This window comes from Bartonella sp. B10, from assembly GCF_053794435.1.
In genome coordinates, this window is sequence record NZ_CP200030.1 from 173,014 (window position 1) to 230,684 (window position 57,671).

Below are 57,671 nucleotides of genomic sequence, written 5' to 3' on the forward strand. Positions count from 1 at the left end.
ACTACAATTATCAGTGATAAAATAGCCTTTATATGAAATCTCTTTATCTTTACAAAAAATGATCTTCAATAATTTAATAAATCAGAAATATATTTTAAGATTTATCTTCTTTTGATGCAGATTTTTTTTCTTTAGATGTACCTACATTTGTTTTCGTTGTAGCTTTAACTTTAGATTTTTTTGGTACTTTTAGCTTAACATTGAGCTTTGATGTTTCTTCAAAAACTGGTTCACCTTTAACACGAACATCAGCTAATGTTGAACGGATCACACGAATTCGCATATCATCACCAATTTCAACTTCTAATTCACCACTCTCATCATAAACCTTTGTGACCCTTCCAATAATACCTCCGCCTGTTATAATTGTATCACCACGACGCACAGCATTAAGCATTTCCTGTCGTTTTCTCATTTGTGCACGCTGTGGACGAATGATAAAAAAATACATAATCCCAAAGATTAAAATAAATGGAACAAAGGTAACTATTGAGGTTCCATCGGAAACACCGCTTGCAGCTTGAGCATAAGCGTCGGTAACAAACATTTTTATCTCCTATAATTTAAACTTCATGTATTTTTTATTGTCACTAAAATAAGATCTTAACTTCCAAAACAGCTATCTTAGAAATACTGTGGCAGAAGTGACTGCGCAACGTAGTCATAACTGTATAAAAAGGCAACAATTTCTTAAAAAGTAGAAAACAACAGGAAAAATACTTCAAAAAAACATATTTACTTTTCTTCCTGTATATCATGAACACAAGCATGATTCATAATTAGAAAAATAAATAACACAGGATAATTTTTATCCCTAAAATTAAGTTTAAATGATTTCCCCCTTTGAACGTACAAATTTTTCTAACCAAATATTACAAGACTTATATCTTAGTTAACATTAATATAAGATTCAGATTTTTAATAAAGTTACCATCAATCAATTTTCTAAATACTCTACAGGATCAACAGGTACAGAACCTTTACGTACCTCAAAATAAACACGTGGAGTTTTAACATCTCCTGAAATACCAGACTTAGCAATCTCTTCACCACGACGAACCCTTTGTCCTTTATCAACGACAAGCCTACTATTATATCCGTAAATAGTAATAATATTTCCTTCATGTCGAATCATGACAACATTGCCTAGCGTTTTGAGCCCATCACTGGCATAGATAACAACACCATTTTCTGCTGCCTTCACTGATGACCCTTCAGGTACAGCTATGTCTATTCCCCGATTAACCGCTGTTCCTTTTTTTTGACCAAACTTACTTAATAAACGTCCTCGTACTGGCCAACGCATATTAGAAATTCCTGTAGCTTGTGGAGTAGCAACATTATCAACATTAGTTGATAAATCATTTGTATGACTTAATGGAATAATCTTTTTAGAAAAATTTTGCTCAGCATCTGATTTATCAATTTTTGAAGAAAATATAGTGGTTACAGGAGTTTTAGACATGGAAGAATCATTCCTGTATTTCACGGAAGACGTAGCTTGAGACTGTAATGAAGATTCTTTTGTTGATAAAAACTGATTATCATACCGATTGTTACTTTTTTTACTCGAACTCGCTACCGTACGCTTGTTTGGAATTATTAATACTTGGCCAATATAAATGGAGTCATGATTTATGCCATTTACGAACTTTAACGCATCAACACTAACCCCTATCTGTTGCGAAATACTTAATAACGTATCCCCACTCTGCACAATGTAAGAATTTTTTTGAAAAATAGGAGTATCGTCCATTTGTGAACGAGAGAGCGTTCCAAGACTACGTGGAGGCACTCCTGTAATCTTACTATCAGAAAAAAAATCTTTACCTTTACTTGAAGAATTATACGAAGCAGTATCATTTGGTTCCACAGGCGGTAATTCAGTGCTGTGTATCATGCCACTATGCGATAACATTCGTGGATTAGAAGGCATAATTGTAGGTGAATTTGACCGAGTGGAAACTCTATTATTAGGAAAAATATTAGAAAAACGCTGTGTATCGGAACTACATCCAGCAATAACTATTGTCATTACTAAAAACGCTATTACATGACAATTATACCAAAAAACACTACTCAAAACTTTTAGATACATAGTTTTGCTCACTTACCAATATTTAACTCTCGCTATTAAAGCTTTTTAATATTACCTAAGAGTTAAAATAAGGAATTTTATTCATAAATATATTGATAATAAAATCATAATGAATTTATCATTAAAGAAAAAGATAAAATATCCTATGCAGACTTTAATCTAAAAATTAAAGAGCTTTCGCAATACCTTTAATAAAAGGCTGATAGCGTACTTGAAATATTTCTGAGCTCTCAAACTGGCTGCCAATTTTTACATAACGTGTAACCACTTGTACACCTTCATCTGGTCCTATAGCTTGAATAAGAATCCCATTTTCAGCTAAAAGTTCTAGGAATTCCTTTGGATCATCAGAACGTGACGGCCAAATAATAATACGATCGAATGATCCTAAATCTGCAAAAGCACGGCTTCCATCAGCTTGACGTACAACAATATTTTCAATTCCCAAAGTTTGAAATTTTTGCTGCGCTAAATTAACAAGAGTTTTATAACGATCAACTGTTGTAACACGATCACTCAAGCATGCCATAAGAGCAGTACAAAAACCAGATCCTGTACCAATTTCTAAAACACGATGCTTTTTTTGCAACGATAACGCAGAAAGTATTAAAAGTTGCTCTTCTAAACGTTCAATATATTCGCCGCACTCAATTGGAATAACTTTATTATCATAAGCACTTTTAACCCATGGAGATGAAACAAATTGCTGCCGCGGAATTTTTTCAAATGCAGCAAAAAATAAAACATCATCAATTCCTTTCTTGCGCATTTTTAATACAAGACCTGCTAACTCTTCACGAAATCGTAAAATACCCTTCTGCCCCATAATGCCATCCGATCTCAAATTAAGTAGCTATTTCATCATACGTATAAATTATTCCCTTTAAAAAGTTAAAATCCCGCGTTTACGTACATCATGTGCAACAATAAACATATATCAATTTTACTTTTACGAAGTTAAACAGTAATATAATGTATGCCCCCCATGTAAGATTGCAAGACATCTGGAATAACGATTGACCCATCAGCTTGCTGGTAATTCTCAAGGATAGCAATAAGACAACGACCAACAGCTGTACCAGAACCGTTAAGACTATGAACAAAGTGTAATGTTTTATCCTCTTTTTTACGGTATCGAGCATTCATACGGCGCCCTTGAAAATCTCCACAAACTGAACAGCTAGAAATTTCACGATAGCATCTTTGTCCAGGAAGCCAAACCTCGATATCATAAGTTTTACGTGCAGCAAATCCCATATCACCAGTAGAAAGAATTACCGTACGAAAAGGTAAGCCAAGGCGTTTCAATATATCTTCTGCACACTCTGTCATACGTTCTAATTCAATTAAAGACTGCTCTTCAGTAGTAATCGATACCATTTCTACTTTCCAAAATTGATGCTGACGAAGCATACCACGCGTATCACGACCTGCAGATCCTGCTTCTGAACGAAAACAAGGAGTTAAAGAAGAAAATCGCAGTGGCAAATCCGATATCTCAAGAATTTCGTTGTTGACTAAATTTGTTAACGGTACTTCTGCCGTAGAAATAAGCCAGCGACCATCCGTAGTCTGAAAGAGATCTTCAGCAAATTTTGGTAACTGTGCTGCTCCATAAACAATCTCATCACGAACAAGGAGAGGCACTGAAACCTCTGTATAACCATGCTCCTCAACGTGAACATCAAGCATAAACTGACCTAGTGCACGCTCAAGACGTGCTAACGCACCTGAAAGCACTGTAAATCGTGTACCTGATAAACGACTTGCTCGTTCAAAGTCCATCTGCTTGAGATTTTGACCAAGATCAAAATGTTCTTTTGGTGTAAAATCGAATGTCGGAGTTGTACCAAAATATCGAATAACGACGTTATCGTTTTCATCTTTACCTTTTGGAACATCATCTAACGGAATATTGGGAAGTGCTGAAAGAGCTTTCTCTAAATTTCCAGCCATTCTCCTTTCTTCTACTGTAGCTAAAGAAAGGAAAGCTTTAATTTCTTCAACCTCAGCTCTAAGATGTTTAACCTTTACTTGATCACACTTAGCTAAAGCTTGCCCTATTTCTTTAGAAACCACATTGCGACGCTCCTGCGCACATTGTATTTTAGCAACATGTGATCGACGCTCAAGATCAAGTTCTATCAATCTCTTAGCCTGCGGTTCTATACCTCTGGTTCTTAGTGCTTCATCTAGTTTCTCAGGGTGCTCACGAATCCACTTAATATCAAGCATTCAAATTCCTCATTTACATCGCTTCTATTTGTTTCATATCACACATTAGTTATAAAACTTCTGTTAAGAGGACTTCTTTCTTTTCTGTGTAATAAAAAATTAAAATATCATAAAAAATTATCTCTAATAACTGTAAAGCAGTGAATTTAATTTTTGTTAAAAAAGCCTATCATCCATGCATTTATTGCAGATAAACACTCTCAGAACAACATACGATATCCCCTTCACACCCACTAATAGAGGCCATATAAAAAAATTACAATGAAAGAAAAGAGAATATTGTAAAAACAGCATAGAAAATAACTGCAAATCTATGATATTTGCAGTTTTATGAAAGTGTATACTTTACCCATATATAATGTTCTCAATTTTTATCAATCTGCTATTGATCAAAGAATAATCGTGTATATTAGTATAAAATTTTAGTAATAAATCATATAGTGATAGAGTTTACCCATGAATTATCGGCATATTTACCACGCTGGCGGTTTTGCTGATGTCTTTAAACATATTATCGTCACTCGTATCGTGGAATACCTTAAACGCAAAGAGAAGGCATTTCGCGTTGTAGATACGCATGCTGGAATCGGTATTTATGATCTTTCCTCTATAGAAGCACGCAAAACAGGAGAGTGGCAAGAAGGTATCCAACGACTCTTATCCACTACTATTCCAGAAAACTTAAATACATTCCTTGGCGCGTGGTATGATATTATTTATACACTGAACAAAGGAAAAAGAATCGTATTATACCCTGGATCTCCCGTTCTTATTAGGCAATTATTGCGTAAGCAAGACCGATTAACTGCCATTGAATTACATTATGAAGATTACGAGATTTTAGCACAAAATTTTTCCGGTGATTATCAAACAAAAGTCTTACATTTAGATGGCTGGCTTTCCTTAAATTCTCATCTTCCACCAAAAGAAAAGCGTGGTCTTATCCTCGTTGATCCTCCGTTTGAAAAACCTGATGAATTCTCTCGTCTTATTGAGGGGTTGGTCAAAGCGTATCGCCGATTTCCTAGAGGTATCTACGCTTTTTGGTACCCTGTTAAATATGACAAAGAAATTAAAAATTTTCTTCATGCACTTTATCAAACAGGAATTCCTAAAATTTTACAACTTGAAATGCGTGTAAAAAAAAGCTCAATACCGCCTACAATGAATGGAAGTGGTATGATCCTTATCAATCCTCCCTACATTCTTGAAGAAGAAATGAAAAAGATAAGCCCATTTCTTATTTCTCGTCTTGGACAAGATAAAGACGCACAAATAATTAACAAATGGATCAGAAAAGAGCATCTATTATGTTAAAATTCTCCACTTTACTTCTTTTATAGATTTAAATACCCTGCTCTAAAATATCAAAATATGTATTATCCTATGGTTGCTTTAGCCTTTTAGACCATAATTAACTTAAAATTTATATAATAGACAACAGAGTAATTTAATTCCTAGAAAAGCATACCTTTAATAATTATAAATTTATTGTTTCAATCAGTTAATAGATAAAGTTAAAGAACTATTTAATTTATTTTCTTAAATTTCCTCTGTATTTTTTATAGAAAATAATAACAACAAAATTATATAATTTAATATTATAGTTAATTGTATGAATAAGTGATATAAATGTGAATAACAGTACTAAGTAAAAAACAATATTTATAATATAAAACAAAAAATATTTCTGAATAAAATTAATGATCTTAAAAAATAATACATCATTTTTAAACAAAGAACGAGAAAATATATCTTTTTTTTCTAATATTACATGGAATAATGCTAATAAAGAGAAAAATAATAACCAATTAAAAGGTTCTAAACTCATACAAGAGTTTGTAAAATATTTACCGCATAAGCCGGGAGTTTACCGGATGTTTGATGAAAATAACAATGTCCTTTATGTCGGCAAAGCTTGTAATCTAAAAAAACGTGTTGCAAACTATACGCGTGAACAAGGGCATAACAGCCGTATTATCCGTATGATTCGTGCGACATGTCATATGGAATTTGTCATCACTAAGACAGAAACAGAAGCTCTACTTTTAGAAGCGAATCTAATAAAAAAATTACACCCACGCTTCAATGTGTTGCTACGTGATAATAAAAGTTTTCCTTATATCATCATTACTGATGATCATCGCATACCTGCAATTTATAAACATCGAGGTGTCCAAACACGAAAAGCACATTATTTTGGTCCTTTCGCCTCTGCTGAGGCAGTTACAAAAACAATAAATATTTTACAGCGTGCCTTTTTATTACGTACCTGTAAAGATTCATTTTTTGAAAACCGTACACGCCCCTGTTTACTTTATCAAATCAAACGATGTTCTGCACCTTGTACAAATAAAATTAGTCATGATAACTATGCAGAGATGGTTAGAGAAGCAAAATCTTTTCTTTCAGGAAAAAGCCAATCAGTTAAAAATAATATCATTCAAGCTATGCATCAAGCTGCAAAAAATCTTGATTTTGAACAAGCTGCAACTTATCGTGATCGCTTGTCGGCTCTTTCTCACATACAAAGCCATCAAAGTATTCATCCTAAAACTGTAAAAGAAGCGGATGTATTTGCAATTGCACAACAAGGGGGAATAACCTGTATTCAAGTGTTCTTTTTCCGAATGGGACAAAATTTGGGAAATCGATCTTATTTTCCTAAAGCAGATCCATCTTTTTCTAGTAACGAAATTTTAGCAAATTTTCTTACTCAGTTCTATGATGATAAGCCTATTCCAAAGCTCATTCTTTTATCTGAATTGATCGAAGAAAAAGAACTTTTTACAAATGCATTCAGTCTGAAAGCAAATCGCAAAATATTCATCTCTTTACCAAAACAAGGTGAACGCAAAACTCTTGTTAATCATGCCTGTATAAATGCTTATGAAGCACTGAAACGCAAGCTAGCTGAAACAACAACATATACAAAATTATTCCAAGGTATTGCCGAAACGTTTCAACTTCCTCATATACCACATCGCATAGAAGTATACGACAATTCCCATATTATGGGAACAAATGCGGTAGGCGCAATGATTGTTGCAGGTCAAATGGGATTTATGAAAAGTCAATATCGCAAATTCAATATTCGCTCAACAAATATCGCACCTGGTGATGATTTTGGTATGATGAAAGAAGTTATCGAACGAAGATTTTCACGCCTTATTAAAGCGCATGGTCTACCGAATAAAAGCAATAATATACAAAATAAAGACGATATCCTCTTTCCTGTTTGGCCTGATCTTATATTAATCGACGGTGGTAAAGGGCAGATAAACAGTGTACATACAATATTATCTAAATTGAGATTACAAAATCTTATCACAGTAGTAGGGATTGCTAAAAGTGCGAACCGTCAAGCAGGACTCGAGCGTTTTTTTATAAAAGGCAAAGCACCCTTTACCCTTCCAGCACATGATCCTATCTTTTATTTTTTGCAACGTTTACGTGATGAAGTACATCGCTTTGTAATTGAATCTCACAGAACAAAACGGAAAAAAGAAACATTCAAAAATCCACTTGATGAAATTAAAAATATCGGTTCAACAAGAAAGCGTGCGTTACTTCATCATTTCGGAAGCGCTAAAGCTGTTGCCAACGCTTCTATCGAATGTTTAACAAAAGTTGAAGGAATTTCTATTAAAATTGCACAAAAAATTCATAATCATTTTAAGGAAAAATAGACTTGTCTCATAATCTTTACCTTGTTACGTTTATAAAGCACATCACATTTTACAAAGAATTGAAAATAGCTCTATGAAAAATCATACTTTTTCTTTTCCAAATCTTCTAACTTATGCACGGATCGCTGCTGTACCAATGGTTGTTTCGTGCTTTTTTTTAGAAGGGCGGCTACAATCAAGCGATATAGCACGCTGGGTTGCTGTTTCCATTTTTGTGGTTGCATCCATTACTGACTTTCTTGACGGTTACCTTGCTCGTATTTGGGAACAAACATCCAATATTGGTCGTATGTTAGATCCGATTGCAGATAAACTTCTCGTATCTGCTTGTCTTTTATTGCTTGCTGCAGATAATACTATTGCTGGGTGGACATTGTGGGCAGCTATCATTATTTTATGTCGTGAAATCCTTGTATCAGGATTACGTGAATATTTGGCTGAATTAAAGGTCAGCGTTCCCGTTTCTCGTTTTGCTAAATGGAAAACTTTTGTGCAAATGATAGCTATTGTCTTTCTCCTAGCTGGACCAGCTGGCAATAAAATTATCCCTCACATAGCAGAGTTTGGTATAGTTATGCTTTGGATAGCGGCTATTCTTACATTATGGACAGGATGGGATTATTTTAGAGCAGGATTAAAACACGTCATACCATAAAAGCTGTGTGTGTGTATCTTTTCAAAAAAATCTACAATGCTCATAAAAAGAATCCCAAAAACAGCATGCCTCGGGATTCTATTTTTTATTCATTCTTGTATTAGCCAACCTTGTATTAGCCAACAATCTCCATCTCAGAAAACCAAAAAGCGATTTCTGTTTTTGCTGTTTCTATACTATCTGAACCATGGACAGAATTCTCACCAATCGACAAAGCATGCACTTTACGAATTGTCCCTTCCTGTGCATCCGCAGGATTTGTAGCACCCATCACTTCACGGTTTTTAGCTATTGCATTTTCACCTTCTAAAACCTGTACAACAGTCGGACCAGAAGACATAAATTCAACTAACTCCATAAAAAATGGGCGTTCTTTATGAACAGCATAAAATCTTTCAGCTTCACGCTTACTCATCCACACACGTTTAGATGCAATAACGCGCAACCCTGCATCCTCAAGCATTTTTGTAATCTCTCCTGTCAAATTACGACGCGTTGCATCCGGTTTAATCATCGAAAAAGTACGTTCTACAATCATTTGACTACCTTTATTCAATTACCAATAGTACCCAACTGTTCTATAACGAGCAAGAAGCTTATTGCCAAGTGATTGCAAAAAAATCCGCCTCAATTTTTAAAATACCCGTGATACTTGATTTCCTTATCGTAGTACCGCTATATTGTCTTACAAAAGTCTAAACCACTTGAACAGTTAACTACTTGCTTCAAAAACTTCCTATTAAATATAACAAGCATGATATGATAAACTACACATTCTGTAATAAAACATACTGCCTGTTATAATTAAATAACTCTGTACTCTATTTAAAATTGTTTTCTAACCACCAAATATCTATCTTACAAAAACAGTTAGACAATTAAAGCTGACTATAAAACATAAGACACATTATTAGAAGCTATAGCGTAGTCCCAGAATTCCTTGAAGAGACTGCTTAGTCTTATGTCCTTTGAGATAATGAGCTTCTGCATAAAGCTGTAGTTTATCACTAACAGAACTGCTTAAACCGACTCCTAACTTACCAGAATTTCCAGATAAATCTGTAGTAAATTTATGCTGTTGATTAATTGTTGTATGGTTGTGCTCTATATTTTCACGTAGCCAAGCAGCTGTAACGTAAGCTAAAGATGGAGTATCCATACCAGATCCAAATTCATACCCCAAAGATAATCCAACCTCGCTACGTAATGAAGTCGATGGACTTATATCACCCATCATTCCATTAGAAAGCTTGACTTCTTTGCCTTTAACTTGCAACCACGATAATTGTGCATAAGGCTGCATCCAACTACTCTGCGATACCTTACAACGATAACCGACCTCAAACGATGTGCCAATTGCCCATCGATCATAATCTCCTTGAATAGAAAGACCATTCGTTGAAACAGCCTGCAGATTATTTTGATAATGATTATATTTTAAAACACCATCCAAATACCATCCACTATGATTAAAATAAGTTGCATAAGTTCCAATGCTATAACTGGTTATATCACTTGTACCGCCTCGAGAATGAGCAATATGTGCTCTATTATAACTGCCAAAACCACCAATATAAAGCTCTCCATTGACGAGTGAATTGAGAGCATTCATACCCAATACTAAACCTGTCTGATTAAGCTTAAAATCTGTATGTCCTGTAGAAAGCTGTTCTTTGTTCTTAATTGCATATGTCCATAGGGTAGAATTTCTCTTATTTCTATCTAAAATGCCTTTACCAATACGGATACTTTGCAACTCACTATTGAAAATAAGCTCCGGAGTTACTGCCATAGATAAAACTGCATCAGTTGATGGAGTAGTCAAAAGGTCAGAAGTTAATAACTCCTGCATCAATTGAGGAGAAAGATCATCCTGATGATTGGAATCATCAACAATCTGATTGTCCAAAGATGGAGAAGATGAAGAAGTAGCAGACTGATGATTCCCATTCAAAGACCGGTGACTATCTCTTGGAGATGACACCTCAACAACATTATTTGCTGAAGATGCAACAGATGAAGAAATAGGAGGCTGCCTTCTTCGACCAGAACGCTGATTGCTACTCATTAAATCTGATGAATCAACAGATTCTCCTTTAGGAGAAACAACAGTGGAAGACATCAAAACAGGAGAATTAGCACTTAAATGCCGAGGTGGCCTACTTTTAGCTGGCGGTTTAACCATACCTTCATCAGTAGATAAAATGGTAGACAAATCAACTCCCGCTGATCCACGATTAAGACGCCTTAAAGAAGATTTTGGACGTTGTAATTTGCCATGACCTCTATTACTTAATGAAACATGAGGCTTCTTAATCACGCGTCTACGGTTGGATTCCAAAGGTTTCCGCTTACCGGTCTCCGCACCCAAATACCAGATTGTTTGATTATCACTCTTGGCTCTCTTCTGTAAACTATACATATAAGTCCCACCATCAACAGTAGTAACTGCCCTACCTGAGTAATCTGTTAAAGTAAAGTTAGCCCCTCCGTTTTCGCTTCTATCTGTTATTAAATTAAGCTCAGTAACAAAATCATGCTCTCGTGCAAGGAGATTTGTAATCTCAATACCGGAATCAACAACGCTTATTGTATGATTACCTCCACCAGTACCAATTACCATGTAATCGCCGCGCTTTTCTTGAGTACTGATATTAAAGTGAAAATGCAAATTACCTGAAAGATTTTCAACATGAAGTAAAGAATGGTGCGGATCATAACTAATAGAAGAAAAACTAACGGTTCCTCCACTACCGCTTAAATTTTTGACATTAATCTGAGGATTATCTTTTCCATTCCGCATACCTACTAAAAATAATTCCTCGTCGCTCCGCCCTTCTACCGTAAGATTTTCTCGCGTAATATGATTGGTGGCATCACCAAAATAAAAATGAAGATGTCCCTTTTCATTAACCTTTGTCTCTCCTTCCAATTGTGCACCAACATGCACCCACGCATGAGCACGATTATTAATTGTCAAATTTTCTACATACCCACCAGGATACACCACTTGAACAGCATCATCTTGTAAAGTCACATCTTTAGCTTTACCGCCATCTAAAACATGCTGTCGACCATCTTTCAATACAGTAGTATATGTAGCACTCCCTCCTTCTGTCCGATGACCTCTATAAAGATTTTGCTCTCCTCCATCCATGACTGTCGTATGCCAAGCATGCCCACCATCATACACATTTTGTTGTCCTGCTGTCCCATTTTTACCATAAACTACAGCATGATAAGCGCTGCTTGACTTAGAGTTTACAAGACTTCCGAAACTCTCTTCTTCGAAAATGATCTGCTTACCTCCATACATTTTGGTATTTATTGCAGTTCCCCCACGTGTAACAATTTGTTTTCCATGTAAATTAACAACCGCATCATTGGAAGTTCCTCTATTTTCAACAATTTCTACGCCTCCCTCCTCAATTGTGGTCTTATTGCTAAGAAGATTCACAATAAGTGCATGATCCTTTAAAACTATCCTATCATTAACTATCATTCTGTTGAGCAATACACTCGCAGATTCCTCTGCACTCACAATGTTTACAAGACAACTACTGATCATCAATACTGAGAAACTCAATTTGCATTTATACTGCATAATTCACACTCCACTATCAATAATTAGAACAATATCCCACGGCTACGTAGGTCTCTTATTTTAGATTGTATCATAATGTGTTTTATTTATGTCTCTCTCTATATATTCTATTGTATTATTATAATTATTGTAGTATTATGCTCTGTTCAGCAGATATGAATTAATAACTTAAAATCTGAAAAAGAAGAATTTAGGAAATATAATTTTTGACACTTACAATGGCAAAAAATAATCTATATCGCTCGTAATGAACAAGGATATGATAGTGCTTTTTTATCTGTTGTTTTCAAAAAAGACGTCATCTAGTAATTGAATGTTTAATTTGTCAACAATCGTATTTATAAAGACAACTAAAATACAAGACACATTATTAGAAGCTATAGCGTAGTCCCAGAATTCCTTGAAGAGACTGCTTAGTCTTATGTCCTTTGAGATAATGAGCTTCTGCATAAAGCTGTAGTTTATCACTAACAGAACTGCTTAAACCGACTCCTAACTTACCAGAATTTCCAGATAAATCTGTAGTAAATTTATGCTGTTGATTAATTGTTGTATGGTTGTGCTCTATATTTTCACGTAGCCAAGCAGCTGTAACGTAAGCTAAAGATGGAGTATCCATACCAGATCCAAATTCATACCCCAAAGATAATCCAACCTCGCTACGTAATGAAGTCGATGGACTTATATCACCCATCATTCCATTAGAAAGCTTGACTTCTTTGCCTTTAACTTGCAACCACGATAATTGTGCATAAGGCTGCATCCAACTACTCTGCGATACCTTACAACGATAACCGACCTCAAACGATGTGCCAATTGCCCATCGATCATAATCTCCTTGAATAGAAAGACCATTCGTTGAAACAGCCTGCAGATTATTTTGATAATGATTATATTTTAAAACACCATCCAAATACCATCCACTATGATTAAAATAAGTTGCATAAGTTCCAATGCTATAACTGGTTATATCACTTGTACCGCCTCGAGAATGAGCAATATGTGCTCTATTATAACTGCCAAAACCACCAATATAAAGCTCTCCATTGACGAGTGAATTGAGAGCATTCATACCCAATACTAAACCTGTCTGATTAAGCTTAAAATCTGTATGTCCTGTAGAAAGCTGTTCTTTGTTCTTAATTGCATATGTCCATAGGGTAGAATTTCTCTTATTTCTATCTAAAATGCCTTTACCAATACGGATACTTTGCAACTCACTATTGAAAATAAGCTCCGGAGTTACTGCCATAGATAAAACTGCATCAGTTGATGGAGTAGTCAAAAGGTCAGAAGTTAATAACTCCTGCATCAATTGAGGAGAAAGATCATCCTGATGATTGGAATCATCAACAATCTGATTGTCCAAAGATGGAGAAGATGAAGAAGTAGCAGACTGATGATTCCCATTCAAAGACCGGTGACTATCTCTTGGAGATGACACCTCAACAACATTATTTGCTGAAGATGCAACAGATGAAGAAATAGGAGGCTGCCTTCTTCGACCAGAACGCTGATTGCTACTCATTAAATCTGATGAATCAACAGATTCTCCTTTAGGAGAAACAACAGTGGAAGACATCAAAACAGGAGAATTAGCACTTAAATGCCGAGGAAATCTACCCTTATGTGGAAAATTATTAATAAATACTGGAGACAAATACCAAATTTTTTCCTCTTTATTTTTATCCTGCTTCTGTTTTAAGCCATACGTATAGGTTCCACCATCAACAATTCCAATTTTTGCACCAGAAAAATTTTGCAAAGTAAAATGAGCTTTCCCACTTTGATCAACAATTAAATCAAGATTTATTGAAGTAGGATCAACAATTTCAATGCCTGAATCTATAACGCTTACTGTATGATAACCGCTACCATTCTTAATAAAGAGGTAATCACCTTTTCCTTCTGCCATGCTAACATTAAAGTCAAAATGAATGCTACCTGAAAGATTATCAACATAAAGACGAGAATAGTACAAATTAGACTCAGCAGAACTAAAAATAACTCTCCCTACACCATTTAACATTTGAATCTTCGCACTTTTATCATCAAATTCACTAGAAACAGAATATAATAAAGACTCATCTCCATCTAAATTTATATTTTCTGCGGTAGTTTGATGAATATCTTCTCCAGTGTACAGATGGAGTTGTCCAGAATTATGAACGGTTACCTCTCCTCCTAACGTTGCACCAGCAAAAACCAATGAATTGCCCCCACCTTCTATTGTTAAATTTTTTACATATCCACCAGTATGAACTTCTTGCACAGCACGAGCATGCAAAACAACAGTGTCTGCCACACCCCCTGCTAAAATACGCTGCACACCACCAGCAAAAATTTCAGTATCGACAGCTAAACCACCATTTTTTAAAGAAAAATCATCATCGTCTGCGAACCATTTAGCAAGATTTTGTACTCCTCCACTCATAATTTTTGTTTTTACAACCATCCCATCATCATACACACTCTGCTGTCCCAATGTTTCACCCTGACCGTAAATCGTGGTATTATAAGCACTGCTACCCATAATACCGCCATTCACATAGCTATCCCCAAAAACAATCTGATTACCACCATATACTTCAACCTCCACAGCGACCCCTCCTCCCTCTACTCTTTGTTGACCACCTTCATAAACAATAGTACGATTTGAGACCCCTTGTTCGCTGATAACCTCAAAACCACCACTCTCAATCGTAGTATTCTGACTGAAACCACCTGCTTCAACGTAAATCGTGCCAGCTCCATGAACTGCGTTGTTGACAGAGCGATTAGGAACACCTGCTTCTCCATAATCGGAAATACGAACTGTTTGACCATCGCTAAGCATAAAATTTTGCAAAATTAATTTATCCTCGTTAACATTAAAATCATTTAAATAATTTATATGAGAGCCAACTACAAAATTTCTTGAAGTTACAACATTCTCTTGTGGCTCAAGAGATTCATCTGTAGGTAAAACCATATTAGATGGAATAATTGAAGGGATAGAAACATTATTTACAGGAGATAAATACCAAATTTTTCCCCCATCATCGTTTTTATGCTTTAAATCATAAGTATAGACTCCCACATCAACAGCACTAATCTGTTCGCCAGAAAAATCCACTAAAGTAAAATGAGCCCCTCCACTTTGATCTGTGATTAAATCAAAATCAGCAATAAAATTATGCTCTGATGAAAAAGAATTATTAATTTCAATACCAGAATCTATAATGCTTACCATGTGATAACCTGCACCTTTTTTAATAAAAAGGGAGTCACCACGGTTTTCCGCAAAATTGAAATTAAGCCTAAACTTTAAATTACCTGAAAGATCGTCTATATAAAGCTTAGAGTAATGCGGATTAAATATTGTAGAAGTGAAAATAACACTACCATCACCGCTTAAATTCTCAATCAAAGAACTTTCACCATCAACATTAGAAGCAATAGAGTATAGTTTAGCATCTTTTCCATTTAAAATAATTTTTTCTACTTCAGTACGAGACCGAGAAGCACCAGAATAAAGATAAATCTGTCCAGAATCATTGACCGTTGTGCTTCCTTCTAATGTTGCACCATGATGTAACCATGATTTTGCTTGACCACTAATCGTTAAATCTTTTACGTATCCGCCCAAATCTATTTTTTGAATAGCAGTTCCAGATAAAGCAACACCAAAAGCCTCGCCCCCCAATAAGACATTCTGCTCGCCCCCAGAAAAAACTTGGGTATTAAATGCAGAAGCCCCATAATCTTCCTTGTTAAAATCAAAATCTTCTATATACAGGTTCTGTATCCCTCCCTCCATGATTTGCGTGTTAAAAACCAACCCACCATCATACACATTTTGGTATCCTAGCGCTTGATCTTGACCAGCAATTACAGTGCCATCAGCACTGCTTCTCACAATTTCTCCTTGCACAATCATCCTCCCAAAAACAAACTGCTCACCTCCATAAATTTTAGTTCCTTCAGCTTTTCCTCCATCTTCAATCCTTTGTTGCCCATCACTATAAACAGAAGTATCATGTGAAAGCCCCTGTTTCTTAACAATCTCAACACCGCCACTCTCAATTTTGGTATATAGATTAAAACCACCATTATAAATATAGAGCTTTCCACCCTCTCGAACCGTATTATTAATCGAAGATTCTTTATTACTATGACTACTGTCATAGCCTACTTCACCATAAAAACCAAAGTCAGGATCAGCAATATAAACGACTTTACCCTTATCAATGGTAAGCTCTGTTAAAATACCAGTAGAAAGAGCAGTTGATACATTATCTGTTGACGAATTAATGGAATTATAAACCAGAGAATTTTCTTCATTATCAATGGCATAATTTGCACTTAAATACCAAATTTTACCATGATTCTTATTTTTTCTGTATTTCAAGCTGTACATGTAAGTTCCAGCATCAACGGTGCTTATTTTTTCACCAAAAGCATTCGTCAAAGTAAAATGAGCTCCCCCGCTACGATCAGAAATCAATTTAAGATTTTTGGGAGCAAAATTTGTAATTTCAATACCAGAATCGACAACACTTATTGTATGATAACCTTCACCACTTTTTTTAATGGAAAGATAATCGCCACGCTGCTCAGCAAAACTGACATTAAAATCAAAATGTAAGTTACCGGATAGATTATCAATATTAAGCTGTGAATAATATCTGTCAGATCTAGGAACAGTAAAAACAACTCGACCACTTCCACTTAATTTTTTGATATTAATGTGAGTTTTTTTGCTATCAGTTCCTGTAGCAATAGAGTACAATTTGGTATTTTCTCCATTTAAGATGAGACTTTCCACTTCAGCAGTATATTTATCATCACCAGCATAAATATAGATGCTCCCAAAATCGTTAATGTTTGTGTCTTCAGCCAATATTGCACCAGCATGTAACCATGATTTTGCTTGATCATTAATTGTTAAACTATCCACATATCCATTATCATATATCTCCTGAGTAGCGTTATTATATAAAACAACTTCACTTGCCTTACCTCCTGCAAAGATATATTGTGTACCGTTCTTAAAAACCTCAGTACCAAGCGCAGCAGCACCATCACTTAATGTAAATTCATCATCCTCTTCACCACCAAGACTCTGTACACCTCCTTTCATAATCTTTGTATTAAAAGCCATTCCACCACTGTACACAATCTGTGTACCTAGATCATAGTCCTGACCATAAATTACAGTATCATAAGCACTGCTACTGACTGTCTTGCCATTAATACTATTTTCTCCAAAAATAGTCTGTTCACCACCATAGATTTGAACCTTATCTGTACTTGCACCACTTTCAACAATTTGTTTTCCACCTTTTTTAATAATAGCATATTCTGAGGTACTGAAATTTTGAACGAATTCAACACCACCACTTTCAATTGTGGTATCCCTACTAATGCTTGCCTCATCAACGTAAAGCTTTCCACCAGCTTTAACCGTATTATTGATGGAATAACCTCCATGTTTATAATTGAAGCCATTCACCTTTTTACCGGAAGTCTCAGAATTATAATCAGCAATATAAACAACAGTATTATTATCGATTATTGAATTCGTCAGTACCTCAAAGGACAGGCTTTCTATTCCCCCTTCTTCTAACAACCCATTTTCTTCTATTATCTGTTGATTAAGTATCCTTTTTGAACCATCTGCTTTTTCTTTTAGTCCTTTCACTTCCGGTAATAACTTTCTAATTTTTCCTAGCGGTTCACTTACTTCAATGGGTATTAGTGGGCTCCCTCCTAGAAACGTTGCCCTATCTGCATTCGCAACCTTTATCAAAAAACTACTAGTCATTAACGCCCAACAACTGAGTCTCAATTTGCGTTGCATTATCTATACTCCACGGTTGCAAATAGAAAATACCACCCAGTCTTACATTTGCTAGAATGGCTAGTCACATTGCACAAAGACATTAAGTGCACTAAAATCCAACTAATTGGATATTTCGTACATATTTTAAAATTTATTTTGAATTAAAAATAGAAAATTGTTTTTAATACAACCAAAAAGTGTTTTAATTACATGTATCGAATATTTTTTAACGTCTTAGGAGTAACAAATATCAATATATAAAACTAAGACTTGTTCAAAAACCAACAAAAATAATCCTAACATTAAAAGGATAGGTAATACCAAATTAGAAAGATTTTCTTGTTCACGAACAGTACACTTCTATCTTCAATGATATTAAATAGCATCTTTACTTAATTCAATTCAGATGTATCTATAGTGCCATTATCCATGCTTGTGTCACCTTATTAATTATTTTGAATTCACTGGATTATAAGAATATCGACTCGACACTGATCTGAAATTTTTATAATTATGAAATTTGGTTTCATAATTTAGTTTGTTATATACTGAAAGGGACATTCTATCCATGTCTATAAGCTCAGAAAAACAAAGTGTAAGTAAAAAAAATTCAACGAGAAGAATTTTATTTGCAAGTCTCATTGGTCCCACAATTGAGTACTTCGATTTTTATGTTTTTGGAACTGCTGCAGCTCTTATATTTCCCTATATATTCTTTCCAACTCAAAACAGCCACCTTGCTATTTTACAATCTTTCCTTGTCTTTGGAGCAGCGTTTTTTGCGCGCCCACTTGGATCAGTTGTTTTTGGGCATTTTGGTGATAAAATTGGACGAAAAGCAACGCTTATCGCATCTCTCTTCACAGTGGGTATATCAACTGTTCTCATTGGTATTTTACCTACCTATGAAACAGCTGGTTGGTGGGCGCCATTCTTTTTAACGATATGTCGTATTGGTCAAGGAATGGGACTAGGAGGTGAATGGGGGGGGGCTGTTCTACTCGCAACAGAAAATGCACCACCAGAAAAACGTGGTTGGTATGCAATGTTTCCCCAATTAGGCGTGCCAATTGGCTTGTGTTTATCTATTTCAGTTTATTTAGGTTTATTAAACTACTTCGATCATGATGAACTTTTAGCATGGGGATGGCGTATCCCTTTCATTGCTTCAATCGCTTTTATGATTGTGGGATTATGGATTCGTCTTTCGATTAATGAAACAATTGAATTCAAAAAAACTCTTGAGCGTAAGGAGCGTGTCAAAGTACCTATAATAGATGTATTCCTGAAATATCAAAGAATCGTATTTCTTGGAACATTTGCTGGTATGACAACATTTGTTTTATTCTATTTGGTTACGACATACTTATTAAGCTATGCAACAAACCGTTTGGGATTGTCATTTAATCAAGCTCTTCAAGTAGAAATAATCGGTGCTATTTTCTGCGGAATTTTTACCGTCTTAACAGGAAGATTTTCCGATCGTATTAAGAGAAGGACTTTAATGATTTGTGTTACAATAATAACCGGTATTTATTCTTTATCAATTCCATATCTCTTAGATTCTGGAATTGTTGGGATCTTTATGATATCCATAATTGGCCTATCAATCATGGGAATGGCATATAGTCCGCTTGGTGCTGTTTTAGCTTCACCATACCCGACATCAATTCGATACACTGGTTCTTCTGTAACCTTCAATTTAGCTGGTATTGTGGGAGCATCTCTTGCGCCTTATATTGCTGAGTATCTAGTGCAACATTTTGGTGCTTCTTATATCGGTCATTATTTGCTTCTTTCTTCTTTTATTTCATTGATCTGCTTTGTTGGATTTACGGAGGATGAAATATCTAACTAGATGCCATAAAGAAAAAGAATAAAATGAGAGCTGGTGGTATAAACGCCACCAGTTTTATTTTCAAGGGTATTGGTTTTGGTATACTTAGCCACAATATTCCAGTAAACAGTACACTCAGAAAAAAGAACAAAATATCTGCTATATTGCTGATATAAGCGACATGAAACATTTGTGATAAAATATGTGTTGTGCCTAACCATGAAACGCAAAAAAAAGCCAACATAACAGCCAATAAAATAATTAAAATCCGATCAATAATCATTATCATTCCGTTCTATTTAATCTTTTTGATTGTAAAGTGTATTGTTATTTCTTCTAACGAAAAATCATAACAGCAACCCTACACCCCCTATTCTTTCGCAAGAAAAAATGCTGGATATCATTCCTGTGAATCCATAAAATCAAAACAACAGACGCCATGCGTATTAAACCCGTTTTTCCCAACAGAAATCTTTAGTTTGCTGCCAATAGGTTAAATTATGATTTTCCATTTTATATTTTTTCCACTGCGTACGAATAAGATCTAACTGCTCATCATTTCTACCATCAAATATTACTACAATCCGTTGATAAGAATTGATATCAGAACAAATCGCTCCCTCTGTGAGAAAACGTATTTTTGCGTCGTTTGGATTTTCCTGCCCTGTAGTAAGAAATACAGGCTGAAAATTTGAATATTTATCGCTCTCAGTTCCATGCCCAATAAATGACTCATCAGAATAAACCCATAAATGCGTATCTATAGCATCACATCGCTCTTTATTCACACATTGTATTGTTACTTTTCCAAAACGTGTCATCGCACGTTCTACAAGCGTTGGTATAACATCTTCTAATGTTGACCGAATCAAATTATAAAAAAGAATGTCCACCCTCTTATTCCTCATAGTCTTTTATAAAAAACAACATCCTTTGAAAAAATCTCTATATCCTTAACACGAAAAGTAACTACCTAAAGTATAATGAGTCGTCTTTTTTATATTGTATATAGAATTTTTATTCTACATACCTGATAAAGACAGAAGAAGATAAACTCTCCTTCTATGCTGATGAAAAAGATTTATAAAACTGTTTTCTAGTATTTCTATATACACCACACTTGAAAATATCATACGATGATGGCAAAATGAGCCGAAATCATTGAACAATCTTCTCGTACTGAGAGAATAAAAATGCGCACGCATTATACATATGTGGTATTTAAGGACAGTTTTTAAATTTTTATCGTACTTCTTAACTCAAAGCACTCTAGAATATCTGCCTTTTAGTTTAGAATTGGAGATAATACCCAATTTATGCGTATCATTGAATTATATATCCTAAAGCGTGTTTTTATTTTATTTAGTGCTATAACGATTGTAGTGTCTTGTATAATTTGGATAGTGCAAATTCTTGCAAAAATTAACTTTTTTATAACTAATAGACAAACACTCTTAACAGTTTTGCATTTTTCACTTTCATTAGCTCCTTCGGTTATTTCCATTGTCATTCCATTCGCATTAATAATTGCGATTACAACCACCCTTTCGAACATGAACCAAGAATCAGAACTGACTATTATCAGTGCTTCTGGCTTTCCTAAAAATACTATTTGGAAACCGATTCTTCTTCTCTCTATTGTTGCATCATTTGCGTCCTTTTTTATAACCAATTTTGTTGCACCTCAAGCACGTCTTAATATGCGACAAGTGCTAGCAAATACCCATTCTGATTTTATTAACGTTTTTATCCATAAAGACGGTTTTCAAAAGTTAGCAGATAACCTTTACATAGAAATTGGTGAAAAAAATCTAGATGGAACTATCGGACGTCTTTTCATCGCAGACCAGCGCGATCAAAAGATTGATATTTTTTATTATGCTACAACAGCATCCATGGTTAGAGATAAAAATAAAAATTTTTTAATCCTAAATAACGGTGAAATAGCAAGAGTTAACCATCAAAATAATAGCGTTTCAATTATTCAATTTAGCTCATATACCTTTAACTTAGGTGAATTTATCCCCAGTAACAAAACACTGACGATCTATCCAAAAGATAGACCTATTTCTTATTTGCTGAATCCTAATCCCGAAGATCCTCACTATCAAAATAAACCACTTCAATATAAAGCTGAATTACACCGAAGATTGACAGGATGGCTATATCCAATTGTTTTTGCATTAATTGCAATATCAATGGCAGGAGATGTACGCTCACACCGACAAGCACAAATATCTATAAACTTTTCTACGATAGCTTTTTCTTTATTTATCTATTGTATTGGATATCTTTTCGCTGAAAAAGCAAAAAATAATCTTGCATACATTCCTCTACTTTATATTACACCGATAGGAATAAGTACATTAACTTTGTTCATGCTTTTTACAAACCGTAGGATTGATATCTTCGCAAAATTTAACGAGATTATTCAAGTATTATTCCAGAAAATGATAAACAAATTTAAATATCAAAAATCTCAATATCCTTCGGATGATATATTATGATTGGATGGACGCTTGGATGGTATTTTTTTGTACGTTACCTTAAAACAACATGTTGTTTTTTATTAGGAATTTTTTTTCTTGTTCTTTTAATTGATTTTTCAGAAAATTCTGGACGACTTGCATATCTTCCTAATTATACAGCAAAATATGCACTTCTTATCTCACTTCTGCGTATCCCTTTTATCATGCAACAAATTATTCCCTTCATTGCATTATTCTCTGCAATGACAATGCTATCTTCATTTAATAGAAAATTTGAGTTTGTCATAACTCGTTCAGTTGGTGTTTCTGTATGGCAATTTCTCATGCCAGCCTGTGTTGGAGCTTTTCTTTTAGGATTATTCTCAATTTTTTTTATTAACCCACTTGCCGCGTGGGGAGCTTGCAAAGCAGAAAAAATAATGGCTAAATGGCACAGTAATAATGCGCAAACATCTTTTCATGATATACGCATCCCATGGTTAACACAACATACGAATTCTGGTAGAATAACCATCGGTGCTAAATCAATAACAGACCAAGGACGCTGCCTTATCGATGCAACCTTTATACAGTACAATAATGATGCAACAGTCGAAAATTGGATTAATACCAAAAAAGCAACATTGACAAATGGTTTTTGGTTATTAAAAAATGGAGTAATCTATAAAATAGGAAATCCTCCTAAACAATTTGATGAATTTCAGATGAAAACAAATCTAAAACCTGAGTTTTTAACTGAAAACTTAGAAAATCCCGCAACTATCCCATTTTATCAATTGCCAACAAAAATTATGATTGCACGCTCATTTGGTCATTCTGCAAATAATTTGAATATGTATTTACAATCATTGATTGCATTACCTGCGTTACTGGTAGCAATGACTCTCATTGCAGCAACTGTATCTTTAAAATTTATGCGCTTTGGACAATCCAGAATTTTAATTCTTTGCGGTATAATATATGGATTTACACTCTATACCATTTCCGTACTTATTCAAGCTTTTGGTAATGATGGATATATTCCACCAGTAATCGCTGCTTGGATACCAGTTATTATTTCATTACTTTTAGGAATCTCCTTTTTACTTTACAAAGAGGATGGTTAGATGACATCCTTAATGAGTGGAAGAATAATTTTAACAAAAATAAAGTCTCTCATTCTAAAGAGCGTTATCATTTCTATATTTGGTGTATTTTTATCCTTTTATATATTCGAGAAAAACCTCCATGCCATCGCAAAAAACTCTGTTCAAGATCTGATACCCCCTTTATTTTTATCTGCAGATGAACTTATTTATAATCGCGATTCGGATACCATTTCTGCCCAAGGAAATGTCCAAATCAAATATAATGGAAATAAAGTTTTTGCCCCAAAAGTAACTTACAATCAAAAAACAAGACGTATTATAGCGCAAGGAAATGTTAAAATTATTCAAAAAAATGGTAATAAAATCTATTCTAATCAAATTGATATAACCCAAGATTTTGGAGAAGGCTTTATAAGCTCTTTACGCATAGATACAGTCGATAACGTACATTTTTCAGCAAAAAATGCTATACGTAGTAACAATCAAACAATAACTTTCAATAATGCTGCCTACACAGCGTGCGGGTTCTGCTTTTATAGACCAGACAAGGAAGTTTTGTGGAAAATTAAAGCAAGAAAAATCATATGGAACAACACAATCAAAACAATTCGGTTTGAAAATAGCCGTTTTGAATTTTTTGGTATACCTATTATACAATTATCAACTTTTGAGCTCGATGATCCATCTGTACATCGTGCGAATGGTTTCCTTTCTCCTCATTTTTTTTATGATAATAAGCTTGGTATAGGTATAAAGAATTCCTATTTTTGGAATCTTGCACCTTATTACGATTTGACACTTTCTTCTACCGTATATACTCAGCAAGGGTTTCTAACTGAAGGTGAATGGCGCCAACGTTTTAAAACTGGCAATTATAACATTCGCTTCGCCCACATAAATCAAATAAAGCCTCATCACTTTGATAATGATACGATTGATGCACAGCATACAAACCGTTATATGCTTGAAACAAAGGGAGACTTTCGTGTTAATTCACGCTGGACTTATGGATGGGATATTCTTGCACAATCTGATCGGAATTTTAGCCACACTTATAAGCTTAAAAATTATGACGATCCTACAAATATTTCTCAGATTTATGTAAATGGCCTTGCAGGTAAAAATAAATTTGACATGCATTTATACCATTTCAATGTTCTAAATTTCATATTGAATGATAACTATCATAAACACCCATCTCAACAAACATGGATTCTACCTTATATTGATTATTCTTTCATACCAAATAAACCAATTTATTCTGGAATGCTTACCTTTCATAGCAATATGCAATCAATTTATCACCGTCACAATGACTCCAATTTTTCTTATCGAAATAGTCATCCAATTGAGGAGTCCCATATTTCTAGTATTACTGAGAACATTTCACGTTTAACAAATGAATTAGAATGGAAAAAACACTTCAAGGCGTACAGTGGATTCATATTAACCTCTATCCTCGCTTTACGTGCTGACGTAATAAAAAAAAGTACACACCAAGCCCATATTTTTAATATGGAAAATAGCACTTCATCCGCTGTCCGTGGTATAGCAACTTTCGGCTTAGAAGTGCGATATCCCTTGCTCATTACATCTAATAACTCTACACATATTGTGGAACCCACAGCGCAAATTTTTATACGCAATAATGAGCGCTATATCAAACATATCCAAAATAAATACACACAAAACGTTTTATTTGATGCAACCTCTCTATTTCAGCGAAACAAATTTTATGGTTATGACCGTGTAGAAGGTGGAACAAGAGCTAATATAGGTATAAGATATTTTGGAAATCTTAATAATAATTGGTCTCTTTATGGTCTTATTGGACAATCTTTCCATCTTGCAGGGAAAAATTCTTTTACAAAAAAAGATTTTATTAATGTAGATGCTGACTCTGGTCTTGAAACAAGACGTTCAGACTATGTTGCAATGTTTCATGCAAATCATAAAAGTGATTTTTCTTTTAAAGCTCGTGGACGTTTTGATAAAAATACAGGAACAATCCACCGTAGCGAAATTGAAGCATCACAAAAATGGAAAAAATTCTCTGTATCCTTGCAATATGCATATATCCCCAATCAACTAAATTATGGATATAGACAAGATCATAAAGAAATTTCTTTTCAAACTAGTGTTAAATTAGCAAATTATTGGTCTATTGATAGCAGCATAGATTACGACTTAGTATCTGATACGTTTATTAAGCAAGGAATTGACTTGAATTATACGAATGAATGTTTTAGTTTAAAATTCGGTTATCAAAGAGCAATTATTTCAGAGAAAAAAACACCTTTACAAAGTTTTAATTTTTCTCTTTCATTGCGTACAATTACAGATATCGGAAAGAAGTAAATATTTCAAGTAGTCAATTAAGTGGATAAATGATGCAAAAGTTTACTTATGTGAATAAACTTAAAAAAAGTGCTATTGCCTTATTTTGTGTTTTTGCTTCAAGTATAAGCAATATGCAGATGAGTAGTTTTTTTGTTCAACCAGTCTTTGCACAAACTGTAATTGTTGTGACAGTCAATGGAAATCCCATAACAAATTATGATATTCAAAGACGTATTGCTTTTCTCAAATTGCAGCAAAAGCAAGGGGATCTCTTCACGCAAGCTAAAAATGAGCTTATAAATGAGGTTCTGAAAAATACAGAAGTAAGGCGCCATAATATTGAAGTTAGCGACAATGAAGTTGATAGTACTTTTGAGAACTTTGCAACACAAAATCATATGACTGTTGATCAATTTAGTCAAATTTTAGTTCAAAGTGATATCACAATACAACACTTTAAGAATTATATTCATGGACAAATAGGATGGGGACGTCTTGTTAATGCCCGATATCAAGCTGAAACCAGCATGATTACTGAACAAGAAGCCGTACGTAGGATACTAAAAAATGGTGGTGTAAAACCTTCGACTAATGAATATACATTGCAACGAATAATTTTTGTTATTCCTGCGCATCGACGTTCAGAAATTTTTGAAAAACGCAAGAAAGAAGCAGTTAATTTTCGTACAAATTTTCAAGGATGCGCCAACACTCAGAAACAGGCAAAAGGTATTTTAGATGTTACCATTCGAAATTTAGGAAAATTTTTGGAACCACAGCTTCCTAGAGGATGGGAGCAAGATATCCATGAAACACCTGCAGGAAAAATGACCAAACTACAAGAAACAACAAATGGTATTGAAGCACTAGCTGTATGCAAAATAGAAAGAGTTTCCAATGATTATGTAGCCAGACTCATTTTTTCTATTCAAGATAATCAGCACAAAATCCCACAAGAACTTGAAAATTTAAGTGAAAAATATTTAAAAGAATTGCAGCAAACCGCATATATTCAGAATTCATAATGTCTACTCTAGTTGTTAGTGGAGGGGATCCTGCTGGTATCGGTCCCGAAATAGCTATAAAAGCATGGAATTTACGAACCATACGTCAAATTCCACCTTTTGTGCTTTTAGCGGATCCGGATGTTATTCTCTCACGTGCTCATTTTTTACAGATAGATGTTAAGGTAGAGCACGTTTTTACAGATAATCCCGTAAAAAACTTTCAAACAGCCCTTCCTGTAATACCGTTGAAAAATCGGCAAAGTGATCAATTAGGATTACCCTCTCCAAATAATGCTGCTGGAATAATTGAATCAATTGAACGTAGCGTTCAATTGATTCAGAACGGACATGCATGTGCACTTGTCACTTGCCCTATTGCAAAAAAAATCCTTTACGATGCCGGATTTAAATTCCCGGGACATACAGAATTTATAGCGCATCTCGTCAATAAAGTCTCCAATAAATGCTATCACCCAGTTATGATGTTGTCTGGATCTCAATTGAAAACAGTACCAATTACTATCCATATTCCACTCAATGAAGTTCCTTCACACCTTACTCATAACTTAATTATTCAAACTGCATTTATTGTAGAAAATGACTTAAGAACGCGATTTAAAATAGCCTCACCCCGTCTAGCAGTTGCTGGCCTTAATCCTCATGCCGGAGAAAAAGGTACAATAGGAAAAGAAGATATTACAATTATCACTCCTGCTATTGAATATCTTAAAAACAAAGGATTGAATATCGTTGGCCCGCTTCCTTCAGATACAATGTTCCATGAATGCGTAAGAAAAACATACGATGTTGCTCTTTGTATGTATCATGATCAAGCTCTCATTCCTGTTAAGACATTGGACTTTTATACTGCTGTTAATATAACTTTAGGGTTACCTTTTATTAGAACTTCCCCAGATCATGGAACTGCTTTTGATATTGCTGGCAAGGGGATAGCTTCTCCAGAAAGCTTTATTTCTGCCCTTAAATTTGCAAATCAACTTGCTAAAAATAATTTGATACCATGCCAATAGATGATCTTCCTCCTCTCCGTGAAGTAATTGATAAATACGGATTACAAGCTTATAAATCTTTGGGGCAAAATTTTCTTTTAGATCTTAATTTAACATCTAAAATTGCTCATCAAGCAGGAAATATAGTAGGAAAATCTGTTATCGAAATTGGTCCAGGTCCAGGGGGGTTAACACGTGCCTTACTTGCACAAGGTGCCACTGTAATAGCAATAGAACGTGATGATCGCTGTTTACCTGCTCTATTAGATATAGAGAAGCATTATCCACAAAAATTAAAAATTATTTTAAATGATGCACTGAAACAAGATTTCTCAAAAATTTTTGAAACATCACAAGAAAAACCACGTATTATCGCAAATCTTCCCTATAACATAGGAACACAACTCTTATTAAATTGGCTTTTAGCCGAGCCATGGCCTCCTTTTTATGAATCAATGACACTGATGTTTCAACGTGAAGTAGCAAAACGTATCACCGCAATACCTAATTCTACTCATTATGGCCGTCTTAGTGTATTAACTGGATGGCGTACTACTGCAAAAATTATTTTTAATGTACCTCCTGAAGCCTTTATGCCAGCACCAAAAGTAATTTCTTCTGTTGTTCATATTACCCCGCGCAAAAATCCTCTTTCTTGCTCTGCGCAAAAATTAAGTCTTATAACAAGAATTGCATTTGGACAAAGACGAAAAATGCTTCGCCAAAATCTCAAAATTATTGGAGGAGAAACTCTCCTAGAAAAGGCTAAAATTGATGGAACTCGCCGAGCTGAAACGCTATCAATTGCTGAATTTGTAGCCTTAGCTAATTCAGTAATTTAAAACCCAAAACTTTTTATTAATTTCTAATTTTTTAACAAAAAAACGTTAATCTATCTTTTCAGCAAGAAGCTCACTAATAAAGGTTTCAAGATAAAAACACCTCTTACGTTTCATTGTTTCTGCCAAATAAATTGACTTAATATACAAAAAAGACTGATCTAAATCTTCATTAACTACGATATAATCGTAAGAACGCCAATGCTGTATCTCCGTTTGTGCATTATTTAATCGCACACTAATAATTTCTTGACTATCTTCTGCTCGGCGATATAAACGAGAAGTAAGCTCTTTCATTGATGGTGGAAGAATAAAAACAGATACTGTATCCCCTGGCATCTTTTTTTGTAACTGTTCAGTTCCTTGATAATCAATATCGAATAACATATCATTGCCAGAACTCAACACACTCTCGACACTTTGACGTAAAGTCCCATAGTAATTTCCATGAACTTCTGCCCATTCAATAAATTCATCATTATCGCGCTTTTGTTCAAATTCTTTCCTTGAAATAAAGTGATAATGCAAACCATCAATTTCACTAGAACGTTTTTTCCGTGTTGTTACACTTACAGATATCTCTAACTGTTGATCTTTTAGAAGTAACTGACAAAGAGTTGATTTACCAGCTCCTGAAGGTGAAGAGAGAATCAACAAAAAACCGCGCCTCTGGTTTAATTTTTTAGCATTAAATTCACTCTCAAAGAATATCATAACACCACATTATTTCTTTCCAAAACTTTACACAAAAAACAAATAATAAATTCTTCAATATTCTTAATGTGTCTTCTTGAATTCCCGCCACTTGCGAACATTCACATTATGCTCATCCAAAGTTTTGGAAAAAACATGCCCTCCAGAACCATCAGCGACAAAATAAAGCACATCACTTCTCGGAGAATGTGCCACTGCTTTTAAAGAATCTCGACCAGGATTCGCTATAGCAGTTGGTGGCAAACCATTAATTTTATAAGTATTATATGGCGTTTCCTTTTCAAGATCTGAACGGTAAATCGTACGACCTGAAGGCTTCCCTTTTCCACCAAAAAGACCATAGATTACCGTTGGATCAGACTGAAGACGCATACGTTTAGCAAGACGGTTATGAAACACTGCAGCAATTTGTGGTTTTTCTGCGGCAATTCCTGTTTCTTTTTCAACAATTGAGGCTAATATGATAAATTCCTCAATGGATCTGATTGGTAAATCAGGCGAGCGAGTCGCCCATATTGCATTAATTAACTTTGTCTGCCCTTCACTCAATCTTTTTATGATCTCTTTGCGCGTTGTACCCCGAATGAAATGAACGGTGTCAGTCATTAAGCTGCCCTCAGGAGGCAAAACTTCCGGAAGATCCCCAATCAAAATTTCATTAGCAGCTAATCGATCAAAAACCTGCTGAACTGTTAAACCTTCTGGCACTGTAAACGTATATTCAATAGATTTCCCTCTCACAAGAATATCCATTATATCTTGCATTGAGGCGTGTGTTGGAATCAAATACTCACCAGCTTTAAGATGTGTGGTCTTTTTATGGTAACCAACCCCATAAATAAAGATATCAGACGACCGAATAAGCCCACGTTTTTCAAGCAATGAAGCAATTTCACGAATACTTGTTCCAGGGTAAATAAGGATAACTTTCTCTTCCTCAGCTATCCCCTTCCCTTCAAAAATATTTTTTCCGATATAAAGAGGAATACCTACAGCCAAAATAACAACTACGATCATCATTAAAAAAGAATGACCTAAAATTACAAAAGGATTACGTACAATATAAGAATTTTTTCGTTTTTTATGTGCCAACATACACTTACTATTTATTGAACTACTCGAGGAAGAATCACCTACATCCTTGAGATATTTTTCATTTTTTACATCTGACATAACCATGAACTTCAATAAATTTTAGAGATTGTACTATAAATTTTTACTTAAATTCTATAATTAAAGAAGAAAATTCAGAAGTAGAAAACACAAATAACAATGTTTATTAACCTCCGAAACGTTTAATCACCAAAGATGCATTTGTTCCACCGAACCCAAAAGAATTTGAAAGAACCGTATTAATTTTTCGTTCACGTGGTTTGTGTGGAACAAGGTCAATTTTTGTTTTAATTGATGGATTATCAAGATTGAGTGTCGCCGGAGCTATATTATCCCTTATAGCTAAAATACAAAAAATAGCCTCAGCTGCACCTGCTGCCCCAAGTAAATGCCCAATAGACGATTTTGTTGATGACATCGATACCTGTGGAGCACAATGACCTAAAACACTTTCAACAGCTGCTAATTCTATAATATCAGCCATTGTTGATGTTCCATGAGCATTAATATAATCAATATCAGCAACATTTACTCGCGCACGGCTGAGAGCAGCTATCATACTACGTCGTGCACCATCACCACTTTCAGAAGGAGCCGTAATGTGATAAGCATCTCCGGATAAACCATAACCAACAATCTCAGCATAAATACGAGCACCCCGTTTTTTTGCATGTTCAAGCTCTTCTAAGATAACAATTGCAGCTCCCTCACCCATAACAAAACCGTCACGATCAGCGTCATAAGGACGTGATGCCCGCTCAGGATCATTATTGCGACTGGTAGAAAGAGCTCGACAAGCAGCAAAACCAGCAAGAGATATTCGATTTATTGGAGATTCAGTTCCCCCCGCTGCCATCACATCTGCATCACCAAGTGCAATCAAACGCGCTGCATCACCAATTGCATGCGCCCCTGTTGAGCAAGCTGTAACAACCGAGTGATTAGGACCGCGTAAACCATATTTTATAGAAACATAGCCAGAAGCAAGATTAATCAAACGCCCCGGAATAAAAAAAGGAGAAACACGGCGTGGACCTTTATCACGCAGCGTATAACCAGCCTCAACAATGCCTTCAACGCCACCAATACCAGAACCAATTAATACACCCGTTCGAATCTGATCTTCATCACTTTTTGGATGCCATTCAGCATCAGAAAATGCTTGATCAGCAGCAGCCATTGCATAAACAATAAAAGCATCAACTTTACGTTGCTCCTTGGGTTCCATATGCAAATCAGCATTGTATGTACCATTTGTTCCATCACCCAAGGGAATACGCGCAGCAATCTGACATGGTAAATCGGACACATCAAATTCAGTGACACGCCGAACACCACTTTTTCCTTCAAGAAGCCGTTTCCAGCTATATTCAATATCACCAGCCAACGGAGATACCAATCCCAAACCAGTAACAACAACACGTCTCATACTTGCAACCTTGAATAGAAAACTCGCCTCTCAAAGCTATATTTTAAAAATAGAATTCAAAAAATACAAGAACATACAAATAAAAATATCTTATACCCTTGTTACTTAGCTATCATTGGAGGCTTGATCAATGAACTTCACTGCATCACCAACTGTAAAAATTGTTTCTGCAGCTTCATCTGGGATTTCAACACCAAATTCTTCTTCAAAAGCCATAACAAGCTCAACCGTATCGAGGCTATCTGCTCCCAAATCATCAATAAAGCTTGCATTTTCCACCACTTTGCTTGCATCAACGCCAAGATGCTCCACGATAATCTTCTTAACACGCTCTTCTGTATCACTCATATTGAAATCCTCAAAATTTATAATTTTTCTGTAACTGGTTAGCCATATCGGATCATCTAATCAAGCAATAGATGTATCATTCTAAAAACTTTATACGCGATTTTAAATACCCTGTGGATATCCCGTACAAAAGGTAGCCAACCTGACATTCCGATATAATTTAATTAATTATTAGCTAAAAAGTACATTTTTTTACTTTATTCGTCACTATTTAAAATAATATAGATGATAAATCAATGTAGAATAAATCAAATACTCAGATCATTACCATACCACCATTGACATGTATTGTTTGACCAGTCACATATGCTGCCTCGTCGCTCGCTAAATAAACAGCAGAAAAAGCTATTTCTTGCCCTATCCCCATACGCTTCATTGGAATCGCTGCCATAATAGTTTCTTTTTGCTTTTCATTAAGCTTATCAGTCATCGCAGATTTAATGAATCCTGGAGCAATACAATTAACAGTGATATTTCGTGAAGCAATTTCTTGGGCTAATGCTTTAGAAAAGCCTATTAAACCAGCTTTCGCAGCGCAATAATTCGTTTGTCCAGGATTCCCTACAACACCAACAACAGATGCTATATTAATAATTCGCCCATAGCGACGCCGCATCATAGGGTGTATCAATTCACGCGTTAAAATAGAAGCAGCTGTTAGATTAATTGCTAATACATCATCCCAATCTTGTTCTTGCATACGCATAAAAAGGCCATCTCTTGTTATTCCAGCATTGTTAACAAGAATATCTATACCCCCATTTCTCTTTCTGAGACTTCAGCTAATTGTTTAATAGTTTTGCTGTCAGAAAGATTAGCAGGAAATACAACAACGTCATGTCCTAAATCTGCCGCTAATTCTTTAAGTTTGTCTTCACGCGTTCCATGAATCCCAACAATTGCTCCTTGTGCATGAAAGCAACGCGCAATTGCTTCACCAATCCCCCCAGACGCCCCTGTTATGAGAGCTTTACGACCTGTTAACCTGAACATTTTCTCAGACTCCTTATTAAACACCAAGAACTCGCAATGCTTTTTCTATTTCCTCAGCAGTACCAACTGCCAACCCCTTTAAATTATTATTAATGCGGCGAGCTAAACCCGTTAATACTTTTCCAGAACCAACCTCAAAAAATGTATCAACACCATTGGTTCCTATCCACTCTATTGTTTCACGCCATCGTACCCTTCCCGTTACCTGATGAACAAGGAGCGTAATAATACGCTCTAAATCACGTTCTGGTGTAACAGAAACATTTGCAACGAGAGGAACAACAGGTACCGCCTTGTTGACAGATAAAAGTGCATTCTTCATGACATCGGCCGCAGGCTTCATTAAAGACGAATGGAAAGGCGCAGAAACTGGAAGAAGAAGGGCACGTTTTGCACCTTTTTTTGATGCAATCTCTACTGCCATCTTAACTGCCTTTGATTCGCCTGAAATAACAATTTGTCCACCACCATTATCATTAGCAATTTGACATACGCCTTCTCCTGAAACAGCTTCACAAATTTCAGAAACGTCTTGTTCATCCAAACCAATCAGTGCAGCCATAGAACCTTCACCAACAGCGACAGCAGCCTGCATGGCATTTCCACGAATCCGCAAAAGTCTTGCCGTGTCAGTGATACTAAACGTACCAGCAGCACAAAGAGCCGTATATTCACCTAAAGAATGACCTGCAACAAATTTCACTTTTGACTCTATATCGAGCCCTAAATCTTCCATTACACGAATAACAGCCATGGACACAGCCATTAATGACGGTTGTGCATTTGCTGTCAACATTAAAACATCCTCTGGACCTTCAAAAATGATGTCTGATAATTTTTCACCTAAGGCATCATTCACTTCCTCAAAAACCATCCGTGCGACAACAAATTGCTCTGAAAGCATTTTGCCCATACCAACAATCTGACTCCCTTGTCCCGGAAAAGTAAATGCTGCCACCATCAGCTGCCTCCTAAAATTGTACAATTAAATTATTTATTTTTGATCTTATTAATAATCATAAATCAAGACTAAGTCACTTATTTAGAATGAATATTTATCTTCAAGTTATATTTCAATGGTGGGATTTGGTATAAGAATTTAGGAAAATGCGGTGCTATAAACCGGATAACACCCCAATTTATAACAATTCCCAAAATTGCACCAGCGAAAACATCAAAAGGATAATGTACACCAACAAAAATACGTGCCCAACAAATTAAGCATAAAAATATCACTGCAAATTTAGAATAAATTTTGTATCGATAAAAATAAAGATTTGCCGCGTAAGATGCAATAATTAATGCATGGTTACTCGGAAAAGATGCTGTTGCACTATGCTTAATCAGCGATGACGCTAAACTCACAACAAACGGGCGTGGACGAAAATAAACAAGAGAAATGAGATAGCCTATAAAAAGAGAAGTACCAATACCAACGCAAATACTTAACACCACGCATCGTTCCATCTCTTCACCGCAAAACCACAAAATACAAAGATGTATAGGAATAATATAAATTAAAAATTTTGCACAACAAATACTGAATAAAACCAAGATAGACCCTGATTGATGATCACCTACAAGCATTTCAAAAATTGCAACATCAATCTGGTTTAAAAAATCCATTCTCAGCTCCTCTACCATTATAGCTTCACACCATAATCAATATAGAATTGTGAAACATATAAAAAATTATATTTAAAGACCCATATAAATGAAAAATCACATTTTTTATGCACACAAACTTGCTATTTTGAAAGATACACTGTAGATGTCAAACATTCACTGATGTTTCAGCTAGAGGTTGAACGGAGGGCTGGAAAATAACCAGTAAGAAATGTGACATTTCTGATCTCCCGTATCTCTGCTCTCGAGTGTCTCGAATGCAAACGCGTCCTTTCTTCTTTGGATTTCCAAAAAAGACAAGTCGCAGAGGCTTTGCGCTGAAACCAGTAAATTTAATTGAAGAAAGGCAAAACAATGGCTCTTTATGAACATATATTCCTTGCTCGGCAGGATATTGCACCACAACAGATTGATGAACTTTTAAGTGTTTACAAAGATGTTATCGAATCGTATGGTGGAAAAGTTGGGCGTGTAGAAAATTGGGGGCTTCGTTCTCTCGCTTATCGTATTCGCAAAAACCGTAAAGCCTATTATGTTTTGGTTAACATTGATGCACCATCCTCAGCAATTGCAGAAATGGAAAGACAGATGCGCATAAATGAAGACATTTTGCGTTACATGACCGTCCGCGTGGAAAAGCATGAAAAAGAAAAATCTACAGGACTTTCGCGTATTGGTCGTAATGGTCATGTTGGTCAAGATGAAGAACGGTCTCGTTACTTACATCACCGTAGTGAAGATGCTGTAGAAGGAGTAGAATTATGACTGATATCAATCAAACCACAGCACGTCGCCCTTTTCACCGCCGCAGAAAAACGTGTCCTTTTTCAGGTGCAAACGCTCCAAAAATTGATTACAAAGATATAAAATTATTACAGCGTTATATTTCAGAACGGGGAAAAATTGTCCCTTCACGGATTACAGCTGTTAGTCAGAAAAAACAGCGTGAGTTAGCGAATGCTATTAAACGCGCCCGTTTTCTTGGATTACTTCCATATGTTATAAAATAATTTGTCAAATATATCATACTGCTAGGGAAGTCTTCCTAGCAGATTTTTTTATTTCAGCAATACATTGGTCGATCGTATGTATGTATAAGAATGTATGAAATATCGGAAGTTGGGGTATTGTAATGCCTCTAACTGCAGAAAGCAGGACAGCAATAAATGAAAAACTTTTGTATTTATGAAATTATGACGGGTATTTTAGCTGGGTTGTTTGTCGTCGTTATAGGAATGGCAATCATCAGCATCACAAATACTGCACCTTACTTTTCTCTCTTTCTTGGTTGCTTTCTTTCATTTCCAATCTTCATGGTAGCATTTGGCTGGGGAACATTAGCCAGTTTTTCTGCCTTAATAAGTGCTACTGTTGTTCTTACCATAACCACTAATATTTACATTGGTTTTGGCTTTATGTTGTTATTTTTTCTTCCTGCTGTTTATGCTTCTTGGCTTCTTGGACTTGCACAACAAGTGAAAGAAAAAAAATTGCTGATATGGTATCCATTATCATCTGTTATTTTTCATCTAACAAACTTTATTGCTCTTATATCCAGTCTCATCGGACTTTATATCCAAACTCACCCAGCAACACCTATCATCACAAAAAAAATTACTGAAAACATAGCGCAAGCTATCCAACAATCGCAGTCCATAAAGGAATCCGATATACTCACTTTTAGTGAATTTTTAATGACGCATGCTACAACTTTAACGGCTATAGCTCTAACTATTTATAGTTTAATTTTTCTCATCGGTAATCTTTATTTTTCTGTGACAACAGCAAAATATATGAAATGGCTTAGAAGACCCAATGATGATTGGAGACAATCTCTTCGCTTACCCATTTCTGGACTTGTTATTTTCATTATTGTATCTGTAGCATCAATGATTGAACTAGGCTTTACTCTTAATTTGATCGCGCATGTTTTTACTACTGCATATATTATAGTTATATCAATCAGTGGGTTGGCATACCTTCATAATATTACAAAAGGGATAAGCGGCCAAATTATTATACTTTCCCTTGTTTATATTTCTATTTTGACCGTTGTTTTTGCTCCACCTGTCTCCTTCATGATGCTTTTAATGGGTATCTGGGCAACCATTCAATATAATTTTCAATCACACAATAAACCACACTAATTTATTTATTCGAAAGGAAAAACCATGGATGTTATTTTGCTTGAGCGTATTCCCCGTCTTGGTCAGATGGGTGATATTGTCTCGGTTAAAGATGGCTATGCACGTAATTTTCTTTTACCTCAAGGAAAAGCTTTACGCGCTAATGAAGTAAATAAAAAACAATTTGAAACACAGAGGGCACAGCTTGAAGCTCGTAACCTGGAGCGCAAAAGTGAAGCACAAAAAATTGCTGAAAAACTTGATGGTAAATCGTTTATTGTCGTTCGTTCAGCTGGTGAGACAGGACAACTTTATGGATCTGTATCAACGCGCGATATTTCAGAAATTATAACTATTGACGGATTTTCTATTGGACGTAATCAGATTGAACTTAATCATCCAATAAAAACCATTGGTCTCCACGTTATCATTATTAGCCTACACCCTGAAGTACAAATTTCTGTTACAATTAATGTTGCACGTTCAGCTAATGAAGCACAACGTCAAGCAGAAGGTGAAACTCTTACCTCTATTGAAGCAATATATGATGTTCAGGAAGAATCATTGATAGAAAATCAAGAGGAACCGTTTACAGAAGAAACAAATGATAACAATGCAAACAGCATTAACAAAGAAGTTTAGTTATCATTTGCACTATTTGTTTTACCATTCACGTTTTTTATCAATAACATATTGACATATTGTAAAATACTCGGATTTCAAAACTGAGTATTTTGTTATTACGATAACAAAATATTAAATTATTATAAAATAGGTTAACCTTTAACATATTTATGCTATCATAAAACATGAAAAATTATTTTATACTCTGCGATTAAAAAATAATTAATTTTGTGTATATTATAATTTTTTTTATATTTACACATCATACAAGATAGTCAAACCTATAAAGGTAAATTTATTTATTTGCACAGATAATAAAACAAAAAAATACTTATGATACATTTTTGAAATTTATAAAATACTTAATATAAAAGAATATGTTATATGCAAGCGATCCACATATTATCATTGAGCAATTAAAAAAGACTCCTTCAAAATTAAAGACGTGGATTTAATTCAAAATGAAAATTTGTAATATTATCCTTTTAATGCAGAGTTCCTAATCTAATTATCAAGAATAATTTAACAAAATTTTAGTTGGAAAAATCTATTATGGAAGAAACAAGTGTTGTCAGTTTGAGCTCTTCACAAAAAGAAGATTCTCCTTCTTTTCGACAACTTCCACATAATATTGAAGCTGAACAGGCATTACTTGGAGCAATTTTTATTAATAATGACGCACTTGATCGTGTTTCAGATTTTTTAAAGCCAGAACATTTTTTTGAACCATTACATCAAAGAATTTATCATGTTTCAGCTCACATTATCCAACAGGGAAAACGTGCAAATCCGGTTACAATCAAAGCATTTATTCCAGCTGAAGAAAAAATCGGAGATATTACCGTATTCAATTATGTTATTCGTTTAGCTACGGAAGCTGTGACAATTATTAATGCTGAAGATTACGGACGAGTCATCTACGATCTTTTTATCAGGAGGTCTTTGATTAATCTTGGAAATCAACTTGTCAATACAGCCTTTGATGCTCCTGTAGAGCTCACACCAATCAAACAAATTGAAGTTATTGAACAGCATTTATTTGAATTGGCAGAAAAAGGAAAATATGGTGGCGGCTTTGAAAATTTCAATGAATCTGTAACGAAGACCATTAATATGGCAACTTCTGCAAAAAAGCGTTCTTCAAAATTATCAGGTATAGCTACTCATATCAAAACACTTGATGAAAAAATGGGAGGATTACAACCGTCTGATTTAATCATCCTTGCTGGCCGTCCTGGTATGGGAAAAACATCACTTGCCACAAATATTGCATTTAATATTGCTAACTCCCATTGTGATTACATAAAGGTAAAAGATTCCTCAAAAGAAAATGAAGGGGGAATCGTTGGGTTCTTCTCACTTGAAATGTCATCAGAACAACTTGCAACGCGCATTATCTCTGAACAAACAGAGATCTCTTCCTCTGATATCCGGCGTGGTAATATTTCAGAAGAGCAATTTACAAAAATGATTCGTGCAACACGCAGCTTACAAAAACTTCCACTTTATATTGACCAAACTGGGGGTATATCTATCTCACAACTTGCAGCACGTGCGCGCCGTTTAAAGCGTCAACACGGTTTAGATGTATTAATTATTGATTACATACAGTTAATGACAAGTAATTCAAAACGTTCTTCTGAAAGTCGAGTTCAAGAAATTACAGAGATTACTACTGGTCTCAAAGCATTAGCTAAAGAACTGAACGTTCCTATTATTGCTCTCTCGCAACTTTCACGTCAAGTTGAAAGTAGAACAGATAAACGCCCACAGCTCTCAGATTTACGTGAATCTGGTTCAATTGAACAAGATGCTGATGTTGTTCTTTTTGTATATCGTGAAGAATATTACTTTAAAAATGAAGAACCTAAAATAGGCAGCCCTGAACATCAACAATGGCGAGACAAAATGGATGAACTTTTTGGGAAAGCGGAAATTATCATTGCGAAACAGCGACATGGACCAACAGGAACTGTTCATCTTGCATTTCAATCTGATTTCACACGCTTTAGTGATCTGGCAGATAGTAATTATCTTCCAGAACAATATAGTTAAATTACCATGGCACGCATCCGTATTCAATTTATTTGCCAAAATTGTGGCACTATTCATTCCCGTTGGACTGGAAAATGTAATTCCTGCGGAGAATGGAATTCTCTTATTGAAGAAGGTATGAATAATGGTATTGGAAGTGGTCCTATAAAAAATATTCGTAAAGGACGTATAATTCCTCTTGCATCTCTTTCTGGAAATATCGAAGATGCTTCGCGTATCTATTCTGGTATTACTGAACTTGATCGTGTTACTGGCGGAGGGATAGTTCGTGGATCAGCGTTGCTTGTGGGCGGTGATCCAGGTATTGGTAAATCAACGTTGTTGACACAGACAGCAGCTGCATTATCGCGAAAAGGATATCATATCATATACGTTTCAGGAGAAGAAGCCATTGCACAAATCCGTCTCAGAGCACAAAGGCTCGGTGCTGAAAATACGGAAGTTAAACTTGCTTCTGAAACCAACATTGAAGATATTCTTGCAACCTTAAGTGAACATAAAAAACTTGATATGGTCATCATTGATTCAATTCAAACTTTGTGGTCCGATGCAGCGGATTCGGCACCAGGAACGGTTACACAAGTGCGAATCAGTGCTCAAGCAATGATTCATTTTGCAAAAAAAACAGGAGCAGCTGTTGTTCTTGTTGGCCATGTTACTAAAGATGGACAAATTGCTGGTCCTCGCGTCGTTGAGCACATGGTCGATGGTGTGCTTTACTTCGAGGGTGAAGGTGGACATCATTATCGTATCTTAAGAACTGTAAAAAATCGCTTTGGACCAACTGATGAAATTGGTGTTTTCGAGATGTCTGATAAAGGATTACAAGAAGTTCTCAATCCATCTGAACTTTTTTTAGGCGAACGGAATGAAAAAGCACCCGGAACTGCTGTTTTCGCAGGCATGGAAGGAACACGTCCAATATTAGTTGAAATTCAAGCACTTGTTGCTCCTTCTTCACTCGGTACGCCGCGACGTGCTGTTGTTGGATGGGATGGAAATCGTCTTTCTATGATTCTAGCTGTCTTAGAAGCTCATTGCAATATTCGCTTTGGACAACATGATGTTTATCTTAACGTTGCTGGTGGATATCGTATATCAGAACCCGCTGCCGATTTAACCGTTGCGGCAGCTTTAATATCCTCTCTCACAAATACTCCTCTTCCGACTAATTATGTATATTTTGGTGAAATTAGCCTTTCAGGAGCTATACGCCCTGTTGCACATTCAGTGCAACGTATTAATGAAGCTAAAAAGCTTGGCTTTCAAGGATCTGTTCAACCAACTGCAATAACTGAAACGATTAAATCATCAACCTTTCAACAAAAAACATTTTCTAATCTTCTAGAGTTAGTTGCTGCAATTGCCGCAGGCAAAAAATGATCTATGTGAAAACATAATAATCTATAAAAAATTCTATAAAATAGAAAAGATCCTTGCTATAAGAACAAAAAATAACATAACAAAAAATGTGTTTGTATACTGATTAAATAAAATACAACGTTATGGATAAGGAACAAACAAATGATTATAACAATCCTTGATGGAATTGTCGTGGCAATCGTACTGTTTTCTGCTTTTTTAGCCATGCTTCGAGGATTTTCACGTGAACTATTATCATTGTTTTCTTGGGCAATCGCGGCTATTGCTACACTATTACTCTTTAAGCTCGTATTACCTTTTTTTGAGCAATATATCTCTAATAAAATGATTGCGTTAATCACTACATTAGTAACGATTTTTACCATTGTCCTGATCATTACTTCCATAATTACAATGAAACTTTCTGATTTTATTATTGATAGTCAAATTGGCATACTCGACCGTACTGTTGGTTTTGTTTTTGGAGCGCTTCGTGGCTTATTCATCATGGTAACTGGTATGTTACTTATTAATGCTATGATTCAACCTGAACAACAATCTGATTGGCTAAAAAATGCAAAAACAAAACCCATTTTAGATTCATTAGGTCAAAAATTTTTGGAAATACTTCCAAAAAATCTCGACTTTGCTATAGAAAAAGCAGAAGAAATTTTAAAAAAAAACGATATAATGACGAATAATGAGAATTATCACGAAGATATACCCCAACAAAATAAAAAATAATTTGTTATTGAAGAGCACCTCAGGTAGTGCATAACATCATTTCCTTCCATTATAATTGAAAGAATAAGATGATAAAAACTGATCTTCTCTGTCAGGAATTTTCTTTAGATGACGATACCCTTCATGAAGAATGTGGAATTTTTGGTATCCTTGGGCACGAAGATGCAGCAACATTAACAGCCCTTGGGCTCCACGCACTTCAACATCGTGGACAAGAAGCAGCTGGAATTGTCTCCTATCATAACAAAATTTTTCATCAAGAAAAACATTTAGGTCTTGTTGGTGATCATTACACGAATCCTGCAACACTTGCCCGTTTACCGGGAAATCGTGCTATCGGACACACACGTTATTCAACAACTGGAGAAATAGCATTACGTAATGTCCAGCCTCTTTTTGCTGAATTAAAAGCTGGGGGTATTGCTATTGCCCATAATGGTAACCTTACGAATGGTCTTACATTACGCCGTGAACTTATCGCCTCTGGTGCTATCTGCCAATCAACATCAGATTCAGAAGTTTTTCTCCATCTTATTGCTCGCTCACGGCATGAATCGTCATCTGATCGCTTTGTTGATGCTATTAGGCAAGTAGAAGGTGGATATGCGATGCTAGCGTTAACACGCACAAAACTCATTGCTGCACGTGATCCAATAGGGATACGACCGCTCGTTATGGGTGAGCTTGATGGCAAACCAATTTTTTGTTCTGAAACTTGTGCACTTGATATTATCGGAGCAAAATATGTTCGTGATGTCAAAAATGGAGAAATCATCATCTGTGAAATACAAAAAGATGGAAAAATAACTAAAAAAATTATAAAGCCAGAGATAGAAAAGTCAGAAAAGCTTTGTCTTTTCGAATATGTCTATTTTGCTCGTCCTGATTCCATTGTTGGAGGACGTAATGTTTATACAGTACGTAAAAACATGGGTATCCGGTTGGCACAAGAAGCTCCTTGTGACGGTGATGTTGTGGTTCCTGTTCCTGATGGAGGGACACCTGCTGCCATTGGCTATGCACAAGAAATTGGAATTCCATTTGAGCTTGGTATTATTCGTAATCATTATGTTGGTCGAACCTTTATCGAACCAACACAACAAATTCGTGCTTTTGGAGTTAAATTAAAACATTCTGCAAACCGTTCTGTTATCGAAGGAAAACGCGTTATTCTAGTCGATGATTCCATTGTACGTGGAACAACATCTGTCAAAATTGTGCGAATGCTCCGTGATGCAGGAGCAAAAGAAGTTCATATGCGAATTTCTAGCCCTATGATTTTTTATCCTGATTTTTATGGTATTGATACACCAAAAGTCGAAAGCCTTTTAGCAAATAAATATCCAGACTTAAGATCCATGTGCAATTTTATTGGAGCTGATTCATTAGAATTTCTTTCAACAGATGGCTTATATTTTGCTGTTGCAGGAACAAAACGAAATAACATTGATCCACAATTCACTGACCATTATTTTACTGGACATTATCCGACACATTTAGTAGACCAGGAAAGTATCCCTAAAATTCATCATTTATCTGTTCTTAAAACAAGAAATTGATGATGAGAAAATTTGATCTTAATCTTTTTGGTAGAGTTGCACTTGTTACAGGAGCATCAAGAGGGATTGGTTATCATTTAGCGTTAGAGCTTGCAGCATGCGGTGCTCACGTTATCGCTGTCGCGCGAACAATCGATGGGCTAACTGAACTTAATAATAAAATCAAAGAACAAGGTTCTTCAGCAACTATAGTTCCATTCGACTTACGTCATATGGACAACATTGATACTCTTAGTGTTTTTGTTGCTGAGCGTTGGAAAAAGCTTGATATTATGGTTGCAAATGCAGGAATCCTTGGAACAATTTCACCAATAGCTAACATCGAAAATACAGTATTTGAAGATGTTTTTCAAATAAACCTTATCAGTCAATGGCGCTTAATGAAAGCATTTGAATCCTTATTGCGTAAATCTGATGCTGGACGAGTTATCCTTCTATCATCAACTGTTGCCCACTTAATACGTGCGTTTTGGGGACCTTACGCAGCTTCTAAAGCTGCTTTAGAAATTATGGCCCGGTGCTGGGCAGAAGAATTAAAGCACACGCCAATTAAGGTTAATTGTGTTAATCCAGGCGCAACACGTACTTCTATGCGTGCACAAGCTATGCCTAGTGAAAATCCACAAACCCTACCTTCACCGCAAGAAGTCGTGGCAAAAATAATACATTTATTATCACCAAATTTACAAGAAACAGGAAAACTATTTAATGTTCACGAAAATCGGTTTATGAATTATCGTATCCCTGATTAATAATTATCTGAGATAAATAAAATTAAATCTCTCTTTAATTTTTACTTCATTTATCAAAATTACAATGACTAAACTCTATGACTTTTGAATGACGTCAGCATTGGCTTTTTTTTCTTCCAAAGACATCCTTTTATTATAAGCCACAAAACTGCAAGGTAGAAAAATCATATAACTAACAGCAGTGATCAATAAAGTATGCCATGTGTAAGCAGCAAGAAAACCAACATAAATAACAATAATTAGCATACATGGTACAACGATATCACGCCTCAAATTTTGATCAATTATTTTTGCACTCCATACTGGTAAGCGGCTAACTAAAAGAAAAGCAATTACCACAGTATAAAGACTAAAGAATAACGCCCACCCCCAGCTTGGCATCAAACCAAGAGCCCCTAGATAAACAGGCAACAAAAGTAACAATGCTCCTGCTGGTGCAGGAACACCAATAAAGTAATTTCCCTGCCATTTTGGTATATCAACATTATCCAACATCACATTAAAACGAGCTAACCGTAAGCAACAAGCAACACAATAGACAAGTGCTGCAATCCACCCAACTTGGTGAGCCTGATTCAAAATAAAAGAATAAACGATAAGAGCCGGTGCAACCCCAAAATTAACGATATCAGCAAGAGAATCCATCTGTGCTCCAAAAGATGAACTACCATCTATCAAACGGGCAATACGGCCATCAGCACCGTCTAAGACTGCTGCTAAAAGCACCATTAAAATGGCAGCCTCATAGCGATGCTCAAAAGCCAAACGAATACTACTCATTCCTGCACAAATTGCCAAAATGGTTACAATATTAGGAATAATATAGCGCATTGGCGTGGGTGATCGCCACCGATTTGCAGCATCATCATGATGTCCTTCGAGATTAAATGAAGAAAATAGTGACAAAATTTCCATTTTTCATCCTAATCAAATCTGAATTCAATTTCAGTATTATCATCGCCAAAAGAACCTAAAACCGTCTCTCCCGCAATTGCTGTCTGACCAACTGCAACATGCAATTTAACTTCCGTTGGTATATAAATATCAAGGCGAGAACCAAAACGAATCATCCCAAAGCGCTGCCCGGTCATAACTGAATCATTTTCCTTTGACCAACAAACAATCCGGCGAGCAACCATTCCTGCAATTTGTACTACACCAATTTTACCATGTTTGCTATCGATTACCACTCCATTACGTTCATTAAATTCACTAGCCTTATCAAGCTCAGCATTAGCAAAATGACCTGGACGATAAACTATAGATTTTATTGTACCACTTATAGGAACACGATTGATGTGGCATGAAAAAATATTCATAAACACAGAGATACGGATCATCTCCCCATTACCCAATCCCAAATCTTCAGGTGGAATACATGATTCAACGAATGAGATACGTCCATCAGCAGGAGAGATAATTAAATTTGAATTCAAAGGTACCACACGCTCTGGATCACGGAAAAAATATATACACCACACTGTTAAAACAAAACCACACCAAAATAACGGATTCCATACCAGACCAAGGATAAATGATATAACAAAAAACGCTACGATAAAAGGATAACCTTCTTTATGAATTGGTACAAAATTATTACAAACAGACTGTAGAATACCCATATAACTTCCTATTCATAGATATGATTTAACACACAATAAATCTTTTTGTTCCTCCCTTCCTTTTATTTACTTAATTAATCATTTTAGTATAGAATTATAGATGTCATTTTACACAATTTATTTTTTACGATTAACAATACCGAGCTCATCTTCTTCACGCATTTTACGTAATTTTTCTTCAGCCTGCGATGCCTCAAGCTGTTTATTCCACATTGAAGCATACAAACCCTTTTTATGCAAAAGCTCAGCATGCGTTCCATTTTCGATAATACGGCCACCTTTGAGAACCAAAATTTCGTCAGCATTAATAACGGTAGAAAGGCGATGAGCAATAATCAACGTCGTACGTCCACGGCTTACGATATCCAATGCCTGTTGAATTTCTTGCTCAGTCGCCGTATCCAAAGCTGCGGTTGCTTCATCCAGAATAAGAAGTGGGGGAGCCTTCAACAATGTTCGCGCAATAGCCACACGCTGTTTTTCACCACCTGATAGCTTAAGACCACGCTCACCTACCATAGATTGAAAACCTTCTGGAAGCATTTCAATAAATTTTGATATCTGTGCCATTGCAGCAGCTTTACGTATTTCTTTATCAGTAGCATCTGGACGCCCATAACGAATGTTATAAGCAATCGTATCATTAAATAAAACGGTATCCTGCGGTACCATACCGATAGCTTCACGTAAACTTTTTTGGGTTACGTCACGAATATCTTGTCCGTCAATTGTTATAGACCCTGCATCAACATCATAAAATCGAAAAAGCAATCGCGAAATAGTTGATTTACCAGAACCAGATGGACCAACAATTGCAACTGTTTTTCCCCCAGGAATTTCGAAATCAACATCTCTGAGAATTTGGCGAACTGGATCATAAGAAAATTTTACTTGATTAAATCGAACAGTACCATCAACAACCTTCAACGGCTGAGCATTTGATTTATCAACGATCTCTTGTTGAACGTCTAAAACATCAAACATAGCTTCAACATCGGCTAATCCCTGTCGAACTTCACGATAAATTGAACCAATAAAATTCAACGGAATAGATATTTGTATTAAAAACGCATTAATAAAAATGAAATCCCCTAAAGTATGCGTCTCATGAAAAACCTCATAAGCCGACATTAACATCAGGACAGTCATTCCAACACCAAAAATAAGAGCCTGACCAAAATTAAGCCAGCTTAACGATGTCCAAATCTTTGTTGCAGCCTTTTCATAACCCGCCATAGAAGAATCAAATCGATGTGCTTCCAAATTTTCGTTACAAAAATATTTAACTGTTTCAAAATTTAAAATAGAATCAACAGCATGAGTATTAGCCTCAACATCTGCCGCATTCATTTTTTGTCGAATATTAATACGCCAATCACTCGCCTTAATTGTAAACCAAGTATATAAACCTATCGTTACCACAATTACAAAAAAATAACGCCCCCCATAGTTTATGTAAAATATAAGCGCCGTCAAAATAAATTCTAAAACTGTTGGTACTGTATTAAGGATTGAAAACCTGACGATAGCTTCAATTCCCTTAGTACCACGCTCAATTACACGAAAAAGCCCGCCAGTTCTCCTTTCCAAATGAAATCGCAAAGATAATCCGTGAATATGCACAAAGGTCTTATAGGCTAATTTACGAACAGCATATTGACCAACAGTTGCAAAAATAGAATCACGCAATTGATTCAATCCTGCTTGAACAATACGTGCAATATTGTACGCTAAAACAAGCATAACGGGAACAACCCAACTAGATGGAAACCATACAGGCAGCTTAAAACTCATATCAAGCGTGTCCATAGCATACTTAAAAAAATACGGTACAGATATGAGAACAAGCTTTGCTAAAACAAGACAAAATATCGCCCATAGCACACGGACTTTCAGATCGTTCCTATCTACTGGCCACATATAAGGCCATAAATTACATAGGGTACGAAAAGTTCTACCTGTATCTGACGATACGGTTTTTATCGTTCCATTCTGCTCCATGAAATTCTAACTTCTCTACCACACACTAAATAAAAACCACAATTATTACGACACATACCCTGTTGCTATTTACAGACACATCATCTGTTTTACGCACTTCAAGCTTATATATTAGTGTTTGAGGCTAGACTATTTTTGAAAAAGGAACAAGAAATAATCCATCATAAAGCTTATTATTTCGATCTGTATTCTCATACCATTCTGCTACAAATAAATTTTCAACCTCTACACGCCTCTTTTTTAATTCTGTTTGAAGCCAGATCCGCGATCTACTGATCTCTTTAAGACCATTATCAAGAATTTCACCATTCTGTACTAAAATAACCGACTTCTTACCCTCTTCCTTTTTAATAACAGAACAATCACCATTGGTTTCCAAACGAACAAAAGCAGCCTCGTGCAAACTACAGCCCTTAATACGTAACATTGTAGTGAGATCATTTACACTGATACCAAAATTCTTAATTTTATCCATTTGAAATACGCCATCTAAAACCAACGTAATGCTTTGTCCTGCAATGATATGATGAAAAAAAACTGAATAACGTGCTAAAAAATTAAGAAATACAATTAAGGTTTGCCAAATAAACAAAACAAGCAATAATTGGACGCTGCTAACACTTGGATTGTAGATGATCCCTCCAATAATACCACCCATCACAAAATTGCTCACTAAATCAACCGGTGTCATTTGACTAAGACTACCACGACCCGTAGTTCTTAAAATTAAAAGGAAAGCAACAAGACCTACAACCAATTTAAATGCAATATGCCCGTAATGATATAATTCCATCAAACTTTCTCCCTTGTTATGAAAGCTGCTAGAATACGGGAATCAGAATCATTTTATTTCCCACTTGGTTATACGCTCACCAGTCTGCGGATCTTTGCTATCTTTTAGGAAGATTCCCTCAGCTGCAAGCTCATCACGAATAGTATCCGCAGCTACCCATTCTTTATTATGGATAAGCTGTAACCTTTCGGCAATACGCTGATCAATAAATTTTAAATCTAGAGAGATTTTTTTTGTAAATAATGGACATTCTACTCTTTTAACCCACTCTTTCTGCAATAAACCAAATAAATTCATACCACTTGCGAGAGCTACGGCATTTTCTTCTTTATAAAATTGTCGCAAAAGAGTAATTGCATTCGGAGTATTAAGATCATCGCTTAACGCATCTATCACAGAATCGCTAAGAGATTCATCATTATTCTCCAAACAATCACTTTGGCAGCGAAGCAATTCATACCAACGATACAATTCATTACTTGCTTGTAGTAAACGCTGACTTGTCCAATTTAATGGCGCCCTATAATGTGTTTGTAACATCGAAAAACGCGCAGACAAACCGGACCAATTTTGTTTCATTTCATCTGTTAAGACACCATTAAACGTGAAAAAATTACTCTCTAAAATAGAACGAATTGTAATAAAATTGCCAAGGCTTTTAGACATTTTTTTACCTTCAACCTGCAAAAAACCATTATGCATCCAAAGATTAGCCATTCGTTCAGTTCCAAAAGCTGAACAACTTTGTGCAATCTCATTTTCATGATGAGGAAAAATCAAATCAATACCACCACCATGGATATCGAAAACATTCGCTTTTGGATCACCACATGTTAAACCACCACCATAAGGAACCAATAGTTTTGCCATCGACATTGCTGAACATTCAATATGCCAACCTGGACGTCCCAAAACAGTAATTCCTGCCGGCGATGTCCACCCCGGTTCTCCTTCTACAGAAGGCTTCCATAAGATAAAATCCATCTCTCCCTTTTTATAAGCAGCCACATCGATACGTGCTCCTGCCCTCATTTCATCTAATGAGCGTTTTGCAAATGTACCATAATGTGGACTCCTTTTTATGCTACTCACAGAAAATAATATGTGATTTTCTGCTTTATAAGCATGCCCTTTTTCAATTAACCTTTCAATCAACAAGCGCATCTCTTCTAAATGATCAGTTGCGCGTGGTTGACTGGTTGGTAATAAACAACCAAGTGCTATTGTGTCTCGTTGAAATTGAGAATATGTACGCTCGGTTAATTGACGGATAGCATCATTAAGTTCTAACTCAGGATATTCACAAGCTGCTCGTGTATTAATTTTATCATCCACATCCGTGATATTACGTACATAAACAACATGATCATTACCATAGACATGACGCAATAAGCGAAATAGAGTATCAAAAACAATCACGGGGCGGGCATTACCGATATGGGCATCGTCATAAATTGTTGGACCACAAACATAAAGACGTACTTTAGTGGTATCTATTGGTATAAAATTCTCTTTTTTGCGTGTAAGAGTATTATAAAATCGTAATTCTCTCATAATTATACTCCATCAGAGATACTGCCCGCCACTTTTCTAAGTGAATCTTAATAAGGATTATCAAATTATGCAGATTTAGATCAAAATTTTTACAACTACCTGATTTTATCTATGCGATGACTATCGTATATTATAAAATCCTATTTATTGGGTTAAACTAAAGTGTTCTATTAATAAAGATCATACTTCTTTTATTGTTGATACAATTATTAGGAAAAAATAGAGGAAAAAAATTTAATCTTCCCATTGATTATCTTCTTCCTGTCTCTAATAACTAAAATTTCATAACGCACCCGCTATTGGTAATAATGCATAAACCACTTTTGTCATATTCCTCAACATACGCTTAATTACAAAACCATATTGTAAGTATATTCACCTAAAATTCATTAAAATAAGGTAACAAAATGATGCGTAAGACATTGATAAAAATTACTATTTATTCGTTTTTTTTAACTTCAATATCAACTTTTGCACAACAACCGCCACCATACGATAAACAACTGCTACGACTCGCAGAAATTTTAGGATCCCTACATTATCTGCAAAATCTTTGTAGCACCCAAACAAACCAATGGTATGACCACATGACAACACTAATCGAGGCAGAAAAACCAACTCCACAAAGACGTGCCTATCTTTATGAAGCATTTAATGAAGCTTATAGAGCTTTTTCAGCAAATTATCATCACTGTACGCAATCAGCAATTGAAGCCAGTCAAAGATACGTTCAAGAAGGAAAATCCTTATCTGAAAGCCTTATTACGCATTTTCACAATTAGCTCATTTAAAACTATCACCCCTTTAATTCGGTCTATGCAAATGATATTATCTAAAAATGAATAGCTTAGTAAGCAAAATTTAACATAAGTATAATAGACTAACTAATTGAATAATAAGTCATAAAAATATTTTTATTTATTATGATAATGCTATTATTAATCATCTTCTGTATTCACTAAATCATTCAACAAAACTCATCAATTTTAATCTAATTATGCCAAAGATTCTATAAATTTCACAGGCTCACCCTGCGAAGGTGTAGCAATTTCACCTTCCCACATAACCCGCATACCACGAATAATTGTTCCAACTGGCCACCCCTTAACCTTCTTACCATCATAAGGTGTCCAACCTGCACGTGAACCAATCAATTCATTTGTAATAATCTCTTCTCGTTTGAGATCAACAATAGTCAAATCAGCATCATATCCAACAGCGATACGCCCCTTACAACTTATACCAAAAATTCGACTAGGACCATGCGAAGTAAGATCAACAAAACGTTCAATAGATAGCTTTCCTGCATTCACATGTGTCAGCATAATTGCTGCTGTTGTCTGTACACCTGTTATCCCTGATGGCGAAGAGGGATAGGGATTGCGTTTTTCTTCTAGCGTATGCGGAGCATGATCAGAGCCTAAAACATCAATAATACCCTGCTGAACACCATACCAAAGAGATTCATAATGGCGACTCTCACGGATAGGTGGATTCATCTGAATTAACGTGCCAAATTGCTGATAAGCATCAGAGGTCAAGGTCAAATGATGTTGAGTAACTTCAACCGTTGCTACGTCTTTATGATTTTTAAGAAAATCAATTTCTTCCGCTGTAGAAACATGTAACACGTGAATTCGTGCTTTCGTCTCGTGCGCTATTTTAACCAAACGCTGTGTACATTTGAATGCTGCGATCTCATCTCGCCAAACTGGGTGCGATGATGGATCATTCTTAATGCACAACATTTTACGCTCCTTAAGTCTTGCTTCATCTTCAGAATGAAAAGCTGCACGACGATGTATATTCTTTAAAATAAGACGCACACTTTCATCATCATCCACTAAGAGATCACCAGTAGAAGAACCCATGAATACTTTAATTCCTGCAGCTCCAGGAAGTCTTTCTAGCTCAGCTAATTCATGCATGTTTTCGCGTGTTCCTCCAACCCAAAAAGCAAAATCACAATGCATCCGATGAAATCCGCGTTTAACCTTATCAGCCAATGCTTTTTCAGACGTAGTTAATGGATTAGTGTTAGGCATTTCAAACACTGTTGTAACCCCTCCTAAAACTGCAGAATATGAGCCACTTTCCAAATCCTCTTTATATTCATTACCTGGTTCACGAAAATGGACTTGGCTATCTATGATACCAGGCAAAATATGAAGACCTGTACAGTCAATCACCTCAGCAGCAGACACAGATGTAAGATCGCCAATTTCAGCAATACGACCATTTCTGATACCAATATCACGCTTGCTGCTTCCATCATGATTTACAAGTGTTGCACCTTTAAAAATGGTATCAAATGTTTTAAACATAGCCGTTCTCCTTACATATCCTTTCTTATCGATTATGTAACTTTAGACAAAAAGGCAAGAATCATGATTGAAAAACAAAATGCCATTTTATTAAAAAACCGTAGAATTATTAAAGTTACCGGTGAAGAAGCAACACATTTTTTGCAAGTTCTTCTTACGACAGATGTAAAAAAAATCGGATCACAAGAAATTTTTCCTGGAGCTCTCTTATCCCCGCAAGGAAAGGTTATTGCTGATTTTTTAATCGGCAAAATAGATGACGGATATCTCATTGATATTGAGATGTCTTTAGCTGATATTTTCCAAAAGCGTCTTCTTCTCTATAAATTGCATAAAAAAGTAGAAATTACACAACCATTACAAGAAGTTGTCATGATTTTTTGGAATAATGAAATAGATATCTCAAACAATAATTTAAGTTTTATTGATAAACGCTTCCCACAAAAAGAAAAAATAATACGAATCTATGGGAAAATGCCTTTTTCTGCTCCAGAACATAATGATAATTGGAACAAAATACGCATCCGTTATGCGATTGCAGAAAGTAGTCAAGACTATGAAATAGGTAAAGTCTTTCCTCATGATATTAATTATGATCAAATTAATGGACTAACATTCAATAAAGGTTGCTACATCGGACAAGAAATTGTTGCACGAATGCACCATCATCACATGGTACGTCGCCGCATCTTAGTAGTAAAAAGCCAACACGAACTAATTCCGAAATCCAGCATCAGAGCAGGAACTAAAGTGCTTGGTTACTTGGGAACATGCGTTGCAAACGAAGCTTTAACGTTAATACGTATTGATCATGTCAAAGATGCTCTAAACAAAAACATCCCATTTGAAGTAGAAAATACTCCCGTCACAATAAGCATTGCCGAAAATATGAATTTTACTTTTTCAGAAAGTGCTATAAAAACTGATTAATAACTAAACTATATTATCAAAAGTTATAGATAAACTTGAATGTAAACACACTGCATGCAAAGAAATAAATACTAATTGCTAGATCTTTACGATAAACGATCTTTTACACGATTTTTAAATTTGCATTTTATTTTAGTTTATATACCTCTGCATCATCTGGAAAAACACGTGATCTTACGTCATTGGCATAACTTCTGATTGCGGTCTCCACTGCTTTTTCAATATCACCATAGCGACGCACAAATCTAGGTACACAGGCGCCATAGCCTAACATATCTTCCATTACCAATATCTGTCCATCACACCGATTGGATGCACCAATACCAATAGTAGGAATAGAAAGACTTTCTGTTAGCCTTACAGCTAATGGTTCGACAACTCCTTCCACAACAACAGCAAAAGCGCCTGCCTCTTCAATTGCTGCCCCATCTTCTTCAATCTTTTGCCAATCACTTTCTTTCTGCCCCTGTGTTTTAAAACCACCAAAACGATTTACAGATTGTGGAGTAAGACCAATATGCCCCATAACCGGAATACCGCGTTTACACAAAAAATCAATTGTTTTTGCTATATGGACACCACCTTCAAGCTTAATTGCACCACATCCTGTTTCCGAAAGAATACGCGACGCATTAAAAAAAGCCTGTTCTTTACTTTCTTCATAAGAACCAAAAGGCATATCAACAACAACCAGCGCTCTCTTAGATCCACGCATAACTGCCTGCGCATGCAAAACCATCATATCTACATTAACCGGAAGTGTTGTATCAAACCCATGTACAACCATACCAACACTATCACCAACCAAAAGGAAATCGCAATATGGATCCGCAATACGTGCAGTATAAACTTGATACGCTGTTAAAGAAACAATTGGTTCCTTTCCTTTTCTTGACCTTATTTCAGAAGCGGTAACACGCTTTATGGTTTTCTGTGCATTCATTTTTATTCCTTTTATTGCAATATATATTGATCAATAAGTCTAACTTCACCAAAACGAACAGTTAGTAATAAAATTGCAGGTCTCTTAAGTTTTCCTTTGATCACGCATAAAGTCTCTAAATCTCGTAAATCTACAGATTCAATGATCGCACGTGATTCCTGCTGTAAAATATCCAAAACAATTTTGCGTAATTTATAAGCCGATCGTTCACCTTGGTGATAAAGTTTTTCAGCAGCTTTACCACTTTCAGGAATAATTTTTGCAGCTTCACGATTTTCTAATGTTAACAACTGATTACGTGAAGAGCTAGCGACACCATCTGCTTCACGTAAAGTAGGTACTCCAACAATTTCAACAGGAAATGCTAGATCTTTAACCATACGGCGGATAATTAAAATCTGTTGAAAATCTTTTTCTCCAAAAAAAGCCTTATCTGGCTGAACAATATTAAAAAGTTTAGCTACAACGCTAGTCACACCACAAAAATGCCCTGGACGTAATCTCCCCATCAAAATACATGATAATTTTTCTACCTTAACAATTGTCTCATTCCCTAGTGGCCACATTTCTTCTATAGAAGGAGCAAAAACATATCCAACACCCGCTTTTTCTAATAAAGCACAATCACCAACTAAATCTCTCGGATATTTATCAAAATCCTCATGAAGACCAAATTGCTTAGGATTAACAAAAATAGAAACTAATACTCTATCACACATCATTCTCGCTTGCTGTACTAACGAGAGATGACCATTATGCAATGCTCCCATCGTTGGAACAAAGCCAATTGAAAATCCTAAACGCCGCTCTTCTGCGATACATCGACGCACTTCGGTAATTGTCTTTAAGACTCGCATCTTTACATTCTATTCATTTTTACTAAATCAATGTTTTCAACCGCCGTTCAAACAAGTGTATCAAATTGATACGAACTGACGGCTGTCTGATACCTCTTGGTTCCCAGACATAACGCATTAAAAAAAAACCTGTCAAAATAAAACCATTCATTATATCATTAAAATCAACAGGATGAACAGTTTTTTGAACCAAAAACTGTGGTAAAATGAAAAGCTTTTCTTTCCAAGGGTGTCCTGCTTCTTCACATATGGCACGTCCTGACTTTGGTGAGACATAATGAAGCTTTTCCTTACAACCTGTTGCAGCACAACAGGATAAATCAAGACCAAAACCAAGCTCTTCAAGAAACCGCATTTCAAAAAGAACAGATAATTCAGCGGCTACAAAAGACTCATCAAAACTCTGCATAAAAAGGTATAAAATATCATATAAAATTGGATGCGGATCACGCTCGGGAAGAAATCGTAAATGGAAAGCTATCAACTGTAAAGCATAAAGTGCCTCCGGTAAAACAATTAACCGCGCCGCATGTAAATCAAGCGATTCAAGCCGAAAAAATCCCAAATGCTCGTCTAAACGTGCACACCACTCAGCTTCTACAAAATTCCCAGGTTGAAGAAGAGCCGCCATACGACGAGAACGCCCTCCCTTTATAATCCCCATATAACGACCATGATGACGCGTCATAATCTCAAGAATTACACTTGTTTCACCATACTGACGTGCGCCAAGGATAATAGCCTGTTCTTTCCATTTCATTTTATTCTAAAAAATCCAATCCCATCTCGCGGTAACGTTCTGGATCAGTATCCCAATTATCACGCACTTTTACAAACAGGAAAAGATGAACCTTTTGATCCATAATTTCCATTAATTCTTTACGAGCAGCCTGACCAATTGCTTTAATTGTGCAACCTTTTGTTCCTAGAATAATTTTTTTCTGACTATCGCGCTCCACATAAATGACTTGATTAATTTTAACTGAACCGTTTGGCTTCTCTTCCCAGCTTTCTGTTTCAACTGTTGATGAATATGGAAGTTCATCGTGAAGACGAAGAAAAAGTTTTTCGCGTGTAATCTCAGAAGCAAGCTGACGCATAGGCATATCCGAGATTTGATCTTCTGGATAGTACCATGGCCCATTCTGCATCATCATACTCAATTCATGAAGCAAATCATTACAACCAGAGCCATTTAGAGCAGAAATCATAAACGTCTGTAAAAATTCTACTCGTTCATTAATTTTTCTAGTTAATGCCAAAAGAGATGACTTAGCCACTTTATCAATCTTATTAAGAACAAGAAACTTATCTTGTTTAATATTTTTTACAACATCTAACATCTCACACACTTCACCCGAAAGACCACCATGAGCATCAATCAAAACTAAAATAACATCAGCACTCTTAGCGCCACCCCAAGCAGCAGACACCATAGCACGTTCTAATCTCTTATGGGGATGAAAAACCCCTGGTGTATCAATCAATACAATTTGTGTATCATTATGAATGACAATGCCACGAATCAAAGTTCTTGTGGTTTGTACTTTATGCGTTACAATTGAAACCTTTGTTCCAACCAACTGATTAACCAATGTTGATTTACCAACATTAGGCATCCCAATAAGCACAACAAAACCAGAACGCGTCTTGATAACGTCATCCATGATCACTTTTTCCTTGTATCTCCCATATCCCTTCGCGTTGTAAAATTTTTTCAGCTGCCATTCTTTCAGCATATCGCTTAGAACTTCCCTCCCCAATTTCTGGTGCAAAACCAGAAATACTGACCTCTACCATAAAAATAGGATCATGATCTGGACCGGAACGTTTTATAACACGATAATGTGGTTGTGCACTACCCTGTATATGAGCCCATTCTTGCAATTCTGTTTTGGCATCACGCCGACCAGCATTCATCTGTTTTGCCCGATTTTGCCAATATTTCCTAATAAAAGGTCGAACACTCTCTACTCCTCCATCAAGATACATTACAGCAATCAAAGCTTCAATTACATCAGCATGCATATTTGTAAGCCGTCGATCACTTAAATTTCTCATTTCAAAGCCAACATTTATCATATCAGGTAACCCAATTTCTAACGCAATATCAGCACACGTCTGCGCATTAACTAAACCATTTAAACGCACAGACAACTCACCCTCACTTGCCTGTGGGAAAAACTGATACAACATCTCAGCAATCAAAAGACCAAGAACTCGATCACCAAGAAATTCTAAGCGCTCATAATCCCCCTGCTTAGAATCTTGTACACTGGAATGCGTCAGTGCTCTTTTTAATCTATCTACGTCTTCAAAACGATGCCCCGTCAGTTTCTCAAGCTGATCAATGATGGGATGATTCATTACTGATCCTCTGCTTATCAAGCGGCAAATCATGAACAGTATTAACAAAAGAAAATAACCGATTCCAGCGCACATCAAACGGCCAACGCCAAAGTTGCCAAGCACTCGAACCATTACTGA

The 57,671-nt window shown here is 35.7% G+C and carries 48 protein-coding genes and 1 pseudogene (1 of these 49 running past the window's edge); 21 read left to right on the plus strand and 28 right to left on the minus strand.

All coding sequences use genetic code 11. From position 1 onward, the window contains the following. Window positions 1-94: 94 nt before the first annotated feature. The 4 genes from yajC to serS form a co-directional block, all read right to left on the minus strand. Window positions 95-547 (minus strand): preprotein translocase subunit YajC, encoded by a 453-nt coding sequence (yajC, locus tag V3565_RS00775; RefSeq protein WP_455478443.1) that lies wholly within the window; start codon window positions 545-547, stop codon window positions 95-97. 390 nt (window positions 548-937) lie between these two features. Next, the gene (locus V3565_RS00780) at window positions 938-2,098 is read right to left on the minus strand and encodes a peptidoglycan DD-metalloendopeptidase family protein (protein ID WP_455478444.1); all 1,161 of its coding nucleotides are present in this window, start codon (window positions 2,096-2,098) and stop codon (window positions 938-940) included. Between the two features lie 166 nt (window positions 2,099-2,264). Next, window positions 2,265-2,924, minus strand: a complete 660-nt coding sequence (locus V3565_RS00785; RefSeq protein ID WP_455478445.1) for a protein-L-isoaspartate(D-aspartate) O-methyltransferase — start codon at window positions 2,922-2,924, stop codon at window positions 2,265-2,267. A gap of 131 nt (window positions 2,925-3,055) precedes the next feature. Continuing rightward, a complete protein-coding gene (serS, locus tag V3565_RS00790) occupies window positions 3,056-4,333 on the minus strand; it encodes a serine--tRNA ligase (protein WP_455478446.1) in 1,278 nt (425 codons plus the stop codon). A gap of 456 nt (window positions 4,334-4,789) precedes the next feature. Here serS and V3565_RS00795 point away from each other — a divergent pair, with 456 nt between their 5' ends. From V3565_RS00795 to pgsA, 3 genes are all read left to right on the plus strand, one after another. Further along, entirely contained in the window at window positions 4,790-5,650 is an 861-nt protein-coding gene (locus V3565_RS00795) for a 23S rRNA (adenine(2030)-N(6))-methyltransferase RlmJ (RefSeq protein WP_455478447.1), read from the plus strand. A gap of 386 nt (window positions 5,651-6,036) precedes the next feature. Then, entirely contained in the window at window positions 6,037-8,022 is a 1,986-nt protein-coding gene (gene uvrC, locus V3565_RS00800; protein ID WP_455478448.1) for an excinuclease ABC subunit UvrC, read from the plus strand. Between the two features lie 73 nt (window positions 8,023-8,095). Then, window positions 8,096-8,677: a CDP-diacylglycerol--glycerol-3-phosphate 3-phosphatidyltransferase gene (gene pgsA, locus V3565_RS00805; RefSeq protein WP_455478449.1), complete on the plus strand. Its 582-nt coding sequence runs from the start codon at window positions 8,096-8,098 to the stop codon at window positions 8,675-8,677. A gap of 115 nt (window positions 8,678-8,792) precedes the next feature. On the opposite strand, the gene ndk is transcribed toward pgsA, so the two are convergent. The 3 genes from ndk to bafA (V3565_RS00820) all read right to left on the minus strand — a co-directional run bounded on the left by ndk (window position 8,793) and on the right by bafA (V3565_RS00820) (window position 18,123). Beyond that, entirely contained in the window at window positions 8,793-9,215 is a 423-nt protein-coding gene (gene ndk / locus V3565_RS00810) for a nucleoside-diphosphate kinase (RefSeq protein WP_455478450.1), read from the minus strand. 372 nt (window positions 9,216-9,587) lie between these two features. Further along, entirely contained in the window at window positions 9,588-12,281 is a 2,694-nt protein-coding gene (gene bafA, locus V3565_RS00815) for a BafA family autotransporter (protein ID WP_455478451.1), read from the minus strand. Between the two features lie 370 nt (window positions 12,282-12,651). Continuing rightward, on the minus strand, window positions 12,652-18,123 hold the full coding sequence (bafA, locus tag V3565_RS00820; RefSeq protein WP_455478452.1) for a BafA family autotransporter: 5,472 nt from the start codon (window positions 18,121-18,123) through the stop codon (window positions 12,652-12,654). A 550-nt stretch (window positions 18,124-18,673) separates the two neighbouring features. Here bafA (V3565_RS00820) and V3565_RS00825 point away from each other — a divergent pair. Continuing rightward, window positions 18,674-19,963: an MFS transporter gene (locus V3565_RS00825; RefSeq protein ID WP_455478453.1), complete on the plus strand. Its 1,290-nt coding sequence runs from the start codon at window positions 18,674-18,676 to the stop codon at window positions 19,961-19,963. Here V3565_RS00825 and V3565_RS00830 read toward each other — a convergent pair. Continuing rightward, complete coding sequence (locus V3565_RS00830; RefSeq protein ID WP_455478454.1) at window positions 19,956-20,225, minus strand: hypothetical protein; 270 nt, start codon at window positions 20,223-20,225, stop codon at window positions 19,956-19,958. The genes V3565_RS00825 and V3565_RS00830 overlap by 8 nt on opposite strands. Before the next feature lie 163 nt (window positions 20,226-20,388). Next, window positions 20,389-20,835: a DNA polymerase III subunit chi gene (locus V3565_RS00835; RefSeq protein WP_455478455.1), complete on the minus strand. Its 447-nt coding sequence runs from the start codon at window positions 20,833-20,835 to the stop codon at window positions 20,389-20,391. A gap of 423 nt (window positions 20,836-21,258) precedes the next feature. Between V3565_RS00835 and lptF the strand changes: the two genes are divergently transcribed. From lptF to rsmA, 6 genes are read left to right on the plus strand one after another with little or no spacing between them, the layout of a single operon-like run. After that, entirely contained in the window at window positions 21,259-22,449 is a 1,191-nt protein-coding gene (lptF, locus tag V3565_RS00840; protein WP_455478456.1) for an LPS export ABC transporter permease LptF, read from the plus strand. Next, window positions 22,446-23,537 (plus strand): LptF/LptG family permease, encoded by a 1,092-nt coding sequence (locus tag V3565_RS00845; protein ID WP_455478457.1) that lies wholly within the window; start codon window positions 22,446-22,448, stop codon window positions 23,535-23,537. The genes lptF and V3565_RS00845 overlap by 4 nt, the downstream gene beginning before the upstream one ends. Continuing rightward, entirely contained in the window at window positions 23,538-25,877 is a 2,340-nt protein-coding gene (locus tag V3565_RS00850) for an LPS-assembly protein LptD (protein WP_455478458.1), read from the plus strand. 32 nt (window positions 25,878-25,909) lie between these two features. Beyond that, window positions 25,910-26,884 carry a SurA N-terminal domain-containing protein gene (locus tag V3565_RS00855; RefSeq protein WP_455478891.1) on the plus strand — a complete coding sequence of 325 codons (975 nt, stop codon included), beginning with the start codon at window positions 25,910-25,912 and terminating at the stop codon, window positions 26,882-26,884. Then, window positions 26,884-27,897 (plus strand): 4-hydroxythreonine-4-phosphate dehydrogenase PdxA, encoded by a 1,014-nt coding sequence (gene pdxA, locus V3565_RS00860; protein ID WP_455478459.1) that lies wholly within the window; start codon window positions 26,884-26,886, stop codon window positions 27,895-27,897. Before V3565_RS00855 ends, pdxA begins: the two co-directional genes overlap by 1 nt. Next, window positions 27,888-28,718 (plus strand): 16S rRNA (adenine(1518)-N(6)/adenine(1519)-N(6))-dimethyltransferase RsmA, encoded by an 831-nt coding sequence (gene rsmA / locus V3565_RS00865; RefSeq protein ID WP_455478460.1) that lies wholly within the window; start codon window positions 27,888-27,890, stop codon window positions 28,716-28,718. The genes pdxA and rsmA overlap by 10 nt, the downstream gene beginning before the upstream one ends. A 45-nt stretch (window positions 28,719-28,763) precedes the next feature. Here the strand turns inward: rsmA and gmk are convergent, their stop codons facing one another. The 7 genes and pseudogenes from gmk to V3565_RS00900 form a co-directional block, all read right to left on the minus strand. After that, window positions 28,764-29,429: a guanylate kinase gene (gmk, locus tag V3565_RS00870; protein WP_455478461.1), complete on the minus strand. Its 666-nt coding sequence runs from the start codon at window positions 29,427-29,429 to the stop codon at window positions 28,764-28,766. A gap of 63 nt (window positions 29,430-29,492) precedes the next feature. Next, complete coding sequence (gene mltG, locus V3565_RS00875) at window positions 29,493-30,602, minus strand: endolytic transglycosylase MltG (RefSeq protein WP_455478462.1); 1,110 nt, start codon at window positions 30,600-30,602, stop codon at window positions 29,493-29,495. Window positions 30,603-30,708: 106 nt separating this feature from the next. Beyond that, window positions 30,709-31,971, minus strand: a complete 1,263-nt coding sequence (gene fabF, locus V3565_RS00880) for a beta-ketoacyl-ACP synthase II (protein ID WP_455478463.1) — start codon at window positions 31,969-31,971, stop codon at window positions 30,709-30,711. A 105-nt stretch (window positions 31,972-32,076) separates the two neighbouring features. After that, window positions 32,077-32,319, minus strand: coding sequence for an acyl carrier protein (locus tag V3565_RS00885; protein WP_455478464.1), 243 nt, complete (start codon window positions 32,317-32,319; stop codon window positions 32,077-32,079). 256 nt (window positions 32,320-32,575) lie between these two features. Next, window positions 32,576-33,312 (minus strand): annotated as a pseudogene (fabG, locus tag V3565_RS00890) (3-oxoacyl-[acyl-carrier-protein] reductase). A 16-nt stretch (window positions 33,313-33,328) separates the two neighbouring features. Next, the gene (gene fabD / locus V3565_RS00895) at window positions 33,329-34,273 is read right to left on the minus strand and encodes an ACP S-malonyltransferase (protein ID WP_455478465.1); all 945 of its coding nucleotides are present in this window, start codon (window positions 34,271-34,273) and stop codon (window positions 33,329-33,331) included. 77 nt (window positions 34,274-34,350) lie between these two features. Then, complete coding sequence (locus tag V3565_RS00900; RefSeq protein WP_455478466.1) at window positions 34,351-34,938, minus strand: undecaprenyl-diphosphatase; 588 nt, start codon at window positions 34,936-34,938, stop codon at window positions 34,351-34,353. 354 nt (window positions 34,939-35,292) lie between these two features. On the opposite strand from V3565_RS00900, the gene rpsF reads away from it, so the two are divergent. From rpsF to V3565_RS00945, 9 genes are all read left to right on the plus strand, one after another. Beyond that, window positions 35,293-35,703: a 30S ribosomal protein S6 gene (gene rpsF, locus V3565_RS00905; RefSeq protein WP_455478467.1), complete on the plus strand. Its 411-nt coding sequence runs from the start codon at window positions 35,293-35,295 to the stop codon at window positions 35,701-35,703. Continuing rightward, the gene (gene rpsR / locus V3565_RS00910) at window positions 35,700-35,948 is read left to right on the plus strand and encodes a 30S ribosomal protein S18 (RefSeq protein WP_455478468.1); all 249 of its coding nucleotides are present in this window, start codon (window positions 35,700-35,702) and stop codon (window positions 35,946-35,948) included. Before rpsF ends, rpsR begins: the two co-directional genes overlap by 4 nt. A 156-nt stretch (window positions 35,949-36,104) precedes the next feature. Continuing rightward, window positions 36,105-37,085, plus strand: a complete 981-nt coding sequence (locus tag V3565_RS00915; protein WP_455478469.1) for a hypothetical protein — start codon at window positions 36,105-36,107, stop codon at window positions 37,083-37,085. A 24-nt stretch (window positions 37,086-37,109) separates the two neighbouring features. Then, window positions 37,110-37,706 carry a 50S ribosomal protein L9 gene (gene rplI / locus V3565_RS00920; RefSeq protein WP_455478470.1) on the plus strand — a complete coding sequence of 199 codons (597 nt, stop codon included), beginning with the start codon at window positions 37,110-37,112 and terminating at the stop codon, window positions 37,704-37,706. A gap of 534 nt (window positions 37,707-38,240) precedes the next feature. Then, the gene (locus V3565_RS00925; RefSeq protein WP_455478471.1) at window positions 38,241-39,743 is read left to right on the plus strand and encodes a replicative DNA helicase; all 1,503 of its coding nucleotides are present in this window, start codon (window positions 38,241-38,243) and stop codon (window positions 39,741-39,743) included. A gap of 6 nt (window positions 39,744-39,749) precedes the next feature. Further along, the gene (radA, locus tag V3565_RS00930; RefSeq protein WP_455478472.1) at window positions 39,750-41,126 is read left to right on the plus strand and encodes a DNA repair protein RadA; all 1,377 of its coding nucleotides are present in this window, start codon (window positions 39,750-39,752) and stop codon (window positions 41,124-41,126) included. A gap of 141 nt (window positions 41,127-41,267) precedes the next feature. Continuing rightward, on the plus strand, window positions 41,268-41,849 hold the full coding sequence (locus V3565_RS00935) for a CvpA family protein (RefSeq protein WP_455478473.1): 582 nt from the start codon (window positions 41,268-41,270) through the stop codon (window positions 41,847-41,849). A 68-nt stretch (window positions 41,850-41,917) separates the two neighbouring features. Then, window positions 41,918-43,408, plus strand: a complete 1,491-nt coding sequence (purF, locus tag V3565_RS00940; protein WP_455478474.1) for an amidophosphoribosyltransferase — start codon at window positions 41,918-41,920, stop codon at window positions 43,406-43,408. 2 nt (window positions 43,409-43,410) lie between these two features. Then, entirely contained in the window at window positions 43,411-44,160 is a 750-nt protein-coding gene (locus V3565_RS00945) for an SDR family NAD(P)-dependent oxidoreductase (protein WP_455478892.1), read from the plus strand. 75 nt (window positions 44,161-44,235) lie between these two features. On the opposite strand, the gene pssA is transcribed toward V3565_RS00945, so the two are convergent. From pssA to cysS, 5 genes are all read right to left on the minus strand, one after another. Then, window positions 44,236-45,075, minus strand: a complete 840-nt coding sequence (pssA, locus tag V3565_RS00950) for a CDP-diacylglycerol--serine O-phosphatidyltransferase (RefSeq protein WP_455478475.1) — start codon at window positions 45,073-45,075, stop codon at window positions 44,236-44,238. Window positions 45,076-45,083: 8 nt separating this feature from the next. Beyond that, window positions 45,084-45,782 (minus strand): phosphatidylserine decarboxylase, encoded by a 699-nt coding sequence (locus V3565_RS00955; protein WP_455478476.1) that lies wholly within the window; start codon window positions 45,780-45,782, stop codon window positions 45,084-45,086. 117 nt (window positions 45,783-45,899) lie between these two features. Beyond that, a complete protein-coding gene (locus V3565_RS00960; protein WP_455478477.1) occupies window positions 45,900-47,783 on the minus strand; it encodes an ABCB family ABC transporter ATP-binding protein/permease in 1,884 nt (627 codons plus the stop codon). Between the two features lie 124 nt (window positions 47,784-47,907). Beyond that, window positions 47,908-48,576: a DUF421 domain-containing protein gene (locus V3565_RS00965; RefSeq protein ID WP_455478478.1), complete on the minus strand. Its 669-nt coding sequence runs from the start codon at window positions 48,574-48,576 to the stop codon at window positions 47,908-47,910. Window positions 48,577-48,624: 48 nt separating this feature from the next. After that, window positions 48,625-50,130, minus strand: a complete 1,506-nt coding sequence (gene cysS / locus V3565_RS00970; protein ID WP_455478479.1) for a cysteine--tRNA ligase — start codon at window positions 50,128-50,130, stop codon at window positions 48,625-48,627. A gap of 410 nt (window positions 50,131-50,540) precedes the next feature. Between cysS and V3565_RS00975 the strand changes: the two genes are divergently transcribed. Continuing rightward, window positions 50,541-50,912, plus strand: a complete 372-nt coding sequence (locus V3565_RS00975; RefSeq protein WP_455478893.1) for a TIGR02301 family protein — start codon at window positions 50,541-50,543, stop codon at window positions 50,910-50,912. 213 nt (window positions 50,913-51,125) lie between these two features. Here V3565_RS00975 and V3565_RS00980 read toward each other — a convergent pair whose 3' ends face one another. Further along, a complete protein-coding gene (locus V3565_RS00980; RefSeq protein WP_455478480.1) occupies window positions 51,126-52,454 on the minus strand; it encodes a dihydroorotase in 1,329 nt (442 codons plus the stop codon). A gap of 63 nt (window positions 52,455-52,517) precedes the next feature. Here V3565_RS00980 and ygfZ point away from each other — a divergent pair, with 63 nt between their 5' ends. Continuing rightward, a complete protein-coding gene (gene ygfZ, locus V3565_RS00985) occupies window positions 52,518-53,384 on the plus strand; it encodes a CAF17-like 4Fe-4S cluster assembly/insertion protein YgfZ (protein WP_455478481.1) in 867 nt (288 codons plus the stop codon). A gap of 127 nt (window positions 53,385-53,511) precedes the next feature. Here the strand turns inward: ygfZ and panB are convergent, their stop codons facing one another. The 6 genes in view from panB to lepB are tightly spaced (at most 22 nt apart) and all read right to left on the minus strand, a layout consistent with a single transcriptional unit that may run on beyond the window. Beyond that, a complete protein-coding gene (gene panB, locus V3565_RS00990) occupies window positions 53,512-54,327 on the minus strand; it encodes a 3-methyl-2-oxobutanoate hydroxymethyltransferase (RefSeq protein ID WP_455478482.1) in 816 nt (271 codons plus the stop codon). Window positions 54,328-54,338: 11 nt separating this feature from the next. After that, complete coding sequence (panC, locus tag V3565_RS00995) at window positions 54,339-55,184, minus strand: pantoate--beta-alanine ligase (protein WP_455478483.1); 846 nt, start codon at window positions 55,182-55,184, stop codon at window positions 54,339-54,341. A 22-nt stretch (window positions 55,185-55,206) separates the two neighbouring features. Then, window positions 55,207-55,944 (minus strand): DNA repair protein RecO, encoded by a 738-nt coding sequence (recO, locus tag V3565_RS01000; RefSeq protein WP_455478484.1) that lies wholly within the window; start codon window positions 55,942-55,944, stop codon window positions 55,207-55,209. Window position 55,945: 1 nt separating this feature from the next. Further along, window positions 55,946-56,851 carry a GTPase Era gene (gene era / locus V3565_RS01005; RefSeq protein ID WP_455478485.1) on the minus strand — a complete coding sequence of 302 codons (906 nt, stop codon included), beginning with the start codon at window positions 56,849-56,851 and terminating at the stop codon, window positions 55,946-55,948. Further along, window positions 56,844-57,551: a ribonuclease III gene (gene rnc / locus V3565_RS01010; RefSeq protein WP_455478486.1), complete on the minus strand. Its 708-nt coding sequence runs from the start codon at window positions 57,549-57,551 to the stop codon at window positions 56,844-56,846. Before rnc ends, era begins: the two co-directional genes overlap by 8 nt. Beyond that, on the minus strand, window positions 57,532-57,671 hold the 3' portion of the coding sequence (gene lepB, locus V3565_RS01015) for a signal peptidase I (protein WP_455478487.1). It continues 661 nt past the right edge of the window; only the last 140 of its 801 coding nucleotides appear in the window; its start codon lies beyond the right edge, outside the window; the stop codon is at window positions 57,532-57,534. Before lepB ends, rnc begins: the two co-directional genes overlap by 20 nt.

What these genes read in the sequence shown, in the direction of transcription:
- yajC (WP_455478443.1), bottom strand. Translation starts at nt 547, where the DNA reads ATGTTTGTTACCGACGCTTATGCTCAAGCTGCAAGCGGTGTTTCCGAT.
- V3565_RS00780 (WP_455478444.1), bottom strand. Translation starts at nt 2,098, where the DNA reads ATGTATCTAAAAGTTTTGAGTAGTGTTTTTTGGTATAATTGTCATGTA.
- V3565_RS00785 (WP_455478445.1), bottom strand. Translation starts at nt 2,924, where the DNA reads ATGGGGCAGAAGGGTATTTTACGATTTCGTGAAGAGTTAGCAGGTCTT.
- serS (WP_455478446.1), bottom strand. Translation starts at nt 4,333, where the DNA reads ATGCTTGATATTAAGTGGATTCGTGAGCACCCTGAGAAACTAGATGAA.
- V3565_RS00795 (WP_455478447.1), top strand. Translation starts at nt 4,790, where the DNA reads ATGAATTATCGGCATATTTACCACGCTGGCGGTTTTGCTGATGTCTTT.
- uvrC (WP_455478448.1), top strand. Translation starts at nt 6,037, where the DNA reads ATGATCTTAAAAAATAATACATCATTTTTAAACAAAGAACGAGAAAAT.
- pgsA (WP_455478449.1), top strand. Translation starts at nt 8,096, where the DNA reads ATGAAAAATCATACTTTTTCTTTTCCAAATCTTCTAACTTATGCACGG.
- ndk (WP_455478450.1), bottom strand. Translation starts at nt 9,215, where the DNA reads ATGATTGTAGAACGTACTTTTTCGATGATTAAACCGGATGCAACGCGT.
- bafA (WP_455478451.1), bottom strand. Translation starts at nt 12,281, where the DNA reads ATGCAGTATAAATGCAAATTGAGTTTCTCAGTATTGATGATCAGTAGT.
- bafA (WP_455478452.1), bottom strand. Translation starts at nt 18,123, where the DNA reads ATGCAACGCAAATTGAGACTCAGTTGTTGGGCGTTAATGACTAGTAGT.
- V3565_RS00825 (WP_455478453.1), top strand. Translation starts at nt 18,674, where the DNA reads ATGTCTATAAGCTCAGAAAAACAAAGTGTAAGTAAAAAAAATTCAACG.
- V3565_RS00830 (WP_455478454.1), bottom strand. Translation starts at nt 20,225, where the DNA reads ATGATTATTGATCGGATTTTAATTATTTTATTGGCTGTTATGTTGGCT.
- lptF (WP_455478456.1), top strand. Translation starts at nt 21,259, where the DNA reads ATGCGTATCATTGAATTATATATCCTAAAGCGTGTTTTTATTTTATTT.
- V3565_RS00845 (WP_455478457.1), top strand. Translation starts at nt 22,446, where the DNA reads ATGATTGGATGGACGCTTGGATGGTATTTTTTTGTACGTTACCTTAAA.
- V3565_RS00850 (WP_455478458.1), top strand. Translation starts at nt 23,538, where the DNA reads ATGACATCCTTAATGAGTGGAAGAATAATTTTAACAAAAATAAAGTCT.
- V3565_RS00855 (WP_455478891.1), top strand. Translation starts at nt 25,910, where the DNA reads ATGCAAAAGTTTACTTATGTGAATAAACTTAAAAAAAGTGCTATTGCC.
- pdxA (WP_455478459.1), top strand. Translation starts at nt 26,884, where the DNA reads ATGTCTACTCTAGTTGTTAGTGGAGGGGATCCTGCTGGTATCGGTCCC.
- rsmA (WP_455478460.1), top strand. Translation starts at nt 27,888, where the DNA reads ATGCCAATAGATGATCTTCCTCCTCTCCGTGAAGTAATTGATAAATAC.
- gmk (WP_455478461.1), bottom strand. Translation starts at nt 29,429, where the DNA reads ATGATATTCTTTGAGAGTGAATTTAATGCTAAAAAATTAAACCAGAGG.
- mltG (WP_455478462.1), bottom strand. Translation starts at nt 30,602, where the DNA reads ATGTCAGATGTAAAAAATGAAAAATATCTCAAGGATGTAGGTGATTCT.
- fabF (WP_455478463.1), bottom strand. Translation starts at nt 31,971, where the DNA reads ATGAGACGTGTTGTTGTTACTGGTTTGGGATTGGTATCTCCGTTGGCT.
- V3565_RS00885 (WP_455478464.1), bottom strand. Translation starts at nt 32,319, where the DNA reads ATGAGTGATACAGAAGAGCGTGTTAAGAAGATTATCGTGGAGCATCTT.
- fabD (WP_455478465.1), bottom strand. Translation starts at nt 34,273, where the DNA reads ATGGTGGCAGCATTTACTTTTCCGGGACAAGGGAGTCAGATTGTTGGT.
- V3565_RS00900 (WP_455478466.1), bottom strand. Translation starts at nt 34,938, where the DNA reads ATGGATTTTTTAAACCAGATTGATGTTGCAATTTTTGAAATGCTTGTA.
- rpsF (WP_455478467.1), top strand. Translation starts at nt 35,293, where the DNA reads ATGGCTCTTTATGAACATATATTCCTTGCTCGGCAGGATATTGCACCA.
- rpsR (WP_455478468.1), top strand. Translation starts at nt 35,700, where the DNA reads ATGACTGATATCAATCAAACCACAGCACGTCGCCCTTTTCACCGCCGC.
- V3565_RS00915 (WP_455478469.1), top strand. Translation starts at nt 36,105, where the DNA reads ATGAAAAACTTTTGTATTTATGAAATTATGACGGGTATTTTAGCTGGG.
- rplI (WP_455478470.1), top strand. Translation starts at nt 37,110, where the DNA reads ATGGATGTTATTTTGCTTGAGCGTATTCCCCGTCTTGGTCAGATGGGT.
- V3565_RS00925 (WP_455478471.1), top strand. Translation starts at nt 38,241, where the DNA reads ATGGAAGAAACAAGTGTTGTCAGTTTGAGCTCTTCACAAAAAGAAGAT.
- radA (WP_455478472.1), top strand. Translation starts at nt 39,750, where the DNA reads ATGGCACGCATCCGTATTCAATTTATTTGCCAAAATTGTGGCACTATT.
- V3565_RS00935 (WP_455478473.1), top strand. Translation starts at nt 41,268, where the DNA reads ATGATTATAACAATCCTTGATGGAATTGTCGTGGCAATCGTACTGTTT.
- purF (WP_455478474.1), top strand. Translation starts at nt 41,918, where the DNA reads ATGATAAAAACTGATCTTCTCTGTCAGGAATTTTCTTTAGATGACGAT.
- V3565_RS00945 (WP_455478892.1), top strand. Translation starts at nt 43,411, where the DNA reads ATGAGAAAATTTGATCTTAATCTTTTTGGTAGAGTTGCACTTGTTACA.
- pssA (WP_455478475.1), bottom strand. Translation starts at nt 45,075, where the DNA reads ATGGAAATTTTGTCACTATTTTCTTCATTTAATCTCGAAGGACATCAT.
- V3565_RS00955 (WP_455478476.1), bottom strand. Translation starts at nt 45,782, where the DNA reads ATGGGTATTCTACAGTCTGTTTGTAATAATTTTGTACCAATTCATAAA.
- V3565_RS00960 (WP_455478477.1), bottom strand. Translation starts at nt 47,783, where the DNA reads ATGGAGCAGAATGGAACGATAAAAACCGTATCGTCAGATACAGGTAGA.
- V3565_RS00965 (WP_455478478.1), bottom strand. Translation starts at nt 48,576, where the DNA reads ATGGAATTATATCATTACGGGCATATTGCATTTAAATTGGTTGTAGGT.
- cysS (WP_455478479.1), bottom strand. Translation starts at nt 50,130, where the DNA reads ATGAGAGAATTACGATTTTATAATACTCTTACACGCAAAAAAGAGAAT.
- V3565_RS00975 (WP_455478893.1), top strand. Translation starts at nt 50,541, where the DNA reads ATGCGTAAGACATTGATAAAAATTACTATTTATTCGTTTTTTTTAACT.
- V3565_RS00980 (WP_455478480.1), bottom strand. Translation starts at nt 52,454, where the DNA reads ATGTTTAAAACATTTGATACCATTTTTAAAGGTGCAACACTTGTAAAT.
- ygfZ (WP_455478481.1), top strand. Translation starts at nt 52,518, where the DNA reads ATGATTGAAAAACAAAATGCCATTTTATTAAAAAACCGTAGAATTATT.
- panB (WP_455478482.1), bottom strand. Translation starts at nt 54,327, where the DNA reads ATGAATGCACAGAAAACCATAAAGCGTGTTACCGCTTCTGAAATAAGG.
- panC (WP_455478483.1), bottom strand. Translation starts at nt 55,184, where the DNA reads ATGCGAGTCTTAAAGACAATTACCGAAGTGCGTCGATGTATCGCAGAA.
- recO (WP_455478484.1), bottom strand. Translation starts at nt 55,944, where the DNA reads ATGAAATGGAAAGAACAGGCTATTATCCTTGGCGCACGTCAGTATGGT.
- era (WP_455478485.1), bottom strand. Translation starts at nt 56,851, where the DNA reads ATGGATGACGTTATCAAGACGCGTTCTGGTTTTGTTGTGCTTATTGGG.
- rnc (WP_455478486.1), bottom strand. Translation starts at nt 57,551, where the DNA reads ATGAATCATCCCATCATTGATCAGCTTGAGAAACTGACGGGGCATCGT.